Source organism: Campylobacter lari (assembly GCF_001017575.1).
In the GTDB taxonomy this organism is placed as follows: Bacteria; Campylobacterota; Campylobacteria; order Campylobacterales; family Campylobacteraceae; genus Campylobacter_D; species Campylobacter_D lari_C.
Genome location: NZ_CP011372.1, coordinates 285161 through 342831, shown reverse-complemented (window position 1 = coordinate 342831; position 57671 = coordinate 285161). Strand labels below are relative to the sequence as shown.

The following is a 57671-nucleotide window of genomic DNA, read 5'->3' as shown; positions in this document are numbered from 1 at the left end:
CATATTCACTAACTGCTTCTTTTTGAAGCTCATTTAACAACCCATTGTTAAAATGAGGCATTACCCCTATACTTCCTGCTTTACCACGATTTAAAACATCTACTACAAATTCAGCACTGCCATATTTTGTTAAATCTGGAGCTACTAACTGACCATCAATAGTTCCTTTTCCATCTTCACCATGACATACTGTACAAGTTACAAAAAGTTCTTTTCCTTTTGCTATAAGTTGAGGATTTTCAGTTTTTTTAATCGCTGAAATTTCAGAAGCAACATAAGCTGCAATTGCAGGAATATCAGCTTCATCTATACCATTATCCGCTGAGCTTAACATCTCGCCCATAGGATAATTCATACCTTTAGAACCTTTAGTAATTACTTCTATAAGTCCTTCTTCTGAGCCCCAAATATTAAGATTTTGTGCTTTTCCATTAATACCATCACCGGTAATTCCATGACAAGAAGAACATTGAACCAAGAAAATATTTTTACCCATTTCTTGTTTATCTTGTGCACTTAAATTTGCAAATTTCTGCGCAAATTTCTCATTATGTGCTTGCACTTCTTTGTTATACTCACCAATTTGAGAATAGCTATTTAAAGGATATCCCCAAAGAAAATACCATATACACCACACTATAGCCAAGAAAAATACAACAGCCCAGCCAAGTGGTATAGGATTTTTAAACTCGCCTATACCATCCCAACTATGCTCACTTAGTTCGCCTTGGCTTTTTTCTTCTTTCATACTTTTAAACAATTTTCCTACCACAACTAGTGTAATCAAGATGATAAGAATTGCTCCAATAAAAGATAACAAATTAACATTATCTTGTAAATTCAACCATTGCATTAAGCACTCCTTTTATTTTGCTCTAAAACACGATCGCTGATTTCATCATGCAGTGCTAAATCAGCGTATTTTTCATAGTTTCTTCTACCTGTCTTTTCAGATCTATACAAATGAAACCAATAAGAATACAAAACCACCACTAAAAATACTACAAGAGCAAAAAAACCATAAGCCTGTAGCTCTCTTATTAGTTCTAAATCCATAGTTTTTCCTATTTTAAGCTATTAAGATACGCGATTATAGCTACAATTTCTCTAATTTCACCTCTAGCAAACGCATCTTTAACATCTTGGTTTTTCATTTGATCTACTATAGCTTGAGCTTCTGCCTTAACTTCTGCTTGAGCTTCTTCCCAAGTGCCAAGTTTTGTACCATTTTCAGCATCATAAGGTACATTGAAAACTTTTTTTACAGTTAGTGCTTCCGCATAAGCTGTTTCTATGTTTGCATTATTACTAAACATATGCTTATAGGCTGGCATAATAGAACCAGGTACTACAGATACTGGATCCCACATATGATTTTCATGCCAATCAGTGGTTCTAAAATTTCCTACACGCAATAAATCAGGTCCTGTTCTTTTTGAACCCCATAAAAATGGTCTATCATAAGCATATTCACCGCTAACTGAATACATACCATAACGATCTGTTTCTGATTTAAAAGGACGAATAAGTTGCGAATGGCATGCATTACAACTTTCTTTAATATAAGCATGACGTCCTGCAAGTTGTAAAACAGTGTAAGGTTTTTTACCTTCAATTGGTCTTGCATTTTGTGCAAAATCAGGTAAAACCTCCACAATACCTGCATATGCAATTACAATAAATACTGCTACAGCAAAAAAGAATGGATTTTTTTCTAACCAACTAAACATATTTTTCCTCCTTATGCTGCCATAGGTGAAGCACTTTTTGGTTCTTTATCAAGCACTCTACCCACTGAAATTGATTTATAAATATTATAAACAAACATGAAAAATCCTACTAAGTATAACAAGCCACCCACAGCTCTAATCCAATAATAAGGAATAATAGCTTCAACAGTATCGATGAAAGTATAAAGTAAGTTACCATACTCATCTGTAGCTCTCCACATCATACCTTGAGTAATACCTGCTATCCACATAGAACTAAAATATAGTACTATACCTGTGGTTTGAATCCAAAATTGAGCCTCCATTAATGATTTGCTATATAGCTCTCTTTTAAACATTCTAGGTACCATGTGATAAAGCGCAGCCATAGTCATAAAGCCAACCCAACCTAAAGTACCATCATGAACGTGACCTGGAATCCAATCTGTAAAGTGTGCCAACGCATTAACTGATTTAATAGAAAGAATAGGACCTTCTAAAGTTGAGAACATGTAGAAAGTTGAAGCTAAAATCATAAATTTAATCAATGGACTTTCTCTTAATTGACTCCACTCACCTTTCATAGTAAGCAAGATATTAATTGCTGAACCCCAAGAAGGTAAAATAAGAACAATTGAGAAAACTGAGCCCATAGTTTGCATCCAATCAGGTACAGTAGAATAAATTAAATGGTGTCCACCTGCCCATAGATAAACAAACATTAAGCCCCAAAACGCAAATAAAGATAATTTATAAGAGAAAATTGGCTGACCGCTTTCTTTTGGTAAGAAATAATAAATTTGAGCAATAATACCAACAGTGAATACAAATGCAACAGCATTGTGTCCATACCACCATTGAACTAATGCATCATTTGTTCCTGCATACATAGAAACACTATGCCACCAATCACCCATTCCACTTACAAAGTATGTTGGTACAGCCATATTATTAAATAGATAAAGCATTGCTATACCTAAGAAGGTAGCTATATAATACCAAAGTGAAACATATAAAGTTTTTTCACGGCGAATTCCGATAAGCCCAAAAATACTTACACCCCATAAAACCCAAACTAAAACTACCAATATATCAAGTGGCCATTCAAGTTCTGCGTATTCTTTTGAAGTACTAACACCTGCAAATAAAGTGATAACAGCTATAATCATAGTGATCATATAAAGCCAAAAATGCAATTTACCAATAAACATTAAAAAGCTTGATTCTGCCATACTAACTTTTAGCACACGTTGACCAATATAATACCAAGTAGCCCAAATTCCTGAGAGCATAAAACCAAAAATTACACCTGAAGTGTGTAATGGTCTAAGTCTTGAAAAAGTACCATACTCACCAGCTAAATAGTTTAAATCCGGATAAGCCATTTGAAAGGCAATAAGCGTTCCAATAGCCATACCAATAACACCAAACAATAAGGTAGCAAACATAAAATATTTAGCGACCGTATAGTCATAGTTTAATGCATTTCCTGGGTGCATTTCCTCTCCTTAATTTTTTTTCTGCAATTATGCAATCTTTATATTATATGATAACTAATATCTTTTTTAGCTTAAAAATTATGTTTATTAATTATCTGTTAATAAATTACCTTGTAAGCATAAAGCCTGTATATGAAAAATACACTCCATATAAAAAGATTAATAAGTAAGAAATCAAACTAGCTGTTTTTTGGAATTTTTCACTCAGTGTTTTAGAAAAATAAGCAAAAAATACCAATGCAGGCAAGGTTGAAAGTCCAAAAACAAGCATAATCAATGCTGCTAAATAAACATTTTGTACACTCATTCCAAAAGCTATATAAAAATATACTAAGCCACAAGGCACAAAGCCATTTAAAAAGCCTAAAAAAATAGTACTTTTTAAAGACTTGTTTTGAATTAATCTTGAAATGCTTTTTTTAATGACATAATCAAAAATTAAAGAGCTTTCAAAAAAAACTAACAATTTTCCTTTAAAAATTAAAGCACAAGCCAAAATCATCATAAAAAGCCCAATAATAAAAAACATTACACCTTTTGCAAATTCATTAAAAGAAAATAAATTTCCAAAAATTCCAAAAAATACACCTAAGCAAACATAAGCAAAAATTCGAGATAAATGATAAGAGAAAATCAAAAGAGAAAAAGGAAGTTTGATTTGCTTTGAAAGCTGAGTATAAGCTAAAACAAAGCCTCCACACATTCCATAGCAATGTCCAAAGCTCGAAAGAAAAGCTATACTCGCTAAAGCAATAAAATCTAAATTCACAAAAGCTCTAAAAATTCTTTAAAAATATACTTGCTCTCATGTGGCCCTGATGAGCTTTCTGGATGGTGCTGTACTGATATAATAGGATAATTTTTATATCTTACACCCTCTACATTATCACCAAATAAATTTCTATGGGTAATTGTTGCAACCTCTGCTATTTCTTCAGGAACATTATAGTTGTGATTTTGTGCTGTAATTTCTACTGTGTTATTTGTAAGATTGATTACTGGATGATTTGCACCGTGTTGACCAAATTTCATCTTATAAGTTTCATAACCAAAAGCATTACTTAGAAGTTGGTGCCCCAAACAAATACCTAGCATAGGAATTCTTGCTTCTGCTAATTTTTTAATCTCTGCAATTTCATTTTTTAAAATTCTTGGCTCACCTGGCCCATTGGATAAAAACACCCCATGAATTACACCTTTTTGATATAAATCAATCAAATCTTTTGCCTTGGTATTATAAGGAAAAACTTCTACTTCAAGTCCTACGCTTACAAGCTCATTTAAAATATTTTCTTTTACACCATAATCAATCACAGCTACTTTTTTACCACTTGCTTTTACGTTCTCATAAGCTTTTTTACTATGATCCCAAGCACCTTTACTATGCTTATAAGAGTTTTTAGTGCTAACTTGAGCTACATAATTTACCTCATCAATTTTAGCACTAGAAAGAAGCATTTTCTTAAGTTCTTCTTTGTCTTTGATTTCAGTAGAAATAACAGCTCTTAAATTTCCTTGATCTCTAATCATTTTAACTAAAAATCTAGTATCAATTTCGCAAAGTCCTATTTTTCCATGTTTTTTTAAATAAGCACTCAAAGAATCATTGGCTCTAAAATTTGAATAATCTTCATTTAGCTCTCTTATAATCATGCCGCTAGCAAAAACTTCTTTGCTTTCGTTATCCTCATCATTAACACCAACTATACCAATTTCTGGCATTGAAAAAACTACAAATTGACCCGCATATGAAGGATCAGAAATAATCTCTTGATAACCAGTTAAAGAGGTATTAAAAACAAGTTCGCCAAAAAAAGTTCCACCTTCTCCAAAAGCTTTTGCGCTTAAAAAAACATCGTTTTCTATATAAATATATGCTTTCATAAAAGTCCCTTTTTTCTAAGCTCTTCTTGGTAAAGCTTTTCAAATACTAATTCATATTCCTCAGAACCTGGGATAAGCTTTCTTTTATAATTTGAAATTTTTTCATAAACCAAATCTTCTAAATTTTCATACTCTTTTAAATAAGACATAATACTCGAGAAAATGAGATTTTTCACACGATTTTCTGATACATTGTAATTTATCAAATCTTCTTCTACTAAATTTTCTAAAATTTTGTGAGAAAGGTTATTGTATCTATCTTCACTATCAAGCATAAATTTAAACTCATTTGCCAATTTTTTCTTAATCATCCAAAACATACTTTTTCTATCTATTTGCATAAACTCAATTTCATCTTCTTGACTTTCTAAAAGCTCTTTTGCCTTTTCATCAAGCTTACGTTCATTTAAAACATCTATTTCTATAATTTCTTTTGCTATTTTTAAAAGCTTTTGACTATCATCTTTAATTTTTACAAAAGAAGAGTGCATTAAATCAAGTATTATTTTATTTGCTATATAAGGTATGTGAGCTGGTTTGATACGCATTTATTCACCTTTTTATTTTTATTGAAATAATACTAAAAAAAAGGTAAAAACTGCTTAAAACTTACTGCGAACTTGCATTTTGATCTAAATTTTTCAAAAGCAGTGTTAAATCCGAAGCTTTTTTAGGTTCCATTTTTGCCATAATAGATGAAATTTTTCTAGGATCTAATGAAAGTAGAATTTTTGAAGCTTCATCAGGTTCCATTTCACTTAATATACCTGCAACAGCCACATCTTTCATTTTTGCATAGATTTCTGTAATACGCCCCATGGTTTTATCATTAATCGCTTGAAGATTTTGCCTAGTCGCTTCTAATATACGCTCATTTTGTTCTTTTAGGCTTTTAATTTGTTCTAAACTTGCATTAATATCAGCTTCTTTTTGTATTAAAGCTTGCATTTTTTCTTTTTGTAAAGCTTCAAAAGATGCTCTATAAGCTTCCAAGCTCTGTTTTGCTTCATCATATTCTCTAATTTGTTCTTGCATTTGCTCTTTTCTTGCTTCAAAATATTGCTCGCAATTTTGCTGTGCATTTACAAAATTTAAAAAAATTAATAAAAATATTATTTTTTTCATTATTTATCCTTATTAAAATGTCTTGTTATAGCAAGCTCGTCTATAAATTTTTCCTCTTCTTTTTGTAAAGCCTTTTGAATCTTTTTTAATTCTTCATTTTCTAAAACTTTGATTTTTTCAAATTCCAAATGAGCTTTTTTATATAAATGCTGATGGTGCGCTAATTCTTTTTTGGTTAAATCTAATTTTTGTTTAACTCTTTGCTTGCCCTCTCTTGCGATTTCTTGCATTTTTAAAGACGATCTTAACAAAGCTATCGAACCCTTTTCGGCCAAAGTTAAGCTTTCGCAAGTTTTTGAGGCTTCTTTAAGCTCTTCTTCACACTGCAAAAGCTTTTGTCTTGTTTTGGTTAAATTTGCTTCTGCTTTATCAAGCTGTTGTTTTCTAAGCTTAATCACAGAAGAATATTTGCTTTTCATAAAATGATAGTATCTTCTCTTTCAGGGCTTGTAGAGATATAGCCTACTTTAACACCACTTAATTCTTCTAAACGTTTAATGTATTTTTTGGCATTTTCAGGTAACAAATCATAATCCCTAATCCCTGCAACTTTGTCCCAACCTTCCATTACTTCATAAATAGGTTTAGCATTTTCTAAATCACAAGGTACATAATCTATTTCTTGTCCCTTATACTCATAAGCTTTACAAATTTTAACACTTTCAAAACCATCTAATACATCAAGTTTCATTAATGATAAAGTATCTAAGCCATTTAATCTTGCGGTATATCTTACCGCAACCGCATCAAACCAACCACATCTTCTTTTTCTACCTGTACTTACACCGATTTCTTTACCAATAAGCCCTATTTTTTCACCATCTTCACCTAAATCTTCACTTGGAAAAGCTCCATTTCCCACTCTTGTTGTATAAGCTTTTACTATACCTATAACTTTTCCAATTTCTTTTGGATTTAACCCCAAACCACTTAAAGCTCCAGCTGAAATAGTTGTTGAACTAGTAACATAAGGATAAGTTCCATGGTCAATATCAAGCATTGATCCTTGCGCACCTTCTAATAATACTTTTTTATCCTCATCTAAAGCTTTCCAAAGCATTCTTGTAGTATCTGTAATATATGGTGCCAATACCTCTTTAAAGCGTTTTAAATCTTTTAAGATTTCATCATAACTAGGCATTGCGATACCCAAAGCATCAAAATAAGTTTTTTTAAGTTCAAAATCTTTCATTAAATTTTCACAAAGTTTTTCAGGCTCCAGCAACTCCCCTACTCTATGTCCATTACGACTTATTTTATCTTCATAACTTGGTCCTATACCTTTGCCTGTTGTACCTATAGCTTTATCGCCTTTAAGTCTTTCTCTTGCTTGATCAATTAAAGCATGGTGGTTTAAATTTAAATGAGCCCTATCACTTATAAATAATCTTCCTTCTAAATTTTCAAATTGAGCCATTTCACTAATTAATACATCAGGATTAACCACAACCCCATTTCCTATAACATTAATACATTGCTTATTTAAAACACCTGATGGCATTAAATGTAAAGCATATCTTATACCATCAACCCATATAGTGTGACCTGCATTATGTCCACCTGCACTCCTGCAAACATAATCATAATTTTCGCATAGTTTATCAACTATCTTACCTTTACCCTCATCACCCCATTGGATACCAACGACAATATCTGCTTTACTCATAAAAACTCCATTTTGACTTAAATTTGGCGAGAAGGTGAGAGAATCGAACTCCCCAAAAAGTAGTCAACTACCCTTTCATCTGATTTGAAGTCAGTGGCCATCACCAGATAAGCTAACCTTCCAAAAAATATATTATATCTTAATATTTTTAATTAAAACAAAAATTAAATACTTAAAGTTATAAGTGGTTTTGTTTTATTTTATTATCAAAATTCTTAGTTATAATAGTAGTTTTTATTTTAGTGTCAAGTTTTGACAATCACAATTTTTGGATACAACAATGCATTCTTTCAAACAATCTTTTTTTATAAATTTTTGGGATAATTCCAAAGGCATGATTATGCTTGGAATTTTAAGTGCTATTTATTTTGGAATTTTTGGTAGTGTTTGGGCAGTCACTGGCGAAATGACACGCTGGGGTGGAGAGTTTTTAGAATTTTTTGGTATAGACTTAAGCTCTTATTCTTATTATCAAAAGCAAAATTTAAACGGTACTCCCTTAACAAGAATTGATGGTATTATGCTTATAGGTATGTTTATAGGGTGTTTAAGCGCTGCATTTTTAGCAAATAAATTCAAATGGCGCTTACCTGCTAGCAAAATTCGAATTTTTCAAGCTATTATAGGTGGAATTTTATCTGGTTTTGGCGCAAGACTTGCCTTTGGATGTAACTTGGCAAATTTTTTTACAGGCTTGCCTTATTTTTCTTTACATACTTGGGTTTTTACTTTATTTATGATTTTAGGGATTTATTTAGCTGTTAAAGTTTGCAATCTATCACCTTTTAAACCAAAAGCCAAATTACAACGTGTTTGTAAAGAAAACCAACCATTAAAAACACACAATAAAACCGCAAAGATATATTTTTATATAGGACTTGGTGTATTTATAATTTTTATAACTTATGTTGTACTTATACTACAAAAACAACCTTTAAATATTAACAACAAAGAAAGCATTCTTCCTTTAGCGTTAATATTTGGCTTTGTTTTTGGTTTTATCATATCTAGAGCTCAAATTTGCTTTACTTCTTGCTTTAGAGATTTATTTTTATTTGGTAGAGACAATGCTATAAAAGGTGCTTTAATAGGTATGATTATAGCTTGCTTAATAGCTTTTGCATTTATCTTACAAGGACACACTAGCAAAATAATAGAAATATCACCAAATATTGCTTTAGGTGCTTTTTTATTTGGCTTTGGGATAGTTTTTGCCGGAGGATGCGAGTGTGGCTGGATGTATCGAGCTTGTGAAGGACAAAGTCATTTTATTATAGTGGGTATTGCAAATATTATTGGCACTATGATATTAGCTTTAAGCTACGATTATTTTCCAAATTTCTTAACAGATGGAGTAAAGATTCATCTTTTAAATGAATTTGGTTATTTTAATGGTTTAGTAATCAATTTAACTTTATTTGCAATTTTATTTTTATTTATATTAAAGTTTAAAAAATCATTCTTTTTTAAACAAAATAAAAAAGGAAAAATATGATTATTCATTATAGTTTAAATTTAGAAGGTGAAGCTTGTCCATACCCTGCTATAGCTACTATTGATGCCTTAAAAGAACTAAAATCAGGTGAAGTTTTAGAAATTTTATGCGACTGTCCGCAAAGTATCAATTCTATACCTCAAGATGCTAAAAATCGTGGTTTTGAAATTCTAGAAATAAATCAAGATGGCCCAACGCTTAGATTTTTAATTCAAAAGCCTTAAAGGCTTTTGAATATATTAAAGATGTTTTAACATTGTTTCATAAGCTGCTTTAGTTCCTGGACGAACTTTTGTAACCAAGCTCACTAAAACAATCACAACAGAAGCAGCTAAAAATCCTGGAATAATTTCATATATAGGAAAATTAAGCCACTCAGCTAAGAAATTTTTATATGCTACAACCACAACTGCACCGGTAATCATACCTGCAATAGCAGCGTATCTTGTCATTTTTGACCAAAATAACGAAAAGAGCATTACAGAACCAAAACTTGCTCCAAATCCCGCCCAAGCATAAGCTACTATACTTAATACACTTGAGTTTTTATCAGTAGAAATGATAAAAGCTATCACAGCTACTGCTAAAACACCAAATCTACCCAAAGTCATCACTGTTTTATTAGATGCTTCTTTATTAAAAATTCTTTTATAAAAATCTTCTGCTATAGTTGAACTTGAAACAAGTAATTGCGAACTTGCTGTACTCATAATAGCTGCTAAAATAGCACTAAGTAAAATACCTGCTATCCAAGGATTAAAAAGCAATTGTGACATTACGATAAAAATCTTTTCAGGATCTTGCAAACTAAGCTCAAATTTACTCACATAAGCTATACCTAAAATACCTATCAAACAAGCACCTATTAAAGATATAACCATCCAAGAAATTCCTACAAAAGTAGCAGTTGGAATATCTTTGGTTGATCTTATAGACATAAAACGCACCAAAATATGTGGCTGACCAAAATATCCAAGTCCCCATGAAAGCGCTGAAACTATACCTAAAAAGCTTAATCCTTCTCCCATAGAAAAAGTATTTGGCTTAATTTCTTTGACTATATTAACAGCTTCACTAAAGCCACCTAAATGATAAATCATCACTATAGGCACAACAATCAAAGCACTCATCATTAATAAACCTTGAATCAAATCCGTCCAACAAACTGCCTTATATCCACCTAAAAATGTATAAGCAACTATAATAACAGTTCCTGTAGTTAAAGCATAATCATATTGAATTCCAAAAGTTGCTTCAAAAAGTTTTGCTCCACCTACAAGTCCTGAAGAAACATAAAAAGTAAAGAAAATTAAAATAACAATAGCGCAAACCACTCTTAATATATGCTTATCATCATCAAACCTTGTTTCAAAATAATCTGGAATTGTAATAGAATTTGCAATCACACTAGTATAAATTCTAAGTCTTTTTGCTACAAAAGCCCAGTTTAAAAACGCTCCTATACTAAGACCTATTGCAATATAACTTTCAGCCAAACCACTTACATATAACGCTCCTGGTAAACCCATTAAAAGCCAACCGCTCATATCAGAAGCTCCAGCACTAAGTGCTGAAACCACTGGTCCCATAGAACGACCACCTAAAAAATAGTCCTCTGAATTTTTATTTTGTTTATAAAAATAAAATCCGATAAAAAGCATTAATGCTGAATATGCGACAAACATTATCGCAATTTGAGTATTAATTTGAACAACCTCCATTTTATCTCCTTTATATTATTTTAAAGCACGAATACCTAGATTTCCATAACGATGGAAAGATATACTTAAAGCTTTCTCATTGTGATATAAAAGCAACTCAAAACGCCCATTTATTAAAGGCTTAGCATTAGCGATGATTTTTGCACAACTTGCTGCTTTTATGAAAATTTCATCATTAACATCTAATGGAGCAAAATAACGAATTCTCTCATAATCAGCTATTTTGCTAATGAAATTTTCTTTATTTTCTTTAAGGAATAAAGTTTTTGAACTAATTTTTTGATTAATCTTTTGCACAAGATCTATTTTTTCATGCTCATCATAACTTAAAACAAGATCAATATTTAATACACTAGCTGCTAAAATAACTCCTAAAATATCTTTTAAACTATCATCTTTATGCACTCTATAAGCGATATTTTTAACCTTTGTATAGGAGAAAAGATTATCCTCACCTCTTATATTGACATAATCTTTCGCACTTGCAAATTCATGTTTTGCATGGTAAGCATAGCTTCTTGCCATAGCTTTAATGACTTCAAAATCGACTTTATCTTTTTCATTTAAATCTAAGCTTAAAGCATTTAAATTTGATACCAATTCATTGTCCAAAACATTTTGATCAGCTTGACTTTGCTCTATATCTAAAAATTGGGTAATGTAATTATAAATTCCAACTTTTCTACCAAAACCAATGGCTGATTTTTTAATACCACCAAAAGGCTGTCTAAGAACTATAGCTCCTGTTGTTGGTTTATTAATATAAATATTTCCTGCCTCTATGTGAGTGTGAAAATACTCCCATTCTCTCTCATCTAAACTTTCAAATCCTGCTGTGAGTCCATAGCCTGTTGAATTTACTATATCAATAGCTTCTTTTAAATCTTTTGCTTTCATTACAGTTAAGATTGGCGCAAAAAGCTCATTCATGTGCGTAAAATCACCTTTTTTAGTACCATACTTAATCCCTGGAGTTAAAAGATAAGGATTATCATCTACAAATTTAGGTTTTAAAGCCCAACTTTCATACGGAGCTAGCTCATCTAAAGCTTTTTGTAATTTCACATCTGGTTTATCTGCTAAAGCTCCAAGTTTATTTTTAAACACAAATGGATTTCCAACCGCCATAGAACTAGCAGCATCTACCAAAGTCTTTTTAAACTCTTCATCATTATAAACTTCTTCTTCTAAAACTAGTAAAGAAGTAGCAGAGCATTTTTGACCTGAATTTGAAAAAGCTGAATGAATGATATTTTTAATCGCACTATCACGATCAGCAAATTTAGAAACAATAGTTGCGTTTTTACCGCCTGTTTCAGCGCTTAAAAGTAAGGTTGGATTAGCTTTGAGCATTGCATAAGCAGTTTCTTCCCCACCGGTTAATACTGAAAATTTCACACTTTGATCAACAAGTAAGTATTTTGATATATCACTACCTTTAGCAGGTAAGAAAATCAAAGCATCTTTAGGAATTCCCGCATCCCAAAAACATTTACAAAGCATATAACCTGTTAACATCGATAAAGATGAAGGTTTGTATATCACTTTATTTCCTGCAGCCAAAGGTGCTGCTATAGTTCCTACTGAAATACCCACTGGGAAATTCCATGGTGCAATCACCACACCTATACCTTTTGCTTTAAAAGTAGTATTTGGATTTTGCTCTTTTAGTTTTTCCAAAGAATGTGGGTAAAATTCTAAAAAGTCTATAGCCTCACTAACTTCAGGATCAATTTCTAAGAAAGTTTTTCCTACTTCTAAAGCTGCTATACCTATTAAATCTCCTCTACGATCTCTAACAAGTTGAGCAGTTTTTGCTAAAATTTTATAAATTTCATCGTGACTTAAATCACTAAAATTTGAGCTCTTAGCTACATCTAAAGCGTACTTAATCTCTGCTTGGCCTGCTAAATGTGCTTTACCTATAGTGCGATTTTTGATTTTATCTTTAACTTCTACTACTTGTAAATTTTCGTTTTTAATTTCCTCTTTTGCAACCGGATAGACATCATAATTTTCTAAATTTTCATATTTAGTTCTTATATTTTTAGCCCACTCTCTATTTGCTTTTAAGATAAAATCTGTATCAGGTTCGTTTTTAAATTCTTTACTCTCATAAGAACTAATAGCCTTTGTTTCATTATTTCTATCTTGAGTTCTATGAGTAGAATTATCCAAGCTAGCAACACCTTCTAAAGATTTTATAAATAATTCTTTTTGCGTCTGCCAATTTTTATCATTAATTTTAAGATTGAAAAAATATCTCATGAAATTATCTTCACTAGTATTTTCATCAAGTCTTCTTACTAAGTATGCAATAGCATTGTTAAAATGTGCTTCATCGCAAACTGGTGCATAAAGTATAAGATCATGCATTTTAGAAAGCTCATAAGAGCATTGTAAACTCATACCTTCAAGCATTTCAAAAGTAAAAGATGATAAAGCTCCTGCTTGTGAAATTCTAGTATAAGCATAAGCAATTTCAAACAAATTATGGCTTGCAATACCTACATTAATATATTTATAATTATCTCCCTCTAAGACAAAATCAAGCATTTTTTTATAGTTACTATCAGTGTCAATTTTTTTATAAAAAGTAGGTAGAGCCCAACCTCTTTGTGAAGCTATAGTTTCTTCACTTTCCATATTCGCTCCTTTAACAAAGCGAATTTTTATAGGCTTCATACCTTTTAAAACTCTTTCTTTTGAAAAAGCAAAAAGTTTTTTCAAATACTCATAAGAATCAGGTAAATAAGCTTGCAAAACAATACCTGCTTTAATATCATATTTTGCAACACTCTCCATAAAAGCTTCAACAGTTAATTCTAAATCTCTAAATTCTTCCATGTCAAGATTGATAAATTTAGATACACCTTGCTTTTTTTCTTCCTCTAAAGCAAGAGCATATAATTTATCCAATCTTTTTACCACCTCATCTTTAGAGTATTCAAAATCAATAATATTGATTTGGGAAAAAATGGTAGTAATTTTAATAGAAATATAAGTAATATAGCTTGTTTTTAATGCTTCTTCGTATTTTTTCATTCTATAAGCACTCTCAGCCTCACCCAAAACCTCTTCACCAATTAAATTTACATTTAAGGTGATTTTATCTTCATCTTTTCTTTTACGCATATGAGGCTCTAAAACACTAGGATTTGCATCTAAAACCATAGCTTTAGTATCTTCTCTTAAATGCTTAATGAAAAATGGCACACTAAGAGTTGGTGCAAATTTTCCAAAATTTAAAAATGAAAAAAGTAAAAATTTTTCAAAAGCACTAAAAAAATCTGCTATGCCATATTTATTTAAAGTATGTTCTATTAGCTCAAAACTCGCGCTTTTATCTTTACATCTAAAAGAGCGATCTAAAAGCTCAATTAACATTACTTTATTTTTAGGATTGTTTAAAAGTTTTTGCATTTTGGCATGAAATTCTTTTTCACTTTGAGAAATATTACTTTCTATCTTTCTTTGTAATTCTTCAGCTAATTGCAAAGCTTTTTGTATCATTTTTTCCTCCACTTTAATAGTTAATATGTATTTATGATACAAAAAATGCAACGAAAATCAACATATATTTATTTGTAATTTATTTTTTTATGTAAAAAAGTAACAAATATAAACATATATTTTTAATTGTAAATAAAATATTAGCGTAATAATAAATAATTATGAGTATTTTTTACACATCTAGCGATAATCTTTGCTTCAATATTATATTCTTTAAGTATTTTTAAAGCTTCACTTGCTTCATTTTCACTCATACTAGCTAAAAGTCCACCTGAAGTTTGAGGATCAAAATACACTATATCCTCATCTTTTTCATTTAAATTTTCAACCCAAATTTTTAGACTATCTTTATTTTTATAAGCTCCGGCTGGGATTATCCCCATATTAGCCATTGACAAAACTCCATCCATTAAAGGAATTTCATTTTTATATACTTCTATCATAATCTCTTTATTTAACATTTCTTTTAAATGTCCTAAAAGACCAAAACCTGTCACATCACTTAAAGCACTAAGACTTTTAAAGCTCTTTAAAATACGACTTGCATATAAATTTAAAAAACTCATTTGCTCCACTGCTTTTAAAATCTTTGCTTTTTCTAGCAAACCAGCCTTGATAGCAGTACTAATAATACCACTGCCTATAGGCTTAGTAAGTAAAATTACATCACCATCTTTGGCGCTATTATTAGCTATAAATTTCTTAGGATGAACTACGCCTGTTACACTAAGCCCGAAAATAAATTCATCATTTTCTATAGTATGTCCACCTACTAGCACAGCACCAGCTTCTTCAACCTTAACTCTAGCACCTTCTAACACTTCAAGTAAAATTTCATTATTAAAATGACAAGTATCAAAACCTACAATATTTAAAGCATTAATCACCTCAGCACCCATAGCAAATACATCACTTAAAGCATTTGCAGCAGCTATAGCGCCAAAATGATACGCACTATCAACCACGGGTGTAATAAAATCAAGAGTTTGCACCAAAGCTAAATCTTCATTTAGCTTATAAACACTTGCATCTTCATTATTATTAATACCACTTAAAATGTTTTCATGCGGTTTTAAAATGCCAAGAATTTTGTCAAGACCCACCGAGTCTAATTTGGCAGCTCAACCCGCAGCTTTTACATATTGGGTTAGTTTTTGATCTTTATATATCATAAAGAAATAATCTTTGCCTTTCCAAAAAGTTCATTTAAAATTTCATAAGCATTACCTATTTTGCCTATTTTAAGTTCTTTGCTTTTGCCAAAAAATTCCAAACATGCCCCGCAACTATAAATTTCAACTCCTAAATTTTCAAGTTCTTTCATAGCTTCAAAAGCAATATGAGAGCAATCAGTATTCATCAAAACACTATCATTAACACAAAGGATTTTTACAGGTTTATTAGGTAAATCTTTTAGAGTTTTTAAAAAACCTAGCATTAAATTTTTTCCAAGTTCTCCCTCGCCCACTCTATCGCTTTTTAAAAATAACACATTGTATTCTTGTAAATTTTTTTCTTGAGTTTGAGCTATATTGCCATCTTTTACAATGCTAATAATACTCTCATCATCTAAATCTTTAACGCTAAATTCCAAATTTAAAGATTTTAAAAATCTCATTACATTTTCTTTAGAAGCTTGAGAATTTAAGAGAATTTCTAAATTTTCATTTTCTTTTAACTCTTCTAAGGCTTTTTTTGTTTCTATCACAGGACGTGGACAAGCTAAATCTCTACAATCAATTTTCATTTTTTACCTTTTTTATTTAATGATATATTGTTATAACTTGTATTCAAATTAAGTTTTGTTTTTTTCTTGATTTTTCTTAAAAAATAATTCTTTAAAGCGTTTATTGGTATATTCTTCTACATCTTGTTGTAAAATTTTAAAATTTTGAATTAATTCATAAGCTCTTGGAGTAAGTTTGCTACCAGCTTCACTTCCTCTTCCTTTTTTGGCAATGAGTAATTCTTCTTTCATATTTTTTTCCAAATCTTGTATATAAAGCCATGCTTTTTTATAATTAATCCCTAGTTGTTTAGCTGCTTGAGAAATACTTCCACATTCTCCTACTAATTCTAAAATATCTGTTTTACCTTTACCAAAAAGCAATTCTCCATCAGAATTTTCTATCCAAATTTTACTTTTTATATGAAATTTTTTACCTTTTTTTTCTTCAAAACAACCAAGTTCACAGTATTTAACATCAATTTTATAAGTTTTAAGTGTGGCTCTAATATCAGCCATATTAAAGTCTTTAGTACATTCTAAAGTATCTTTACATGATATGCGACGCTTAGAATCTAATTTTGTTTCTAATTTTTCTAAAATTTCACTTTTTGCTATATTTTTGTTTAACTTGCCAAATTGACCTAGCTCACAATCTGAAATTTTTACGCCTAATTCTTTTATAGCAGTTTGAAAATCTTCTTTAGAATATTGTTTTAAAAGTTCTAGTGCTTTTTTACAAGTAAGTTTATTATTTTCATCAAGATTTTTTTGAATTTGTAAAATTAGCTCTTCCATGAATTAACCTTGGATTATAAGTAGTAAAAAAGGGTGCTTGTAAACACCCTTTGAATTATTTTACATCAAGTCCTAAATTTTGACCCTTGAGTAAAACTCTTTTTCTATACATTGCACTAACTTCAGCTGCATCGCCAACCAAAAGTGCATTTGTAGAACAAACCGCAGCACACATAGGTACTTTACCTTCTGCGATACGATTTTGTCCATAAAGCTCTCTTTCTTCATGAGAGTTAGTAGGCTCAGGACCACCTGCACACATAGTACATTTGTCCATTTCACCCTTAATACCAAAAGCACCATCTCTTGGAAATTGTGGAGCGCCAAAAGGACATGCATAAAGACAATACCCACAACCTATACAAGTTTTTTTATCATGTAAAACAATACCATCAGCTCTAATATAAAAGCATTTTACAGGACAAACTTGCTCACATGGAGCATCTGTACAGTGTTGGCAAGCAAGAGTTGTTGAAAACTCTTTGCCTTCTATACCTTCATTTAAAGTGATTACTTTTCTTCTATTAATTCCTACTGGCACTTCATGCGCACTTGAACAAGCTACTTGACAAGCAAAGCAAGAAATACAGCGATTATTATCTACATAAAATTTCATTCTAGCCATAACTTACCCCTTAAGCCTTTTCAAGTCTGCAAAGTCCTGCATTAAACTCAGAAATTTGCGTATTTATATCAAAACCATAGTTAGTAACCGTGTTAGAACTTTCCCCTATAGTATAAGGTTTAGTACCTTCAGGATAATTATAACTTAAATCCACACCTTGCATAATACCTGCAAAATTATAAGGCAAGCAAATTCTATCTGGCGTAACTGAATGATTATGCACACATTTTACTTTAATCTTAGTGCCTTGTGGTGAATGAATCCACATCATATCACCATCATTTATGCCATATTTTAAAGCAAGTTCAGGGTGCACATTAGCAAACATCTCAGGTGTGATTGCGGCAAGATATTTACTAGTTCTCTCAAGCATACCCGCACCGCTTAAATTTACTAAACGCATACTTGAAATAATAGTTGGAAACTCTTTACTCCAATCTGTTTTTTGTTGCTCGCTAATAAATTTACTCTCAACCCTAAAGTTTTTCTCTTGATCACCCCAAGTAGGATATTTTTTAACCAAATCCCAACGAGGCGAGTGAATAGGCTCTCTATGTAGTGGAATAGGATCAGCAAATTCCCAAACTTTCATTCTAGCTCTTGCATTACCTAAACAACAAGCACTTTTTTCTCTACATTTTTCTAAGATAATACCTGAAATATCTGTGCTCCAGCTAGCACCCATTAATTCTTTTTCTTTATCGCTTAGTTTGATATTAAACACTTTTTCGATATTTTCTTTAGTAATTTGTGGGTAGCCACCTTTAACTTTACATCCTTTTGGAGTAAAGGCTTCATCTGCTAATTGAGAATGCCCATCATGCTCTAAACCAAAGCGATTTCTAAAGCCCATACCACCTTCTTCATAAGGAATATCTGTGTTCCACATGATAGAAGTGCCTGGGTGTTGTTTATCCCAACAAGGCCAAGGTAAGCCATAATATTCACCTTTAACTTCACCACCAATACCTCTTTGAGTATCAGGATCAAAATGTTCCCAATTTTGCTGGTGTTTTCTTAGACGTTCAGCTGAAATACCTCTTAAACCTATACTTAAAAGACCATTACTCATTTCTCTTGTAGCATCATCAGGCCATATGAAATTATCATCATTATCATCTCTTGTTTGTACAAGTTTATGGTCTTTTAATTCCATTTTCATGCCACGAGTGTACTCTTTATAAAAACCAAATTTTTTAGCAAAAGCAAACATAATCTCTTGGTCTTCTTTACTTTCATAAATTGGTTTTACTACTTGAGAACGCCATTGCATAGCACGGTTAGTCGCTGTTACATAACCTTCTGTTTCAAATTGGGTTGAAGCAGGAATAATATAAATACCATCTGGACGATCTGCTAAAACTGCTACTTCATTTACAAAAGGCTCAGCAATTACGATCATATCAAGTTTTTTAAGTGCTTCTTGAATTTTTACCGTATGTGCCATAGAAGTAATACCCGTTCCTTGCACCCAAAGTACACGGATAGGTGAGTTTGAATAAGTTTTTTCTTCATGTAAAACACCTTGCCACCATTTTGCTAGTGAAAAGCCTTTTTCATGCATCCATTCTTTAGAATAAAATCTTGAATTTAAATACTCTCTCTCAACATTCCATACATTAGAAAAATGATTCCAAGCATTATCATCAAGTCCATAATAAGCTGGTAAAGTATCAGCCAAACAACCCATATCAGTAGCACCTTGAACATTATCATGACCTCTGATGATGTTTGTTCCTGCGCCTGGTTTGCCTATATTACCAAGAACGAGTTGCAAGATAGCTAGGATTCTTGTATTAGAGCTACCTACTGAGTGTTGAGTAATACCTAAAGCCCAAAATAGCGTAGCAGGTTTGATTGTAGCTAGCATTCTTGTGATTTTTTCAAGCTGAGCAGCCGGAACACCTGTTACATCTTCTACAACTTCAGGAGTCCATTTAGCAGCCTCTGCTTTTATTTCTTCAACCCCATAAGTTCTAGTTTTGATTAATTCTTTATCTTCCCAACCGTTTTTGAAGATTAAATGAAGCATACCATAAACTAAAGCTATATCTGTACCTGGACGAATTCTCACATATTCATCAGCATGCACTGCAGTTTTTGTAAATACAGGATCTACAACTACTAATTTAGCATTATTACGATCTTTTGCTTGCAATAAGTGTTTAAATCCGATAGGATTTGCCACAGCAGTATTTGCACCAAAAATAATCATCATTTTTGAATGTTTAGTCACATCACCAAAATGATTTGTCATAGCGCCATAACCCCATGTATTCGCCACACCGGCGACTGTTGCGCTGTGTCAAATTCTAGCAACGTGGTCTATATTATTAGTACCCCAAAATGCTGCAAATTTTCTAAAATAATAAGCTTGTTGGTTATTAAATTTAGCCGAACCTAAGAACATAACGCTATCAGGTCCATTTTCTTTACGGATTTCAAGCATTTTATCGCCAATTTCATTGATAGCTTGCTCCCAAGTTAAACGCACCCATTTGCCGTTTTCTTTTTTCATAGGATATTTAATACGCTGTTTTGATTTAGTAAGATCGATTTGATCTATCCCTTTACAGCAGTGCGATCCTTGAGAAATAGGATGTTCTATAGCGTTTTCTTGACGCACCCAAACTCCATCTTGTACTTCTGCTTTAATTCCACAGCCTGCACTACAGATACTACAGATTGTTCTAACAATCTTAGAATCTGGATAAGGATTTGCTACTTCTTGTTCGCTTGCAGCTCTAATGGCTTTATTTTCACTACCAAAAGCCGCACTTCCAAGACCAGCAATACCAGCAAGCTTAAGAAAATTTCTTCTTGCTAATGCCATCTTCTTCCTTTCTTAACTAGTAAGCTATTTTGTAATATTTTTCCCAATGCATAGTTTTTTTATAAAGCACTTCTTTTTTAGTGCTTTTTCCCAAAACTACAGTATTTTGCTCTTGGTAATCATCTTTAGCTAAAGCATTTACACTTGCCCCAGCTACCACCCCTAAAGCACCAATTTTCAAAGATTTTTTTAAAAAATCCCTTCTTTGATTGGCCTCCATGTTCTCTCCTTTGAAATAAAAGTAAAGAATAACTATAAATACTTATTTTTAAAGTATTTACGCACTTACACAAAATAAATTTTGCATATTTTCACTTAAGATTTTATTTAATTTCTATTTTCATAAAAAGATGATTTTGATAATATGTATTTTGGTAACAAAATACATATTAATTTTTATAATTTGCTAAGTTCTTCTATATTTGTTTTACTAAATTTGGTAGGAAGTCTTGGTTCATAAGGAAGTCTTTGTAAAGCTTCATCTGCTATACTTTTACCTTCTTTTTTCACAGACGCTTGTACTTCTAAATAAGCCCTTTCGTTTGCAAAAAAGACTTTCATAATATTAGCAATAGCAATGTAAAAATTTGAGTTTTTGTGGATTTGTAATTTTTCTATAAACTCATCTATCACAGGGTTTATCACGAAACGAAATAATTGCTGTGCAACTTTTAAATCATGTTCAATAATACTTGCCATAAAAGCAAATAAAAAGCCAAATTCATCTTCACTTTGCCTGCAATCTTCTTTTTTTCTAAATTTGGTTTTTCTAATGATTTCGCAAGCTTGAAGTTTCATTTTACCATCATCTCTACCCTCATCATAAAAAGAAGCACTGATAGGTACATTCACATAAGAAAAATCAAAAAACACCGCATTTTGTTCTTCTTTAAAACTTGCAAAATCACATGTACTAAGTTTTTTAAAATCAGACTTTAAACTATCATCTAAAGGACTTTGAGCTAAAACTAAAACTTGCTCATACCAAATTTTAAACTCATTTTCATCTATAAAATTAAAAGCTTTTGAAAAAAATTCATAAAAATATTTGCGCGAAAGATCAATATCTTGTATCATTAATTTTCCTTGTTATTTTTATTTGATTATAACAAGGAAAATTTAAAAAAATCAAGTGAGATTTTAAAATTTTGTTTTAGAATCGTAAGTAAATGATGGATTGATTTGTTTTTTATCGCTTAATTCTTTATACCAATAAGAATGTAAAATATAAACTTCCTCTTCTTCTTTGTAACCACTAATCATAGAGTGGATACTTCCTTTAATAGCAAATACAGCCATATAAATATGAATAGCAAAAAATACTGCACATAAAATACCCAAAATATTATGGATGATAGCTGAAGCTCTTAAAATATCTATATGAGAAATTCCAAAAATAGACTGTAAAGAAGTAGAATTAAAATCAAGGAAAAACATAAACGCACCGGTGATTATCATCAAAAAGCCACCAAAAACAGCTATATAATACCAAGATTTTTGACCAAAATTAAACTTACCCGCAGGCACAGGTTTTTTCTCTTTGCTTAAATATCCACCTACTATCATCATCCATCTTAAATCATAACTTGCAGGAAGCATTCTTTTAATCCAACACAAAAGCATAGGAATGATAGAAATGATAAATAAAATAGTAGCAATGCCATGTAAGTTTTTACACATTCTTACAAAGAATCCACCACCAAAATATGATCCAAAAATCATAATAAGTCCGGTTGGCACAAGGATAATCCAAGAAATTGCCGCTACAAAATGAAACAATCTTTCAAATACTGAAAAGGCATAAATTTTCTTACCATCATGAGAAAATTTCTTTGGACCTATGACCATATAGTGCAATGCAAAAGCTGAAATAACCACTATAAGTATAATCAAAACAGCACTTGCAATATACTCACCTTGTAGTTTAGTCCACAAAGCACCAAAATTTTGATAACTTTCTATATTCATCACTCTTTGCACATCCCAAATTTGAGTATTTTTAACTTCAAAATTTTCTTGAGCAAATAGAAAGTTAAAACAGGCTAAAAGAGCTAGTATAACCCTATGCATAAATTACTCCTAAACATTACACGCTGGAAAAGCTTAGCGTTGTAGTTTTGTTAATTTTCAGTTTCCATTTTTATTTTAAAAAAAGTTTTATTTAAAAAACATAAATTTGCAAAAAACTACAAAAAAACTCAATTTTTAGTTTCTTTTTGAATAATTTTCATAGCCAAATTCTCTTACCGTAGATAAATTTTCATTCTTATCTAAGAACATTAAATTTGGAAGTCTTACTCCATTAAAAGTGGTGTTTTTAACTATAGAATAATGAATTTGATCTAAAAATACTATTTTTTGTCCTATTTTTAACTCTTGATTAAAAGCATACTCACCCATGATATCCCCTGCTAGGCAAGTATTACCACCAAGTAAATAAGCAAATTCATTTTCTTTTAACTCGCTGTAATTTTGTCCATCACGACTTGATAAAACTCTAGCATTTAAAACCTCGCTTGTATAAGGCATGATGATAGTATCTGGCATATGAGCTTCGCTTGAAGTATCTAAAATAGCTATTTTTTTCTCATTTTCTACTATATCTATCACACTTGCAACTAAAGTTCCACACTGCCAACCCACAGCCTCACCTGGCTCAAGATACACTTGCACTCCATATTTATCGCTAAATTTTTTACAAAGATCAATTAGTTTTTGCGTGTCATAGCCTTCTTTTGTAATGTGATGACCCCCACCAAAATTAAGCCATTTCATATTTTTAATAAATTTTGAAAATTTAGCCTCAAAAGCATTTAACACAAGCTCTAAAGAATGCGCACTTTCTTCACATAAAGCATGAAAATGAAGCCCACTTAAAGCACTTAAATCTTCATTTTCAAAATCAATCGCACGAATTCCTAATCTTGAAAATCTACCACAAGGATTATAAAGTTCTTTTGGAGCCACTGAAAGCTCTGGATTACAGCGCAAACCAAGAGACTTGTGGCTTGCTTTATCTTTAAATTTTTTAAACTGATTAAAAGAATTAAATACTATATGATGTGAAAGATCTATGATTTCATCTATTTCATCGTCTTTAAAAGCAGGTGAAAAAGTATGAATTTCTTTGTTCATATATTCTTTTGCAAATTTAGCTTCCCAAAGCCCACTACAAGTACAGCCCGATAGATACTCACCCACTATATCCATAGCACCTGAAAAAGCAAAACCCTTTAGCGCAAGCAAAACTTTTGCTCCACTTTGCTCACTTACTTTAGCCAAAAGTTCACAATTTTTTCTAAGTTTATCTTCTTCTAAAATATAAGCAGGAGTTTGAAAGTCTTTATCTAAATGATTTTTAATTAGCATTATTTATCCTTAATTTTTGATTTAAAACCACTTGTATAACAAATCATATTAAAATTATATCTTGTTTTTATAATTTACAATCATTAATCAAATAATAGTTATAATCAAAATCCAAATCAAAAATTAATTTAGGAGTAAAAATTTAATGGACAGAAGGTTATTTTTAAAATTTAATGCTTTAGGTTTAGCAAGTATTAGCAGTGCTTATGCAATGGGAGATCATTCTCATCACAATATGCACTCAAAACATACACAAAAAGAAGTAAAAGAAATCGATACTTCTTTTATAAAACTAGAAAATCCAAACATTAAACTACTCGATGAAAAAAACTTTCCTAGCGGACAAACATTAGCAAATTTAAAACTTCTAAAAAACACAAGTACAAAGAAAAATTTCTTTAGATCAAGTATAGAAATCAAAGAAAGTCAAATAGAACTTGTTAAAGGTAAAAAAACAAAATGCTTTACTTACAATGGCTCTATACCTGGACCTAAAATAGAAGTTTATGAAGGTGATACAGTTGAAATTTTAGTAAAAAATAGTTTAAAAGAGCCAACTACAATCCACTGGCATGGACTTGACATACCACCTGAACAAGATGGTAACCCACACGATCCTATCATGCCTGGTAGAGAAAGAATTTATCGCTTTAAACTTGGAGAAAATTCAGCAGGAACTTACTGGTATCATCCGCACCCACACTACACCACAGCAAAGCAAGTTTATAAAGGCTTAGCAGGGGTATTTGTAGTAAAAGCTAAAAAAGATGCGTTGTCGCATTTACAAGAGCAAGATTGGGTGATTAGTGATTTGCGTTTAGATGAAAATGCACAAATTCCTGATAATAATTTATTTGATTGGCTCAATGGTAGAGAAGGAAATTTAGTTCTTATCAATGGACAATTAAAGCCAAAAATAACGCTTGACAAAGCTCAAAGAATTCGTATTTATAATTTTTGTGCGGCAAGATATTTAAATTTACGCATTAAAGGCGCTAAATTTATTTTAGTAGGAACTGATGGAGGGCTTATAGAAAAAGGTGTTGAATTAGATGAGTTATTTTTAAGTCCTGCTTCAAGAGTAGAAGTGCTAATCAAAGCAAATAAAGGTGATTTTAAACTTGAAAGTACTTATTATGACCGCGATAAAATGCTTGTTAAAGAAGAACCTTACACTCTTATGTTAGCTGATCTTAAAGTAGAAAAAACTATAGAAAACATACCGGAGAAATTACGCGAATTTCCACCTTTAAAAGAAGCTACAAGCTTTAAAGAAGTGATTATGAGTGAAGATCACATGCAAATGCATGGTATTAGTAAAAAAAGTGAAGAAGAAATCAAAAAAAGCCTTGCTTCTATGTTTTTAATCAATGGTAAAACATTTGATATGAATAGAACGGATTTAACCTCAAAATTAAATGAAGTAGAAGAATGGGTAGTAAAAAACAAATCACATATGGATCATCCTTTCCATATACACGGAACACAATTTGAACTCATTTCTTCTAAATTTAAGGGTAAAATAACAAAAGCAAAATTCAGAGCATTGCAAGATACGATTAATGTAAGACCTGGGGAAGAATTAAGACTTAGAATGAGTCAAAAATTTACCGGTATTAGAATGTTTCACTGTCATATTTTAGAGCATGAAGATCTTGGAATGATGGGAATTTTAGAAATCAAAGAATAAAGGTAAAAAAATGGTAAAAGTTGAATTTCTAGGGCCAATTAACAAAGAAAGCTTAGAACTAAATGTAAGTAATCTTAAAGAATTAAAAGCGATTTTAGGGCAAGATGAAAGCTTAAAAGAATGGCTTGAGCTTTGTGCAGTTGCTTTAAATGATGAAATGGTTTTTGATGATGAAACCACCTTAAAAGATGGGGATAAAATATGCTTATTACCACCGGTTTGTGGAGGATGAGTTATGTTTGAATTATACCAAGGAGCCTTAGAAATTCCTAGCATTTATGCTAGATGGTATGAATATGCTAAAGATAAAAACTGCGGAGCTTTGATCACATTTTGCGGTATAGTGAGGGCTGAAGATGAGATTGAGGCTTTGAGTTTTGATATATATGAGCCTTTATTAAAAACTTGGTTTGAAAAATGGTGCCAAAAACTTGCAAATGAAAATGTAAGCTTGATGTTTGCTCACTCTATCGGCGAGGTTAAGGTGCATGAGAGTTCTTATTTTGCTGGGGTTTTAAGCAAGCAAAGAAAATTAGGACTTAAGCTAATTAATGATTTTGTAGAAGATTTTAAAGCAAGTGCACCTATATGGAAATATGATATCATTAATGGCGAAAAAATTTATGCCAAAGAACGCTCTTTGAAACTTCAAGGAGCAGGAATTTTAAGCACTAAGGACTAAAATGCTAACTTCTTATAGCCAAAGTTTAGACATACTTCATTCACACATACAAACATATGAAAAAATAGAAAACATCGCCTTAACACAGTGCTTAGATAGAATTTTAGCCATAGACATTAAAGCCACTACTAATAACCCTCAATTTCCCACAGCCTCTATGGATGGCTATGCGATCAAATTTAGCAAGCAAGATGAGCCTTTGTCTATCATAGGTGAAGTGCCTGCCGGAATTTTCCCAAGCTTTAAAATACAAAATAAAGAATGTGTTAAAACCTTTACAGGCTCTTTAATGAGTGAGGGTTGTGATACCTTAGTGCCTGTGGAAAAAGTTGAGATTAAAGAAGGTATAGTTTATGTAAAAGAAAAAGTTCCACAAGGCTTTGCTGTAAGAAAGGTGGGCGAGAGCTACACTAAAGGTAAAATTTTACTCACTAAAGGCACAAAACTAGGCTATAGCGAGATAGCACTTTTAGCCGAGCTTGGACACTTTCACATTAGTGTTTTTGCTAAACCTATCATAGGCGTGCTAAGCAGTGGAAGTGAGATCAAAGACTTAGGCGAAAGCTTAGAACACCCTGCACAAATTCGCTCATCAAACCATGTAGCCATAGCTAATATGGCAAAAAAACTTGGTGCTGAAGCTAGAATTTTTCCACTTTTAAAAGATGATATGCAAAAAACTCCAAGTGTTTTAAAACAAGCACTTAATGCGTGTGATATTTTAGTTACCACTGGTGGAGTTTCCATGGGGGATTTTGACTTTTTAAAGCAAGCTGTTAAAGAGTATGAAATCATCATAGACAAAGTCGATGTAAAGCCTGGCAAACACATCAAAATAGCCAAATTTGAAGATAAATTCATCTTTGCACTACCGGGTTTTCCATGCTCGGCTATGGTAATGTTTAATTTATATGTAAGAGAACTTTTAAATGCTTGGCTTTTACAAGAAAAAGACTACGTGTTTAAGGCATTTGCAAATACTGACTATAAGAAAAAAAGTCCGCATTTAGAATTTGTAGCATGTAATGTAGAATTTAAAGATGGAAAAATTTATGCCAATTTAAAAGGCAAAAAACAAGGCTCAAGTGCCATCATCAACAACCTTAATCACAAAGCCGCATTAATGATAGCACATGATAATATAAAAGAAAATGATTTGGTAGATATTGTTTTAATGCCTTAATACTAATTGTGATAATATAAAATAAGGATTATTAATGAATTTTGAAACTCTGTTAGCTACAAAAGAAAAAAAGCTACAAGATTGTCAAGAATTAATTGAAGAACTTAAAAAAGAAGAAGAAATTTTAAACCATGAGAATATAAAGATAATAAATAGAAGATTACAAGAACTTATAAATAAAGAAATATTATTTTTTAATAATTTAGAATACACAAAATTTAAAAACAATCCTCATGAAATCAATGATTTAGAAGATGAAATTTATTTTTGTTTTAATTTGTATGTAAAGAATATTGATAAAATAAAACTAGAAAAGCTCAATAAACATAAATCCGAACTTACAAAATCTCATAGAATAAGAAAATATATGCAAGATTTTACTAATACATTAAAATCAATTTTTAAAAACCCAAAAGAGTTAATTTTTAAATCTGAATCCAAATTTATAAAATATAAAGAATCTTATAGAGCAAGAAAAGATACGCAATATTTTACCAATATTTCAAAATTAGTTTTAGAAAATTCAAAAGATTTATTTTCATTGATTAATATCGTAGGATTTTTTATAGTCATATTCATACTAACACAGCATTTTATACAAACAAAAACTATTCCTTTTATAGACAGCCAAAAGATAATCGCTTTGGCAGTAACAGGTATTTTATTTGGAGGTATTTTTTGTTTTTTCTATATAGCAATATTCGTTTTTTCAAGAGAATTGCATAAATATTTTCTTAAAACACCAAGAATAATTCCTATAGTAATTTGCTTTACCGCATCAACAACAGCTTTTGTTACACTAAGCGACCTTAGTTTATTTTTAATTATATTAGTTATTGTAAATATAATACTATTGTTTTTTGGGAGAAAATATATAATTTCATCAAACACGATAGAAATTTGCGCAATGCAGATTATATTAATATTTATATTATATGCAGTTATTGCTTTTATTTATGCCCTTGTTATTATTAAAACACAAAAAATTAATGATATTTATTTATTCTTTGCTTGTATTCTTATTTTAGGTTTATTCAGTTTTTTATTTTACATTAATGATTTTAAATTTTTTATACTTGCCAATGCCATCATCTTGATTTTTTCTCTTTATGCTTTAAATAAAAATATTATTTCATATTTAAAAATAGGTAATTTTGACGCAGAATTATTACTAAGCAAAAATAAAACTCTAAAAGATAAATTAATAGATAATAATATCAGCTTTATTGAAAACACAGAAGATATAAAAGTAGAAAATGTGCGTATTCTATCGGATGCAAAAGATGTTTATTATATACAAAGCAAAAAAGAAGATAATACATCCACAGAAAAATCATTTATAATAGATAAAAAATATGTTTTAGATAAAAATTTTTAATTTTTGAAAAATTCACAACTACCGAGAAAAACTCGGTAGTTAAATTATATGTTTTTTTACAAAACCCACAAACGCACCTTGAGTATAGTATCTTACTTTATTTTCCCTATTGCAATAAAAACCTAGCTTTATTATAATTTCAAAAACCACAAAGGAGAGAAAATGGACTCAAAAATCTTTTTAGAAAATGGTCGTGTTAAAAGTAAAGGTTATGCTATGCTTAGCAAGGATTCTAAATTCACACCTTTTGAATTTACACGCCATAAAGTAGGTAAAAACGACATCTTAATCGCTATCAAATACGCAGGAATTTGCCATAGTGACATTCACACCGCAAGAAGCGAATGGGGCGAGGCAACCTACCCTTGCGTACCTGGTCATGAGATAGCAGGAGAAGTTATCGCGGTGGGTGAAAATGTGAGTAAATTTAAAGTAGGTGATTATGCTGGGGTTGGGTGTATGGTCAACTCATGCGGAGAATGCGAAGCATGCAAAAAATCTCAAGAGCAATTTTGTGAAAATGGTAAAACCATCTACACTTATAACTGCAAAGATGTATTTCATGATAATGAAAACACCTATGGAGGCTACTCAAACAACATCGTAGTAAGTGAAAAATTTGCTATCAATGTACCCAAAAATGCTCCACTTGACAAAGTAGCACCTTTACTTTGTGCGGGTATTACTACCTACTCACCGCTTAAATTTTCAAACATCAAAGAAGGCTCAAGTGTAGCCGTAGCAGGTTTTGGTGGGCTTGGTATGATGGCAGTTAAATATGCTGTGAAAATGGGGGCAAAAGTAAGTGTTTTTGCAAGAAATGAAAACAAAAAAGCAGAAGCTTTAGCTATGGGTGTGAGTAATTTTTATACCAGTACAGACAAAAGTGTGGTAAAAGAAAGATTTGACCTCATCATCTCTACCATACCAACCCCTTATAATCCGCTAGCTTATATGGATTTATTAAAATTTGGTGGTGAAATGGCCATAGTAGGATTACCTCCACATGAAGTAAGTCCTAGCATTAACATCATTCATTTTGTATTTAAAGCAGGTAAAAAAGTATATGGCTCGCTTATTGGGGGCATTAAAGAAACTCAAGAAATGCTTGATTTTTCTTTAGAACATGGAATTTATCCTGAAATTGAACTCATCAAACCAAGCGAGATTGACAAAGCTTATGAAAATCTCACTTCAGGAAAAGCTAAATTCCGCTATGTAATCGATATGAGTACAGAGAATTAATGCTCATCAAAAATCACATCGCTAGTATCAAAACCTCTTTGCTTGGCTATTTCAAGCAAAGAGTTTATTTGCTCTTTTGCTAAAATCTCTCTTGATAAAATCCAAAGATATTTTTTATCAGGACTACCTACGATAGAAACTTGATAATTTGTATCAATGTAAATAATCTCATAATTTGGCTTGTTAAAAATATTCATAAATATACTAAATTTAACCGCTAAAGATCTTGGAGATTTTACCCTAGCTTTGCCATTTGCTTGAGAGATTTCTCCATTTTCTTTTGTGCATATATTTTTGACTTTAATTATAGGCGTAGAGCCTTCATACTCTAGCTCATATTCTGCCTTAGCACTTTTGCAAGTTTTTTGAAAAAAAGCAGGTTTTCTAGCCATTTCTAACCATGTACCCATGTATTTTTCTAAATTTATACCATCTAATAATTCTATCATTTTTCTTCCTTTTGGTTTACCTCACCCCAATCACACATTGCTTGTAAAATAGGAATTAAACTTTGACCTTTTTTAGCAAGGCGGTATTCTACTTTTGGAGGGATTTGTGGGTATTCTTTACGCGTGATTAAATCATCATTTTCAAGCTCTCTTAAAGTATGTGTCAAAGTCTTAAAAGAAATATTGCCAAGATATCTTTTAAGTTCATTATATCTTACAACTTCATAGCGAAATAAACAGTACAAAACACTCATCTTGTATTTGCCTGAAATCAAAGACAAGGTATAGTTAAACCCACATTCTGTAAAATCGCACTTTTCTTCCATATACTTTCCTTTAATATAGTATTATGCTTTTTTATATTATAATCCAAAATCATTTTTTATCAAAATGAAAACAAATTAAAAAGGATTTCGATGGATTTCATCACAAATCTTATCATTGCTGCTATTGTTGGTGGCGCATGTGGAGTTGCGCTTCATTTATGGAAAAAGAAAAAAGAAAAAGACAGTAGCGAAAAATAATATGTGAAGCAAAATGCTTCACATATATCTATACTAATTGTCTATCATTTTTATGATATTTTAAAATACCCTCTGCACAACGATAAGCCAAAGCTCCAACTGTATCAGTAGGATTATATCCACTATTGTGCTGAAAATTTCCTGCACCCACAACAAAAAGATTATCCATATCCCAATGTTGCAAGTAAGTATTAACAACACTTGTTTGAGGGTCAGCACCCATAGTAGTTCCACCCGTATTATGTGTAGATTGATAAGGCACTATACTATAATCTTTTAAATAAACTCCTTTTTTAATTGATCTCACTCCTTGCATTTTTTTAGCTACTTCAGCTGTTTTATCTGTTATAAATTTATGCAAAGCACGATCTTGATCTGTAAAATTATAAGTAAGTCTTATCAGTGGCATTCCAAAAGCATCTTTATAGGTTGGATCCAAACTCAAATAATTGCTTTTGTGCGGTAAAGATGCACCTTGTCCTCCTACTGTAATAGCTCTTGTAAAATTATAATTTAAAGCTTTTTTAAATTCAGCTCCCCAACTTGGAGTTCCTTTTGGCAACGGAGCTGATTGGATAGGGCGATTTCCAAGTTGCACGCTATAAATCATAGCTCCGTGCAAAAACTTCTCTTTTGAGTGGTCAAAATTATCCCCATTATAATCATCACAAGTTGTACCCAAAGCGCCTGAACCCATATATGTATTAAATTGCTCATCAAAAAACGCTGTTGTTCCCATATTGATTTGATAACAATAGTTTTTACCTAAAGTTCCTTTGCCTGTATTTGGATCATATTGTTCACCTATATCACTTACCATTAAAAGCTTGGCATTATTAAACATATAGCTTGTAAGCACTACAATATCTGCTGGCTGAATATACTCTTTCATAGTCCTTGTGTCTACAAACCTAACTCCTGTAGCTTTGCCATCTTTTTTTAGTATTTCTATAACATTACTATGAGTTCTTATAGTATATTTTCCTGTGCTCATAGCTTTAGGTATAACAGTATTAATAGGACTAGCCTTAGCACCATACTCACAACCAAAACGCTCACAATAAGCACAATATTGACATGGGGCTAGATCTTGACCATCTGGATTAGTATAGCCGCCTTTTGAATTAGCCGCAGGTAATCTAAATGGGTGCAATTTCATTTCTTTTGCAGCTTTTTCGAAGCGTTTAAGCATTTTGGTGTTTTCTAAAGGTTCTTGCGGATAAGGACTTGATCTAAACAAACCCATTTTTTCAGCAAGTGGGTTTTCTTCTCCACAAATTCCACAGGTTTTTTCAAACTTATCATAATAAGGTTCCATATCTTTATAGGTTAAACCCCAATCTTGCAAAGTATAATCATCGCCTAATTTATTGCCATATCTTTCAAAACTTTTTGTTTTAATCTCAAAATCATAAGGTAAAAATCTAAAGGTCCAACCATTCCAATGAACCCCTGCACCACCAACATTACTTCCAAGTAAAAAAGATCCCATTTTTCTATATGGTAAGGCTAAACCATTGACATTATGGCGAAAAGTTACTGTATCTTTTGAACAATCTTGCATTAAACCATAGTTAATACCATATCTCCACTCATCATGAATCATTGCAAAATTTTCCGTAGTTTGCATCATACCACGCTCTAAGCTCAAGACAGTCAAGCCAGCCTTGGTAAGTTCTGCTGCAACTATACCACCTGTCCAACCAGCCCCTACTGTTACCACATCTACTTTTTTTAATACTTCTGCCATAATCTATCCTTCCATATCAGCTAAGCTCATAGGCTCTATGTCAAAAAACTCATCGCTTGTAATCTTGTCAATATAACTCATTTGAGCACCAGGATATTGCATCATTTTCCAACCATTTTTATTATCATTACCACCATAAATTGGATCAGACAAAACTCCAGCTATTGTCATATCTCTTAAAAGAGTAAAAAATTCAGAAGATTTAAATCCTATGAAGTCGATTTTATTTTTTTCTAAATCAACTAAAATTTTATCTTGATCAACTCCTTTTAAAGATGAAAAAGTTTTTTTATAGCGCTTTTGAGATATTATTTCCAAAGCTTTAACACCCTCTAAGAAAATCTCATTGCGTTTCATTGGGGTTTGATAACCTTGCTCGGCAATTCCTTCTATAAATGGCCCTTGTAAGTATTCTCTATCATTATAACCATAAGCTGAAGCTAATTGATTATCAATAAAATAAGGCACACCTAAGCCTATAGCACCATCACCTTGCTCATCTTTTGGATAAATTCTCTCACATGCTGCACTTAGATTATCAAAATCGGTCTGCACTTGAAAAAACATTTTTCCTCTTATTTTATTTGAACTTCCTTGTGCTTTCTTGTGTGCATGAGTTAATTCTGCAGCATGCAATATAGCTCCACCACTCATAGTACTAGCAGCAACCACACCGCCACCCAAAAGACTTAATTTAAAAAAATTTCTACGATCGATGACATTATCTTGCATATTTTCCTCCTTTTTGTTGACAATATCAACTTATATTCATTCTATTCCTTGCTTTTTTAATATAGTCTTAAATAAAAAAAATAATATAATTTTTGTATTATTTTTAAAAAATCAATCATAAAAAGTAACATATTTGTTTTACACTTTCTTATAGTATAGTATCTTACATAAATTTCAGTATTGAAATAAAATTATAGTTAAATTATAATTTCAAAAAACGCAAAAGGATAAAATATGCAAAAAATATTACTATTAAACGGTGCAAAAGACTTTGGACACTCTAAAGGAAGACTAAACACGAGCTTGCATGAGCTTGCACTTAAAACCTTAAAAGATCTTGGTTTGCAAATCCAGCAAACACACATAGATCAAGGCTATAACACAAACGATGAAGTAGAAAAAATTCTAAATGCTGATGTTTTGATTTGGCAAATGCCTGGTTGGTGGATGGGAGAACCTTGGATAGTGAAAAAATACATTGATGATGTTTTTACAGCTGGACATGGAGTATTTTATAAAAACGATGGTAGAAGTCATAACGAACCTACTAAAAATTATGGCACAGGCGGGCTTTTAAAAAATAAAAAATACATGCTTTCACTAACTTGGAATGCTCCAATGCAAGCCTTTGATGATAAGAATGAATTTTTTAATGGAGCTGGGGTTGATGGAGTGTATTTACACTTTCACAAAGCGCATGAGTTCTTAGGTATGAGTGCTTTACCTACTTTTATAGCTAATGATGTAATCAAAAATCCTCAAGTGCAAGAATATTTCACAAACTATAAAGCACACTTAGAAAAAATTTTTAAAGCTTAGAAATTTGGGATTTGATGCTAGAAATCATTGATTTTTTAGCCTCAAATTCACTTTTTAAATTCAAAATAATCTGCCTTTTAGCTTCAATAAAATCAACAAAGCTTTGCATATAATTTTTATAAATTTTTAAAACTACAGGCTTATTTAAAAGCAAATCTTCAAATTCATAGACATTAAGCTCGGTTAATACCCTTTGATGTACTTCACTTGCTTTTGGGTGATACAAGCTAAACTCAGTGCTATCAAGCTCATAAAATTCTTTACTCGCATTCATTTTAGCGCTAAAAAATCCCAAAGTAAGTTTAGTAGCACTTTCATAATTTGCCAAAGCTTTTAGATTAAGCTTTTCTAAAAATAAATCAAGTTCAAGTTGGCTTTTAAACAATAATTGCTTAAAATCTTTTAAAAAAAGCTCCTCACTAGCACTAGCAAAGCTTCTAAAGCTAGCAAATTCTTTTTCACTTTCTAAGGCATTTTCTTTTTGTAAATTTGAAAATTGAGCTTTAAAAAGCAAAATTTGCTCTTCTAAATGAGTAAAAAATAAAGAAAAATCATCTTTGATTTGACTAAATTCTAAAGTGATTTCGTTTTTTAATCTTTTAAATTCCTTATTCATTGCTTCAGAGTTATAAAACATAGCCAAAAACGCATCATCACTTGAAAGATACGGTGCTTTATAAGCAACTTTTTCATAAAGATTTTTCTTAAACAAACCCTTAGCTTCTTTATAATAACTACTATCTTTTTCTTTGATAAATTTTAAAATTTCTTGAGAAATTTTTTCTCCAACAAGTTTTAATTTATCTAAACAATTATGATTTAAAATTTTGATTTTTTGCTCCAGCTTACTTGCTTTGGAAGTTTGCAAAATAGCATTAAATTTAAGCTCTAATTGTTCTAGCGCATTTTGAAATAAATCATATTGATTTGACAAAAGTTCGCATAAACTACTAAGTTTTTCTTTAACAAAATCTTTTTTAATGCGCTCATAATCAAGTTCTTTTAAATACTCATAAAGTAAAGGTAAATTTGACTTTTGTAAATCAAATTTTGCTTCTTTACATGAAATTGCGATGATTTTTTCAAAATACTTATCAAAAACTAAATGAGCGTAATTTAAAACATTTTCTAGCTCATCTTGACTTAGCTTATCTTTTTGATTTAGCACGCAAATTCCGCCACGCTCTAAAAGCTTAGCATTTGCTTTTATGGCATCTTCTTCACTTTTTTTGCCTGCATTATCAATCAAACTAAGCCAAATAGCACTATGCATAAAAGAAAGTTCTTTAAAAGTAGTTAGCGTGTCAGTGGTGTTTGCATTTAAACCTGGGGTATCTATAAGCGTGATATCTTTTAAAAGCTCAATAGGTGCAAAAAGGTGCAAACTTTTAGTTTCTTTTAGCTCATTTCTTTGATCGCTAAATTTAGAAAGCTCATCTATATCTACAATCTCATCACTACCATCTTCATATTCAACTCTTAAAAAATACTCCTTAGCATAGCGTAAAAAAGTAGGTTTAAAAGTCACTGGCACCACGCCTGTTGGCAGGCATTCTTTTTGTAAAATCAAATTTAAAAGCGTGGATTTGCCACTAGAAAATTGCCCTATAATGGCCACATTAATGGCTCTTTTATAGCTAGCTATAATCATCTCAAGATCTTTTAAAAACACATCATTTAAATGCAAACTCGGCTCTAAAAATGCATTTTTTATTGCTAAAATCTTTCCTTCAAAACTATCATCAAAACTTTTACAATAAGTATTTTCATAGGCTTTTAAAAAATCATTAATCAAATCATTTTGCATTTAAAAGCTCCGTTTTTAAAGTCTTTAAACTTTGTAATTTTGTATTGTTTTTTTCTAAAAGCTCTTTGGAGTTTTGTTCGTTTTGTTCTATTTGTAAAATCAAGTCTTTTAAGTCTTTGATTTGCTCTTCTTGCTCTTTTTCGTATAAATTCAGACTAAGCTCTAAATTAGTAAAAAATTCTTGATTATTTTTTAAATCTAGGGCAATTTTTTCTATATTAAATGTTTGTAATTTTTCTAAAATTTGATTTTCTAAAGAGCTTTCTAGTTTATAAATATCTTGAGTAGACTCTAAATTTTTTAAAAGTCCTGCTTTTAATGTCATAAAAAGATCATTAGCGAAAATACTTTCTATTTTTGTTTCAACCTTACTTTTAAAATCATCACAATTTTGCTCTAAAATAGCTTTTAAAAAATCATATTTCACACTTAGTGTGGTTTTAAGCTCATTGATCTTATACTCACTTTGCTGTTTTAACTCTCTTAAAAGATCAAAAATTCCATCTTTTAAAGTCGTATCAATGATAGTGTTTAATCTTTGAGTATTATTTTTGATTTTATTATTTTGATTATATTTTAGCTCATCTATGAGTTTTTCTTTTAATTTCTTAGCTAGTAAATGTAAAAGCGTTAAAATTTCTTGAGTATTTTCATCTTTTGTGTTAAAAATAGCACTTAGCTCTGCTTTTACTTGCATTAATTTTTCTTTTTTTGCTTTAAAATCATTGATAATAGTTTGATTTTGTTTATCAAGCTCAAAACTTTCGTAATTTAGCATTTTATTAAAAAATTTAATTTTTTCTTCTATTTTTTCTAAATGTAATAATAATTCTTTTTTATAAGCACTTTGAGCAATTTTGTTTTTATCATATAAGCTTTTAGCTATAAGTTCTTCTAGTGTTAAAATATTACTTTGTTCTAAATTTCCACCTTTTTTTTGATAAAAATCATTGGCTAGTTTTGAAGAGATACACACAAAATCTACATTATCTAATAATTCTTGGTCAAGCTGCTTTTGTGCTAAATTTTCTTTGAGTTTATTTTTGGTATAGCTAATTACTTCTTGCAAGTCTTTTTGACTAAGTAAATCAGCTTTAGTAAGCACAATCAAAAGCTTACTTACTCTTGAAGTTAGCAAACATTCTACAATAAAATCACAATCTTTTTGACTAAGACTTTGAGAAGCATTCATAAGGTGGATTAAAAAGTCAGCTTTGCTTATATAAGCTTTTGTTAAAAGCTCTCTTTGGATGATCACATCATCAAGTCCTGGAGTATCAACTATACAAACATTATCTTTTAAAAAATCAAGCGATGCAAAAAGCTCTATTTTTTTAATAAGTGCTGAAATTTTGTTTTTTGCACTAGTGTAATTTTTTAATTCTTCAATTTTTATTTCTATATTTTTATTTTCTTTTTCAATATACTCATTTAGATTAAAATTTTGCTCTAATTGTTTTATAAGATCTTGCATATCTTGATTATCTTTAGAGCTTTTTAAAATATCTTGCCATTCTTCTTCACTCCAAAAATATATCTTAGCTTTTTGTTCTTTGCCGTATTTTAAAACACTTAAATTTGCAGTTTCAGGCACATTAGATACACCTAAAAAATCTTTTTTTAAAAGTGCATTTAGCATACTTGATTTACCTGCATTTACCACACCCGTTACTGCGATAGAAAAATCAATATTACTAAATTTAACCAAAGCTTCTTGTAAGAGTTTTTGAACTTTTTCATCTTCACAAAGCTCTTGTAAGTTTTGATTAATAAGATCTAGTGTTTGATGTGAGTTTTTAACTTCTTGCTTGTAATCTTTTTGAATAACTTTTTGTCTAGATACAAAAGCATATATTAAAGTATTATCGGTGATTTTTTGAAGTTTTTCTAAGGCTTTTAAAAGCTCGTTTTTGTCTAAAATTCCTAAATTTAAAGCGTTAATAAAACAAACCTGTGCATACTGAATGCCATAAAGATCTAAGCGTAAATTTAAACTTTTCATCAAATTTTTAAATTCATTCAAAGCACTAAATCTTTCATAATTATCAAGATTAGTACTTAAAAGAATTGCTGCTTTTTGAGTATCAATTAAACTTTCATCAAAAAGTGTATTTGTATCAAGATAAACACTACGATTTTGCCAAATTTGTTTTAGTAAGGTTTTAAGAGCCCCCTTTTCTTGGGGGCTAGGATTATTTGTTTCTTTGAGCGACAAGCTGTCTTCTCATATAAGCGATTTTGCTTTGTAAAGGTAGTTCTTTTGGACAATTATCTTCACATGCAAGTAAAGACATACATCCAAATACACCATCATCATCGCCCACTAATTCATAAAAATCTTCTATGGTTCTGTGATCATGTGGATCTTGTAAATATCTAGCTGTTCTTAAAAGTCCAGTAGCTGCGATAAAGTCAGGTCTCATTAGCTTAGTTGCACAAGAAGCAACACAAATTCCACACTCTATACAACGATCAAGCTCAAAAGTCTCATCAGCAACTTCTGGCTCAATACGTTCTTCAAGTTTAGAAATATCTGTTTCTTTTTCATTATGCACCCAGCTTTCAACGCGTTTACACATACCATCAAACCACTCACCTGTATTAACACTTAAGTCTTTGATATGTCTAAATGCAGGTAAAGGCATAAGCTCTATAACGCCATCTGGATAGTCTTTTGTCAATGTTTTACAAGCAAGTTTTGGCTTACCATTGATCATCATAGCACAGCTTCCGCAAATCCCTGCTCTACATACAAAGTCAAAACTCAAATCCGCATCCATTTTTTCTCTGATTTGAGTTAAGCACACAAAAATCGTCATAAATGGAGTTTCTTCAAGCTCATAAGTAACAAAATGAGGCTTAGAAATTTTACTTAATGGATTATATTTAAATGCTCTTATTGTTAATTTTCTACTCATAATCAACTCCTATTCTTTGATTTGGTGCTTTAAATTTAGCTTGTAATTCATAAGGCATTAGAGCATGTTGAATTTCATATCTACCTTTGCCTTCTGCTTCCATTTTTTCACGGATCGCATCAACTTCAGCTTGACGTTTTTCGCTTAATGGATTTTCAATGATATTTCCTTTAGCACCATAACCTCTAAATGCAGGTGGGATTTCCATTTTCATAATGTCAAGATCTTCATACTCAACTCTAGGCATACTTTCACCTTCTACCCAGTAAGTATTTGTTCTTTTCATCCAATTTAAATCATCTCTTTTTGGATAATCTTCTCTATAATGAGCCCCGCGGCTTTCTGTTCTTAAAAGTGCACCATAAGCAACACATAAAGCAATTTTTAGCATTCTTGGAACCCTGTAAGCTTCTTCAAGCTCTGGATTTGCACATTTTAATTCTTTATCGTGTACTTTTAGATCAAGTGATTTATGATATAACTCTTCGAGCTCTTTAACCGCTTCTTCAAGACCTTGGCCTGTTCTAAAGATAGCTACTTTTTCCCACATAATGTCTTTCATTCTGTTTTTGATTTCAAATACATCATGTTTTCCTTCTTTGCTAACAAGAGATTTTAAGTAATCATACTCTTTAGAAAGGAAAGATTTAACGATATTTGTATCAATATCATTACCATTTTCTTTACAATATTGTGCAAAATAATCTCCCACGATCATACCTGCAACAACAGTTTCTGAACATGAATTTCCACCCAAGCGGTTAAATCCGTGCATATCCCAGCAAGCTGCTTCACCGCACGCAAAAAGACCATTTAGCCATTGACTTTCGCCGGTTGGCTTAGTTCTAATACCACCCATTGAGTAATGTTGCATAGGTAAAACTGGCGCCCAGCCTTTTGGACCCTCATCAGCAGGATCAATACCATTAAATGTTTTACAAATATCTTGAACATCGCGAAGATTTTTTTCAACATGCGCACGACCAAGGATAGAAATATCAAGCCATAAATGATCTCCATAAGGGCTTTTTACACCTTTACCTTTTCTAATGTGCTCCATCATTCTACGACTTACAACGTCCCTACTTGCAAGTTCTTTTTTCTCAGGCTCATAATCAGGCATAAAGCGGTAACCATCAACATCTCTTAAGATACCACCATCACCTCTACAACCTTCAGTTAGTAAGATACCGCTTGGTACGATTGGAGTTGGGTGAAATTGTACTGCTTCCATATTTGAAAGTCTGCAAAGTCCAGTTTCAAGTGCAATAGCAGCTCCTGTACCTTCACAAATTACCGCATTTGTAGTTTGTTTATAAATTCTACCATAACCACCTGTTGCAATCATAGTTCCTCTAGCAACATAAGCGATTAATTCTCCATTAGTTAAATCTCTAGCAATAGCTCCTAGACATTTTTTACCATCATGGATAATTCTTACTGCTTCCATTCTATCAATGATTTTAACTTGATGTTTAATCGCTTCATTTGCCACACCATATAGCATACAATGTCCTGTTGCATCAGCGATATAACATGTTCTCCATTTTTTAGTACCACCAAAGTCTCTTGCATTTATAAGACCATGTGCTTCTTCTTTTTCTTCAATAGTAGTTTTTTGAGCATTAATAACTACAGTTCTAGGTCCTTTTGTAACCCTAGTCCAAGGCACACCCCAAGCAGCAAGCTCACGCACAGCTTTTGGAGCAGTTTGTGCAAACATTCTTGCAACTTCTTGATCACAGCCCCAGTCAGACCCTTTTACTGTATCAGCAAAATGCACATCTTCATTATCTCCCTCACCTTTAACGCTATTTCCTAAACTAGCTTGCATACCACCTTGCACAGCAGCTGAGTGAGATCTTTTAACCGGACAAATACTTAATAAAGTTACACTTTGACCACTTTTTGCAACTTCAATAGCAGCTCTTAAACCTGCAAGACCACCACCGATAACTAAAGCATCACTATATTGTATGTTCATATTTAGCTCCATCATAAGTTTTTACTATTTGCGCTACAGAGTTGTTTTGGTAATTATTAAAGCCTATTTTTGCAAAAGCAGCTAAGCTTAATACACCTAAAACTAAGAAGAAAATACTAATAAACCATTTTGCTTTTTTAAGTTTTTTACGACTTTCTTTTGCATCTTTACCTTCAAACCAACCCCATTTTACACATAATCTATAAAGACCAATACTACCATGCAACTCAACACAGATTAATAAGGCAATGTAAAATAACCACATAAAATGGCTCACTACTCTATCGCCTGACATATCAGCACTGATTTTATCTGCATTAGTAATGATAAAAATTAAGTGCGCAGAACCCAAGAAAAACATTACAAAACCAGTTGCAGCTTGAACCCACCATAAAGAAGAATCACCATGATTCATATATTTTAAGTGTGTTCTACAAAGTTGGTATTGTCTGAAATTAATAGGAAATTTTCTCATTGCAAGACCCGCATGCACAAAGAAAATAACCAAAACACAGGCAGCCAAGAAAGAAGTGATGTAGCTCATCATAGGGCTATTAATGATAAATTTTAGTTCTAAAAAGTGAACCACTGAATCAAAAAAATCATCACTAACCAAAATGGTAGAAACGAACAACATATGTGCCCACATAAACAAGCCTAAAATTAAGCCTGTCGCACTTTGAATATAGTCAAGTTTTGCTGGCATTTTGCTTTTTTTGCCATCAATACTCTTGCCTAAAAAACCTTCAATGAGTTGGCTCATATTTACTCCTTTTAAAAGTTGATAAGTTTTAATATCGGAGCAATTATAGAACTTTTATTCTTAAAATAAATAAAAATTTATAAATTTTTTTTAATATTTCTTAAATAAAAAGATAAAAATAGTCCTAATAAAAACATTAATAAGCTTAATATCTGACCCATGCTCATACCAATAGCAACAAAGCCTATACCAAAATCAGGCTCTCTAAAAAACTCGCATACAAAGCGCGCTAGAGCATACAAAATCGTATAATAAGCAATCAATTCTCCATTATATTTTTTATATTTTTTTATTAGTAATAAAATAGCAAAAACTACAAAACCTTCTAAAAATGCCTCATAAAGCTGCGATGGATGACGCAATATCCTATCTACATAAATACCCCAAGGCACTTCTGTAGCTCTACCAAATAACTCTTGATTTAAAAAATTTCCAATACGACCAAAAATATATCCACATGGCACACTAATAGCAACTAAATCTAAATATTTCCATAAATTTTGCTTATTTTTTTTACAAAAAGCATAAGTTGCTATTAAAAACCCCACAACAGCTCCGTGATAACTCATACCTCTAATCCCTACAAATTCTCCATTATAAAAGGGATTAAAAATTTGCCAAGGATGTGTAAGATACCATAAAGTATGCGCATCATAAATTAAAATATAACCCAATCTTGCACCTAAAATCACCCCTATTTCTACCCATATAAAATAGCTATCAAGCATAGCTTTAGAAATTCCCATATTATCTTTAATCGCATAGTATTTTGCAACCATTAAGGCAACAAGCAAAGCTAGCACATACATAATGCCATACCAATGCACTTTTAAACCAAAAATTTCAAAAGCTACCACATCAAAATTTGCATAAATATTTTGCCAAAATTCCATAAAAAGCCCTTATTATAAAACATATAATATAGCAAAAAATTGTTATAATTATAAAAATCACAAGGAGAGAAAATGAAAAAAATATTATTATTTTTTAGTATAGTTTTATTTTTAAGTGCTTGCACTGGTAATCAAAAAACTTATTATATTTCTATGCCAAATTTTAAAAGCACTTTTGAAGAACACAACCATACAAATGCTAATAGCCCTAAAGTCAAAATCAATGATGTAGAAATTATAAAAAGTACTTTTTATAGTTCATATTTTGAGCAATCTACTCTAAATCAAAGAATTAATAAAAGCTTAGAATTACTCAAAAAACAACTTTTAGAAGATAGCAAAGCATTGCTTCAAAGCAAAGGATATACTATAGATAATGAAAATCCTGATTATATTTTTAATATAGTTATCAATGCTAATTTATATGAAGATAAGGTTAGAAGAAATTCAAGTCTTGGGGGCGATAGCGTAGAGTCTTCTTTTATGATCATTTTAGAAGCTCAAAGTCATTTAAATAATTTACATCAAGAAGATACTTTCCAAAGCACAACAAGCTCAGCAAAATTAAACGATCCTATTATTTTAAATTATCCTATAAAAGGACAAGCAAGTATAGAAAGCTTTAGAGAGGTATATAGTGCTGTTCCAACCCAAGTTAATGAAAGTCTTGCAGCAAGTGCTTTAGAAATTGATAAAGTTTTTGTTACTTTTTATAAAGAAATCACATCTAGTTTAAAAACTAGTGTAAAAGAAATCAAAGAAGAGCCAAAAACACAAGAAAACTCAGAAGTTCAAGATGTAAAACAAGATGATAAAAAAGAAGAAAAAGTTACTCCCTATCAAAATAATGAAGTAATCATTTTTGAATAGCTTGTGCATAAAACACTTTGATCTTAAATTTAAGATTGATGTGTTTTTCTTCGGATTTAAACTCTACAGGGGTGCTAACTTCTATTAAATTTTTATATCTTTGCAAATCATTTAAAAAAGAATAAAAAGCTTGAGGATTTTTCATCTTCACATTAGCTCCAAATTGGTATTTTAAATACTCTTGCTCTTTTTTAATAGGAATAAGATTGATTTTTACATCATCAAAGTAATTTTTCATAAATTCTAATAATTCTTTTTGTGAAAATTCTGCATTAATTTGAGCTAAATTTTGCGCATTCACCTTTTGAAACTCATCAATAACTTTTTCTAAAGCTTGCAACTCATTTATTACTTTAGTGTTTTGAATTTGCTGGGTTGCTAATCTTGAGTGTTCGATTTTATAATCTTTCAAAAAAGGTACGATTAAAAATAAAACCAAAATCGCACAAAGTGCAACAAAAGAAAAAGAGTAAATCAATATCTTTAATACATCAGCTTCTTCTAAGCTTTTATCGTTTTTGCTCATACATTTCCTCTGGTATAGTGATATTTACACTTACAAAGCGATACCACCCATTTTCTAATTGATAATAACTTGTTTGAGAATTGGAAAAAATACTTCTTAATGGAGCCTCTAATAGCAATGCAAACATCTCTTTAGTAGGTGTAATGCCTCTTAAAATAAGTGATCTATCTTCCATTAAAACCTCATCTAAAGATATGTTTTTAGGCACTAGAGTAAAAAGATTTTGAATGCTTTTTAATAAAACTTTATTTTTACCATTTTCTTGCTCTTGCTCTAAATCTCCCAAAATTAACTCTGCTTTATCATTTTGTCTTACTAATTCTTGATATTTAAGCTTATTAGCATTAATTTGTGCGATAATTTGAGCTAATTCTTCTTTTTTATTATCAAGTTGTACAGACGCATAATAGCTTTTAAAAACAACAACAATAAATACTACAAAAATCAAAGCAACACTAATGCTAGTAAAATAAATCCAAATTCTAGTAAAAAGATTAAAAACAGGTTTTATCTTAGGTTTGATTAGACTATATCTCATAGTTTTAAGTCCTTCACCATAAGTTCATTCATCAAATTTAAAGTATCTACAAGTTCTACTTTAGGTTTTATAAAAAGTTCATTTTCCAAATAATCAAGCGAGGTCAGACTAAAACTTTCTTCATCAAAAATCACAATTTCTTCTAAAAAGCTATTATCATACAAAGGATTTTGATAAAATTCTTTTACACTTGAAATGATGTATTCTATCATTTTCATATCTGAGCTAAAATTTTCTAAAGACTCGATAGGAAGCTCTTCTTTTTCTTCATCTAATTCCTCAAGTTTATCAAGCTCTTGACTCATTTCTTCTAAACTTTTTAAATCATAATTTTGTTCATTTTCTTCTTCTTGATTTTCATCATCAATTTGTAAGTCAAATTCTTCTTTAATATCATCAAAAAAATCATCTTCATCATAATTTTGACTAGCTATATTAAAATAACTTCCAAACAATATAGCTTCATTTTTACAAATTAACATCGCAACAAAATCATGATATCTATACACATAAAGGCCTATTTTTTCTTCAAAACCCCTATTTGCCATACAATGATAAAGCAAAGAAAAAGGCGAATAAAGCAAATCCAAACCGCCAAAAGCCTCATAATCTTGCTCATATGAGCTTAAAGAATGATTAGATGCATACAATAAACCATTATTAAAAGAAATACACTTAACACTACTTGCATCGACACCAAAATTAGAAAGATCTTTAAAATTTGAGCTTGGCACAACGCCTTGTGCAATAGGAGTAAAAAAAGTGCATATATAATAAATTTGAAAATCTTTAGTTAAATTTTTTACATATTCTATGGCTTTTTCTTTATCTTCAAAGCTTTTTTCAAAAGTATCAACAGCTTGGGATTTTTTCCAAGTATGACATCTTATAATGTATTGTTTTTCATCATAGCAAATACATACTAAAAGTTGCAAAATATATTTTCTAAAAAAAGATAACATAGTGTTTATCCTTTGTCTATTTGACTTATCATATCAAATTTTTCTTTTATCAATACTTTAGCTTCTTCTAAATTTAAATTTTGTATTTTGATTTCTTCACTTAGTCTATAGGTAATCTTAGAAAAAGGTTTAGGTAAGATCATTTTATCCCAACTTTTAAATTCCCAAAAAGAACTTGCTTCGTAATTTAGCAAAAAAAGTGGAGCATTTTTTTTCAAAGCTATCATCACGGAACCATCTGAAACACTATGATAAGGCCCTCTTGGCCCATCTGGAGTGATAATCACATCATCGCCTTGATCTAAAATTTTAAAAGATTGTTTTAATAAAGCCAAAGCACCTTTGCTTGTACTACCTCTTAAAGTATCCAAACCAAAAAAGGCAATATTTCTAGCAATGATTTCTCCATCTTTATGGTGTGAAATCATCACATAAGCCTTTTTTCCTTTAATACCCATTTTACGATAAGCAAAAGGCATTAGAGCAAGACGCCCATGCCAAAAAAGTATCACACATGATCTTTTTGGAAGCTTTTGCCCTAAATAAACCTTTCTACAAGTTAAAAAAATCAGCCATTGTAATAAAAAAATTCCAAAAGCTAAAAGATTAATCTTAAAGGATTTCGCCATTTAACACCATACGCCTAGGATTGGTGATTTTTACTTTTTTCGTTTGTCCTAATAACTCTTCACTACCTTTAACTTGAATCAAAAAGTTATTATCACTTCTACCTGCTACAAAACCTTCACTTCTTAATTCTTCAAATAAAACTTCAAATTCTTTATCTTTTTGTTTTGCAACAATTTCATCTAAAATTTCTGTATGTCTTGCTTGTAAAATACTCAAGCGTTTTGAAGCTATATCATCAGGAATTTGATTTGGCATAGTTGCAGCTTTAGTTAGTGGTCTTTTAGAGTATTTAAAAGAAAACATTTGCTCAAATCGCACTTTTTCAAGCACATCTATAGTATCTTCAAAGTCTTTATCACTCTCACCTGGAAAAGCTACAATCACATCAGTAGAAATACTCACATCCTTACACATAGAACGCAATTTCAATGCTCTATCTAAATACCACTCTTTAGTGTAACCGCGTTTCATAGCCTTTAAAATTTCACTCGAACCACTTTGTAAAGGCATATGCATAGACTTACATACTTTAGGATTTTTAGAAAAAACCTCTAAAAATCTATCATCCATATGTAATGGATGTGGGCTTGTAAAACGGATACGCTCTAAACCTTCAATTTCACTTAGCTTTTCCAAAAGATCTGAAAAATTAATCTTTTCATGTGCATTAGAAAATCTTTTGCCGTAATTATTAACATTTTGTCCTAGTAAAAAAATCTCTTTAGCACCCTTAGAAACAGCTTTCAATGCTTCATTTTTAATAATCTCAAAAGGTATGGAAATCTCATCTCCTCTTGTATGAGGCACTATACAATAAGTACAATGCTTATCACAACCTATGGAGATATTAATATAAGTTTTATAAAGGCTGTTTCTAAAATCTGCAAAAGCATAATTACTCTCATCAAAATCTATATCATTGCCTAAAAATTTTGGCGTATTTACAGCCTTTGTAATTTTAGAAACATTTCTAGCACCCAAAACAAAATCCACATTTGGAGCACGCTTAAAAATCTCATCTCCCAAATGTGAGGCAGTGCAACCACAAACTCCTATTTTAGCACCATTTTTTTTGATTTTTTCAAAACTTCCAACTTCTGAAAAAAGCTTATGCACAGGCTTTTCACGTACTGAGCAAGTATTGATTAAAATCAAATCTGCTTCTTTTGCATCTTGAGTTAATTCGTAATTTTCTTTTTCTTTAAGTTCGGCTATCATATGCTCTGAATCACGCACATTCATAGCACAACCTAAAGTTTGTATAAAAAGTTTTTTACTCAAAGAATGTGTACCTCATACATAAAATCTGTATCATCTAAACCATATTTGATCGTTCTATGATAAACACATTTTCCTTTTTTTTCAAAATGCTCTACTAAAGCGATTAATTGCTTATGTGCATTGTCTTTATCAAAATAAAAAAATTTTTGACCTTCTTTATCCACAGCCTTTTCAATACTTTCTAAACTTATACTTTTTGGCTTTTCATCAACAGAGGTTCTTGCTATTTTTAAATCCATATCATCATCCTCAAGTTTTTTTAATCTGAAATTATAGCAAATTTTACTTTTAATTAAACTTATTAAAGATATAATTTTATTCTTCAAACTTTTAAAATCCAAAATTAAGGTTGTGTTGTCATTATGGAAAAAATCACAGATATAATTGAATCCATTGCTAATGAGAAAAATTTACAAATAGAAGATGTAAGAGAAAGAGTTAAAAAAGCACTTATTAATACTGCTAAGAAAATTTATGGTGATAAGTATGAATTTTTTGTTGATTCAGGTAAAAATTTACAACTTTATCAAAAAATCATCGTAGTAGCTGATAATGATGAAAGATTAGAAAATGAAAATGAGCATTTTATCGCTTTAAGTAAAGCAAGGGCAGAAGCTAAAGATGTAGAAATTGGTGATGAGCTAACTTATGAATGTTCTTTAGAAAATTTAGGTCGTACTGCTGTAAATATCTTACATAAAGAATTAGAATACAATATACAAAAACTCTTAGAAGAAAAAATCTATGAAAAATACCAAAAAATGGTAGGACATATGGTTTTTGGTAGCGTAGTAAGGGTAGATAGTGAAGAAAATACTTATGTAGAAATTGATGAGTTTCGTGCATATTTACCTAGAAAAAATCGTATCAAAGGTGAAAAATTTAAAGTAGGTGATGTGATTAAAGCTGTTATTAGACATGTATATATTGATAAATCAGGTATGAGAATGGAGCTTAGCAGAACTAGCCCTAAATTTTTAGAAGCTTTATTAAAAGCTGAAGTTCCTGAAATCAAAGATGATCTTATAAATATTTATGCAAGTGCAAGAATTCCAGGCGAGAGAGCAAAAATCATCTTGCAAGCTAATAGCCCAAGTGTTGATGCAGTAGGAGCAACTGTAGGCATAAAAGGAGTTAGAATCAATGCTGTAAGCAAAGAATTAAAAAATGAAAATATCGACTGCATTGAGTATTCTAATGAAATGGCAATTTTAATCACTAGAAGCTTAGCTCCAGCCATTATAAACTCGGTTAGTATTGAAGATAAAAAAGCTATTGTAACGCTAAATAGTGAGCAAAAAAGCAAAGCCATAGGAAAAAGTGGCATTAATATACGCTTAGCTAGCATGCTTCTTGGATATGAGATAGAGCTTAATGAAGTAAATAATGAAGATAAAACTAATAACCAAGAAGAAGCATTTAAAAATCTTAAAGCTTTATTTGGAGAAAATTAAAGTTGCTTACCGACAGTTTGTTCGGTAAGTTTTTTCTTTAAAACCAAATCCACAACCTCTTGTTCTCTTTTATTTGCCTTTTGACAATGATTTTTATCAAAAAAATCTGTGATTTTAATAACTATTTTAGCCCATCTTTTATCACGCTCTCTCCAAGCATGAGATGATAAAGACTCCCAAGCATAACCATTAAATAAAGTAGCATTGACAAAATGATCAAGTGCTCTCACACCTTGTCTAACCCTAGCAGGATTACCAAAAGTACCTACTATAACAATAAAAAGATAACTAATCACCGCCAAAGGAACGATAGCGCAAAGTAGTATAGTTCCTGCTAATTTTTCTTTCATTTTTGCCTTTTTATAAATCTTATATTCATACCATTTGCTGATCTTATAGTAAGCCTTCCTACTATATCAGGCACGAAATTTTCTTCTAATTCTAACTTATAAGTCCTTAAAATATTAGCTAAAATCAAAACAGCCTCTTGCATAGCAAAGCCCTGCCCTATACACACACGCTCTCCCATACCAAAAGGCATATAAGTGTCTTTTTTAATCTTACTTTTATCTTCATGGCGACTTGGATCAAACTCATGCGGATTTTCCCAAAAACTATCATGTCTGTGGATAAGCCATGGAGCTACCACTACGCCTGAACCTTTTTTGATAAGCTTATCTCTCATTTTGTTATCATTTCTTGCTTCTCTAGCAAAAAAGCCAACCGGTGGATAAAGTCTCAAGCTTTCTTTAAACACATTTGTAAGATATTTCATTGCTCTAATATGCTCTATTTTAAACTCCTCATCACCTGCAACTTGCATGATTTCTTCATAGGCTTTTTGTTGCTCATCTGGAGAAATACTTAAAATATATAGCGTCCAAGTTAGCGAGCTTGCAGTGGTTTCATGGCCTGCTAAGAAAAGCATGGCAACTTGGTCTAAAATTTCATTAAAAGAAAATCTCTCATTAGTATCTGCATCTACCACCATAAGCAATGATGATAAAATATCTTCATATTTTCCTTGATCATTTATAGCATTATCATATCTTGGCTTTATAATATCTGATAAAACCTTGCGTATAGTAGTGCCTGCTTTAAGTCTTTTTCTCTCGCCTAAAAGATTTGAAAGCCAAGTTGGGAAACGAAACATTCTTCGCATAGCTGTTTTAACTGTTTCTTCTTGCACAGTTACAAAAGCATCTAAAACAAGTTTACCTTTTTGCTCATCAAGTTTTGATGACATGATAGTTCTAAAAATCACATCTGCAGTTACAAAAGTCATAGCTTCATCTACTTCTATAATCGCTTTATCTTCATACTTTGCAAATCTTGCCATCATATCAGAAGTTGCTTCACTCATTAAATTAAAAACCTTAGAAATCCTTGTCATTTCAAAAGAAGGTCTTAAAAGTTCTCTTTGCTTTTCCCACACTCTATCATTAGTTGTAAAAATGCTTATACCTAAAAGTGGCTCTAAAAGCTCATGCAAAAGTTGGCTTTTTGGGTATTCTCTAACCTCATCTACCATGATGCGTCTAACTTCTTTTGGATCATTTACTACATATAGATCAAATCCAGGCATTTTTACTCTGCCCATCATCATCTTATAGCTTCGCTCATAAAGTCCATCAAGCCATGATCTTCTTTTTAGTAAAAAAGTAGTTAATGTAGAAGCTTTATTTTTATAAGGCTTTGGATGAAAAGGACATTGACCCATGTTTTTCTCCTATTTGATTTTCTCTTCTAATTTATTTTTACCCATGATAAATTCAAAAAAGTTATACACCCCTTGAATTTGAGTGGCAAATAAATATAAAAAATGTGCTTTGTATTTGTCTTTTTTGATTTTTTTATAATCTTTGCTTTTATATAAGGTATGAAATTTAGCCGAAAGGTATTTTGGACTAAATTGTGCCTTTACCCCGCTTGTGCGTATGAAATCAACCTGTGCAAAACAAGCTCCATCAATAATAGAAGTAAAATCATACCATATTAAATTTTTACTTCCTAAATACTCTAAATCTTTTCTAAACCCAAAAGATCTTTTTTGATAGCTTACTAAAGGTATACACTCACCTAAAGTTAAAACCTTTAAATTTTCAAAAGAAATATTTTCTTTTTCGCATTTTCTAAGCACTTTTGCTAAAACATTTATACAAAGCACCGTTCCCACGCTATGTGCACTTAAAATAAGTTCGTAATTTTTATCATTTACATTTTCTTTTAGTTTTTCGAAGATAACTCTAGCAAAATCATCCATTCTTAATTCAAGTTCGCCTTGGGAATTTTTCTCCCAGTTTGCACAAAAAGAACAAATTCTAGCTATCCAAAAAACAGCTAATTTCTTGCCTAATTTATAAAGCATTTTTGGTAAAAATACTAATGATAAAATAAAGGCTAAAATTCCCAAAACAATATGAAAATTTTGCAAATAAAACAAGCTTCCAAAAGCACAAAATAAAGTAAAAATCAAACTCAAAAGTACATAAAAAAATGGATAATAACCTGTGATAAGTTGGTGTGGGGATTCTTTACCAAATTTTAAAAAAAGCCCTGTGATGGTATAAATTCTAAAAAAACTATAACAATCACTCAAAGCATCTTTTATACCTTCTGACCAGTTTTTTTTGACTATATCATTCCAGCTTAAAAAGGTATAAGTAGTGCTTGTATATGGGGTTTGAATTTGCCAAGAAGGATAAGCATTAACTTGAGCTTTTGATAAAGTATAATCATAATTTAAAAGTGTATTTTGCTCAGCTAAATTTTTTTTAAACATAGCATAATAATGCCTATATCCTCTAGGATCATAACCAGCTATATAAAAAACATCTCTTTTTTGATACAATTTATCCATTAAAATCCCAAATAAACTCAAAATGAATTTAAAAATATAGCTAAAGTTGTTATCTTTGTCAAATGCTTATTTAAAGGCAAAATAAGGGGTTTTTGCTCTGAAATTATTCATTAAAAAATATTTTATAAAATAAATAAAAATTTATAAAATCAAGAAAGAACTTATGGATGTAATCTTGCTAGGTGGTAGCAATAGCGTAGTTAAAAATGGTCTTAGGATAGGTCTTGAAAATAAAGACATTACACTACATAATTATGCTTTGGGACTTAGCACTTCTTTACAAAATCTTTATGAATTAATACGCCATAAAAAAACTATAATCAACAGTGATTTTCTCATCAGCGAATCAAATATCAATGATTATTTAAGCCCTATGAGTTTAAATATTATACTTAGAAATATTGACTATTTTTACGAAGAACTTTACAAAGCAAACAAAATTACCATAGTGCTTATACTCCCCATACCAGCTTGCAATGATAAATCAAAAGCTATCAATGAAGCTCATAGGAAAAATTGTGCTTATTATGGTTTTAATCTAATTGATGTAGATCTTTACTACCAAAAAAATAATCTTTATGATTTTGATCAAAACTATAATTTTCATCCTATACCACTAGCTATGCAAGAGCTTGGTAAAAACATCATTAAAAATTTACATAGCTTTATAAAATCCAAAGAAAAGATCATTTACTCAAAAAGAAAATTTCATATCTTTACGCCCTCAAATTCAACTAAAATAGAGCATAAAAATTCATTTTTTTGTGAAAAAATTACAAAGATTAAGGTCGGAGAAAAAATCATTTTTCCAAAAGAGTTAAAAAACTATCAAATCTTAGGCATACATACTTGGAATTACACTAACTCATCAACCCATGCTATATCATCTATAAGTATTGAAAACTCATCTTTTAAATTAATAAAAAATTTTGGACTTATCAATACTTTTCAAGATATACAAAATGAAAAAGCAATTTGTGATGAGCAAACCTTTTTGTATGTTAATACACAAATTATCAAGCAAAGTGAGGGAAGTTCGGGCTTAAGCATAGCAAATGAAAAAACACCAAGACTTGATTATGTAGACTTAATAGGAATTTTACTTTTAGAAAATGATAATGATAAAAAAATTGAATGTAAAAATTATCTTACAAATACCCATGATTCTTTGATACCACCTATAGCATTTTATAAAGAATTAGCACTAGAATACCATGAACTAAAAAAACTTGATATGCAAACATTTTTACAAAGTCAAAATCATAATCTTTTGCATTTTTTAAATCACAAAGGCTTAAAAAATGAATATGAAATATTCATCCATCAAAACAACCAACTTTATGGAGCTAGTTTAAGGATAAAAGAAAGACTAAGCTATAAGCTTGGGGAAACTATCATGAAAAATAGCAAAAGCTTTTTAGGATACTTCAAAATACCTTTTGAATTAAGAAAAGTCAAAAAAGATCATTTTAAAAATCAAAAAGATCAAAAAAACTTACCACCGCTAAAAGCTTATGCAGACTATAAACACGCTCAAATAGCCAAAACACACTTGCCTTATCTTTTAGGTAATGCACTTTTACAAGCTTCAAGAACCCCTTTTAAAATAGGGTATTTAAGCTTACCTTTTAAACTAAAAAAAATTGCAAAAAACTATAAAAAGAAAATTTAATCTAAACTAGTATTTTTGAAAAAATTCCCATTGACTTGGGTTTTATATATCACATAATTTCTAAATTTAGCATGTAAAACCACATCAGGTTTATATGCTCTGCATTCTTTCCAAAAAGTATGCAAGCTTTTTTTGTAAGTCAAACCTTCTATATCATAAAAGGCTTTTCCCATAACTTTTAAAGGACTATTGTGATATAAAGCAGAAAGCCCTACTGTGCTATTTATCACTATAGTGCCTCTTGTATTGATTAAGAGTGTAGGTAAGTGTAAGTCATGTATATATAAAATTCTACCCTCGACATTGTATTTTAAACTCAAATCTTCTATAAGCTTAGTATAATCTCTATAGCCACGGTCCATAGGATGATGTTTAAAAACTAGATAAGACTTTGCTTTAGCATGATTAACAAAAGAGATGATCACTTCTTCTATAAATTTTTCTGTAGTTTTTTTATAATGATGGGAGAGTTGAGTATCATTATGCACTTGTAAAATAGCTAAAAAATACTTTTGTTTTAGGGAAAGAATTTTTTCATTTAAACTTTTTTCTGTGATTTTGTATTTGTTTTTTCTATATACTGAACAAAGCCAAGGTAAAAAGTCAAATAATTTTAAACTTCTATGGTGTAAAGAATTATTAAAATACCAAGAAAACAAAAAAGCAAAAAGCCAGTATAAAAACGAAGCAAAGGCCATATTTCTAAAAGTACTTGAGAAAGTTTTAAATTTAAAATCTTTATTAAATTTTTTCTGACTTAGATAAAATTCTTTTTCTCTTGGCAAAGTGGAGTTTGCATTTACTCCATCTTTTTCAAAAGTAATAAAATTTGGTCTTACATAACCTTCTTCAAAAATCCATACTTCAATACCCATTTGTTTAGCAACACTAATGGCTATTTCATGCACTTTTCTACAATCATTATACATAATGATAACTTGAATTTGTTTTTCTTCAAAAAGCTTTTTATAAAAGTCTTCAAGCTCAGCTAAGCTTTTAGTATAGTTAATGCTTTTAAAAGGATAAAAGAAAAAATCTCCGCCATTAAAATTTACTTTATAAACCTTAGCTTGTGGAATTTTTGTAGCGATTTTACGAAAAAATCCACCCACAGGTCCTTGGAGCAATAAAACATTTTTACCAGAAAATTTTTTTAACTTCTTACTTAAATTCATCTAATCAAAACAAATTCTATCAATCTTCTTATTTTTCTTAATATATAAATTCTTATATCCATAAACCAACGCAAATAAAATTTAGAAAAATAATCTTTTTGCATTTTTAACATTATATCTAAAGCAAGCTCAACTTCACATAAATTTTTATTTTTTGGATGGATGTATCTTGGATAAAGGATCAAAACCCCCGCAACAAGTTCTTCTAAACTAAGCACTCTTGTACGTCTTGGAATTTCATGTAAATCCATAGTTAACCCCCAGCCTGCATAAAAAGGCTTGCCATATACTACTACTTTTTTACCACGCAAAAGAGCGTCAAAACCGCTTGTGGAAGTTATAGTATGTACTTCATCACTTGCATTTATAGCACTATCTATACTAACATTTTCTATAATCTCATCACAATATTTTAAAATAATGCTTTTATCTTTTAAACCCTTACGGTTACCACTTAAAACATCAGGATGAGGTTTAAAAACTATAAAAGCGTTTTCATTGGCCTTTCTTACACTTTGTAAAAGTTTTAAAGTATCATAACCTGCACCACCTAAGATCATAGAAGCATCATCTTCTACTTGAGCAGGGATTAAGATGATTTTTTTATTAGTATTAAAATTTAGCTTTTCATGCTTTAAGCCATTATACTTTGAAAATTTATTTTGTGTGATGGTAGAGATGAGCTTTTTAGCTCTTTGTTTTAAACTTTCATCAAAAATATGATTTTGCAAAATATCTTCTAAATCACTTGGCTTGCTTGGATCAACATACAAGCCTTTGTTATCTATTATCAAAGAAAAAGGACGTGTAAGATCTGAACCCAAAAAAACTGAGCGTAAAAAGCCATCTTCTACTAAGAAAATTGCATTTTTAAAATCTTTAGCCAATAAAGCTTTATCATATTTTTTACCCCAAATGAAAATTTTATCTTCAGGATTTAAATTCACTTTATAAAGCTCATCTAATGAGTTTAAAAAAATGATTTTATTATTCTTGGCTTTAAAAAATGGCTTCATAAACCAACGCTTCCACAAAGTAAAACCCAAAAAATACAAAGTATTAGAATTAGCTTGTTCTATCTTTTTATACTTTGCTAAAGTATGAATAGTGTCAAAAATATCACTTTTTTGATTTAAATAAGGATTAAAATACTCACTATATAAAATATAGGCAGCATAAAAAACCTCTTCTAAACTTCTTTTTTTAAGTCTTCTTTTGCACGCTTGCTTATCTTGAGTTAAACCCCAGCCTGCATAAAATGGCATACCATAGCACACGCATTCACATCCTAACATCAAAGCTTCAAAGCCCATACCAGAAGTCTTAGTATAAACTTTTTTAAAATGACTTAGTAATTCTATGGGATTATAATTTTCTTTTATAACTACACATTTACTTGGTAAATCTTGCATATCAAAATCACTTTGTTTTTTATCACTTAATACATCAGGATGAATTTTAATGTATATTTTAGCATTTGGATTTTCTTTGATAGCATCATTTATAATATATTGAGTTGAAAAATTCTCAGCCAAGCCAAATTTAAGTGAAGCATCATTTGCTACTTGAGTGATGATTAATACGCGTTCTTCATTAGCACCAAAAAGCTCTTTTGGCACGCAAAGATTATTATTATACTTACTAAGTTTTTCTTTTTTTATGAGTTCTATGGCCTTTTTTGCTTGCTCTAGCTCTTTAGAGCTAAACTCACAAGTGTTTAAAATATTTTCAAGTTTAGATGGTGCAGTTGCATCATAGTAAATTCCCACATCATCTTTGATGATAGAAAAACTTGGACTATTTTCTACACCTAAATTTAATGAGCGCAAAAAGCCATCTTCTAAAAGTAAAAATTTTACATTGTGCTTTTTAGCTAGTTCTATGGCTTTTAAGCCTGATTTTTTTCTACCCCAACCTACAAAAAAAACATCTTCCTTTGTGATGTTTTTATAAGCATGATATAGAGCTATTTTATAAAAATTTTTAACATTTTCTTTTAGTTTTTTAGATACGGTATAAAATTTCATAATCTCTCTTTAAATCAAAGAGAGATTATATCAAAATTAATCCCTTATTTCACTTTTATAAATATTATACCAATATTTATTTTCCAAATACTCATCTGGAGTTCCAAAAGAGAAATAATTATCAACGATTATATAACCTATCTTATGCGTTTTAATTAACAATTCAAATACATTATCTATATAGAATTCGCCATTAGTTTTTATATCTTCTTGAAATATTTTATTTATATACTCTAATAACAAAGAATTTTCCTTAAAATAAAAACTTCCTATCATTACCAAATTTGCATCATTAGATCTATTTTTAACAAAAATATTATCTATTTTATTATTTTTCCCTTCTACCCAAGTAAAATAATGCGGATTATTAACATTATATTTAGAAGCATGTGTAACAAATACAATAACTTCGTATTCTTTTTGCAATCTCATAAATTCCCTATTAATATGCTTGGCAATCAGATCACACGGAAGAATTAAAACATCACCTGACAAATCTCCACAAGATTCTTTGTAAGAATATGCCGCACCAATCTTATTCGGTTTTACGAACCTTATTTCTTGTTTTATATTTTCCCAATATTTTTCATGATCTTGAGCGCCAACGCAAATAATATTTGTATCAACATTTTTTAGGGTATCAATTATATTCTCTATAATACTTGTTTTACCAAGAGGTAAAAATGGTTTTGGTTGGTTAAAATTAAGATTTAAAAATCTTTCTCCTCTACCAGCAGATAATATAATAGTATTTTGTATTTTTATTTTTTCATTATTAACATCTTGTGAATTAAGTTTTTCTTTTACATATTCAAAGTCTTTTGGAGTGCCAAATTGATAAAATTTCTCTATAAAAGGATAGCACAAAACATTTTCTAGATAATTATTAGTTACCG

The 57671-nt window shown here is 30.6% G+C and carries 55 protein-coding genes and 1 tRNA gene (2 of these 56 running past the window's edge); 12 read left to right on the top strand and 44 right to left on the bottom strand.

The window, feature by feature from the left end; all coding sequences use genetic code 11:
* The 11 genes from ccoP to CD56_RS01805 all read right to left on the bottom strand — a co-directional run.
* Positions 1–853, bottom strand: the 5' portion of a protein-coding gene (ccoP, locus tag CD56_RS01855) for a cytochrome-c oxidase, cbb3-type subunit III (protein WP_047208026.1). 26 nt of this gene lie to the left of the window's left edge; the window shows 853 of its 879 coding nt (coding positions 1–853); the start codon lies at positions 851–853; its stop codon lies beyond the left edge, outside the window.
* Positions 853–1056: a cytochrome c oxidase, cbb3-type, CcoQ subunit gene (locus tag CD56_RS01850; RefSeq protein WP_039617636.1), complete on the bottom strand. Its 204-nt coding sequence runs from the start codon at positions 1054–1056 to the stop codon at positions 853–855. The genes ccoP and CD56_RS01850 overlap by 1 nt, the downstream gene beginning before the upstream one ends.
* Positions 1057–1064: 8 nt before the next feature.
* Positions 1065–1730 (bottom strand): cytochrome-c oxidase, cbb3-type subunit II, encoded by a 666-nt coding sequence (gene ccoO / locus CD56_RS01845; protein WP_039617633.1) that lies wholly within the window; start codon positions 1728–1730, stop codon positions 1065–1067.
* A gap of 11 nt (positions 1731–1741) precedes the next feature.
* Positions 1742–3208: a cytochrome-c oxidase, cbb3-type subunit I gene (gene ccoN, locus CD56_RS01840; protein ID WP_039617631.1), complete on the bottom strand. Its 1467-nt coding sequence runs from the start codon at positions 3206–3208 to the stop codon at positions 1742–1744.
* A gap of 106 nt (positions 3209–3314) precedes the next feature.
* A complete protein-coding gene (locus CD56_RS01835; RefSeq protein WP_047208025.1) occupies positions 3315–3977 on the bottom strand; it encodes a sulfite exporter TauE/SafE family protein in 663 nt (220 codons plus the stop codon).
* Positions 3974–5092 carry a glutamine-hydrolyzing carbamoyl-phosphate synthase small subunit gene (gene carA / locus CD56_RS01830; protein WP_047208024.1) on the bottom strand — a complete coding sequence of 373 codons (1119 nt, stop codon included), beginning with the start codon at positions 5090–5092 and terminating at the stop codon, positions 3974–3976. The genes CD56_RS01835 and carA overlap by 4 nt, the downstream gene beginning before the upstream one ends.
* Positions 5089–5640 (bottom strand): DUF507 family protein, encoded by a 552-nt coding sequence (locus CD56_RS01825; RefSeq protein ID WP_039617626.1) that lies wholly within the window; start codon positions 5638–5640, stop codon positions 5089–5091. Before CD56_RS01825 ends, carA begins: the two co-directional genes overlap by 4 nt.
* A 61-nt stretch (positions 5641–5701) precedes the next feature.
* Complete coding sequence (locus CD56_RS01820; protein ID WP_087689536.1) at positions 5702–6217, bottom strand: MotE family protein; 516 nt, start codon at positions 6215–6217, stop codon at positions 5702–5704.
* A complete protein-coding gene (locus CD56_RS01815) occupies positions 6217–6636 on the bottom strand; it encodes a flagellar FliJ family protein (protein WP_039617622.1) in 420 nt (139 codons plus the stop codon). Before CD56_RS01815 ends, CD56_RS01820 begins: the two co-directional genes overlap by 1 nt.
* Positions 6633–7883: an adenylosuccinate synthase gene (locus CD56_RS01810; RefSeq protein WP_039617620.1), complete on the bottom strand. Its 1251-nt coding sequence runs from the start codon at positions 7881–7883 to the stop codon at positions 6633–6635. Before CD56_RS01810 ends, CD56_RS01815 begins: the two co-directional genes overlap by 4 nt.
* 24 nt (positions 7884–7907) lie before the next feature.
* A tRNA-Sec gene (locus CD56_RS01805) sits at positions 7908–8005 on the bottom strand.
* A gap of 158 nt (positions 8006–8163) precedes the next feature.
* Between CD56_RS01805 and yedE the strand changes: the two genes are divergently transcribed.
* Together yedE and yedF (CD56_RS01795) are read left to right on the top strand one after the other, a co-directional pair.
* Complete coding sequence (yedE, locus tag CD56_RS01800) at positions 8164–9378, top strand: selenium metabolism membrane protein YedE/FdhT (protein WP_047208023.1); 1215 nt, start codon at positions 8164–8166, stop codon at positions 9376–9378.
* A complete protein-coding gene (gene yedF, locus CD56_RS01795; protein ID WP_012661107.1) occupies positions 9375–9602 on the top strand; it encodes a sulfurtransferase-like selenium metabolism protein YedF in 228 nt (75 codons plus the stop codon). The genes yedE and yedF (CD56_RS01795) overlap by 4 nt, the downstream gene beginning before the upstream one ends.
* 15 nt (positions 9603–9617) lie before the next feature.
* Here the strand turns inward: yedF (CD56_RS01795) and putP are convergent, their stop codons facing one another.
* The 11 genes from putP to nspC form a co-directional block, all read right to left on the bottom strand.
* Positions 9618–11099, bottom strand: a complete 1482-nt coding sequence (gene putP, locus CD56_RS01790) for a sodium/proline symporter PutP (protein WP_039617615.1) — start codon at positions 11097–11099, stop codon at positions 9618–9620.
* A 15-nt stretch (positions 11100–11114) separates the two neighbouring features.
* Positions 11115–14612, bottom strand: a complete 3498-nt coding sequence (locus CD56_RS01785) for a bifunctional proline dehydrogenase/L-glutamate gamma-semialdehyde dehydrogenase (protein WP_047208022.1) — start codon at positions 14610–14612, stop codon at positions 11115–11117.
* A gap of 140 nt (positions 14613–14752) precedes the next feature.
* A complete protein-coding gene (selD, locus tag CD56_RS01780) occupies positions 14753–15784 on the bottom strand; it encodes a selenide, water dikinase SelD (protein ID WP_080956323.1) in 1032 nt (343 codons plus the stop codon).
* The gene (gene yedF, locus CD56_RS01775; RefSeq protein WP_039625428.1) at positions 15781–16359 is read right to left on the bottom strand and encodes a sulfurtransferase-like selenium metabolism protein YedF; all 579 of its coding nucleotides are present in this window, start codon (positions 16357–16359) and stop codon (positions 15781–15783) included. The genes selD and yedF (CD56_RS01775) overlap by 4 nt, the downstream gene beginning before the upstream one ends.
* A 48-nt stretch (positions 16360–16407) precedes the next feature.
* Positions 16408–17136, bottom strand: coding sequence for a ModE repressor domain protein (locus CD56_RS01770; protein WP_039617610.1), 729 nt, complete (start codon positions 17134–17136; stop codon positions 16408–16410).
* 55 nt (positions 17137–17191) lie between these two features.
* Positions 17192–17761 (bottom strand): formate dehydrogenase FDH3 subunit beta, encoded by a 570-nt coding sequence (gene fdh3B, locus CD56_RS01765; RefSeq protein ID WP_039617607.1) that lies wholly within the window; start codon positions 17759–17761, stop codon positions 17192–17194.
* A gap of 10 nt (positions 17762–17771) precedes the next feature.
* Positions 17772–20594: a formate dehydrogenase subunit alpha gene (locus tag CD56_RS01760; RefSeq protein ID WP_214097741.1), complete on the bottom strand. Its 2823-nt coding sequence runs from the start codon at positions 20592–20594 to the stop codon at positions 17772–17774.
* 16 nt (positions 20595–20610) lie between these two features.
* Positions 20611–20814 carry a twin-arginine translocation signal domain-containing protein gene (locus CD56_RS01750; RefSeq protein ID WP_012661099.1) on the bottom strand — a complete coding sequence of 68 codons (204 nt, stop codon included), beginning with the start codon at positions 20812–20814 and terminating at the stop codon, positions 20611–20613.
* A 176-nt stretch (positions 20815–20990) separates the two neighbouring features.
* Positions 20991–21671 carry a TorD/DmsD family molecular chaperone gene (locus CD56_RS01745; protein ID WP_052768356.1) on the bottom strand — a complete coding sequence of 227 codons (681 nt, stop codon included), beginning with the start codon at positions 21669–21671 and terminating at the stop codon, positions 20991–20993.
* A 63-nt stretch (positions 21672–21734) separates the two neighbouring features.
* Entirely contained in the window at positions 21735–22664 is a 930-nt protein-coding gene (locus tag CD56_RS01740; protein WP_039627999.1) for a formate dehydrogenase subunit gamma, read from the bottom strand.
* 135 nt (positions 22665–22799) lie between these two features.
* Positions 22800–23963, bottom strand: a complete 1164-nt coding sequence (nspC, locus tag CD56_RS01735) for a carboxynorspermidine decarboxylase (protein WP_047208020.1) — start codon at positions 23961–23963, stop codon at positions 22800–22802.
* Between the two features lie 145 nt (positions 23964–24108).
* Between nspC and CD56_RS01730 the strand changes: the two genes are divergently transcribed.
* The 6 genes from CD56_RS01730 to CD56_RS01705 all read left to right on the top strand — a co-directional run bounded on the left by CD56_RS01730 (position 24109) and on the right by CD56_RS01705 (position 30141).
* Entirely contained in the window at positions 24109–25653 is a 1545-nt protein-coding gene (locus tag CD56_RS01730; protein ID WP_047208019.1) for a multicopper oxidase family protein, read from the top strand.
* A gap of 10 nt (positions 25654–25663) precedes the next feature.
* On the top strand, positions 25664–25885 hold the full coding sequence (locus tag CD56_RS01725; protein WP_039617593.1) for a molybdopterin synthase, small subunit: 222 nt from the start codon (positions 25664–25666) through the stop codon (positions 25883–25885).
* A gap of 3 nt (positions 25886–25888) precedes the next feature.
* Positions 25889–26335, top strand: coding sequence for a molybdopterin synthase catalytic subunit (locus CD56_RS01720; RefSeq protein WP_047208018.1), 447 nt, complete (start codon positions 25889–25891; stop codon positions 26333–26335).
* A 1-nt stretch (position 26336) separates the two neighbouring features.
* Positions 26337–27518 carry a molybdopterin molybdotransferase MoeA gene (locus CD56_RS01715; protein WP_047208017.1) on the top strand — a complete coding sequence of 394 codons (1182 nt, stop codon included), beginning with the start codon at positions 26337–26339 and terminating at the stop codon, positions 27516–27518.
* A gap of 34 nt (positions 27519–27552) precedes the next feature.
* Positions 27553–28896: a hypothetical protein gene (locus CD56_RS01710; protein WP_080956322.1), complete on the top strand. Its 1344-nt coding sequence runs from the start codon at positions 27553–27555 to the stop codon at positions 28894–28896.
* A 162-nt stretch (positions 28897–29058) separates the two neighbouring features.
* Positions 29059–30141, top strand: a complete 1083-nt coding sequence (locus tag CD56_RS01705) for an NAD(P)-dependent alcohol dehydrogenase (RefSeq protein ID WP_047208016.1) — start codon at positions 29059–29061, stop codon at positions 30139–30141.
* Here CD56_RS01705 and CD56_RS01700 read toward each other — a convergent pair.
* The 4 genes from CD56_RS01700 to CD56_RS01685 all read right to left on the bottom strand — a co-directional run bounded on the left by CD56_RS01700 (position 30138) and on the right by CD56_RS01685 (position 33596).
* A complete protein-coding gene (locus CD56_RS01700; protein ID WP_047208015.1) occupies positions 30138–30590 on the bottom strand; it encodes a lipocalin family protein in 453 nt (150 codons plus the stop codon). The two genes, CD56_RS01705 and CD56_RS01700, sit on opposite strands and share 4 nt — an antisense overlap.
* A complete protein-coding gene (gene rrpA, locus CD56_RS01695) occupies positions 30587–30916 on the bottom strand; it encodes a MarR family transcription factor RrpA (protein ID WP_039617585.1) in 330 nt (109 codons plus the stop codon). The genes CD56_RS01700 and rrpA overlap by 4 nt, the downstream gene beginning before the upstream one ends.
* A gap of 226 nt (positions 30917–31142) precedes the next feature.
* Positions 31143–32864 (bottom strand): GMC family oxidoreductase, encoded by a 1722-nt coding sequence (locus CD56_RS01690; protein WP_047208014.1) that lies wholly within the window; start codon positions 32862–32864, stop codon positions 31143–31145.
* Positions 32865–32867: 3 nt separating this feature from the next.
* Entirely contained in the window at positions 32868–33596 is a 729-nt protein-coding gene (locus tag CD56_RS01685; protein WP_047208013.1) for a gluconate 2-dehydrogenase subunit 3 family protein, read from the bottom strand.
* A 234-nt stretch (positions 33597–33830) separates the two neighbouring features.
* Here CD56_RS01685 and CD56_RS01680 point away from each other — a divergent pair, with 234 nt between their 5' ends.
* Positions 33831–34415, top strand: coding sequence for an NAD(P)H-dependent oxidoreductase (locus CD56_RS01680; RefSeq protein ID WP_039617583.1), 585 nt, complete (start codon positions 33831–33833; stop codon positions 34413–34415).
* On the opposite strand, the gene CD56_RS01675 is transcribed toward CD56_RS01680, so the two are convergent.
* The 6 genes from CD56_RS01675 to lgt form a co-directional block, all read right to left on the bottom strand.
* Positions 34405–36222, bottom strand: a complete 1818-nt coding sequence (locus CD56_RS01675) for a dynamin family protein (protein WP_047208012.1) — start codon at positions 36220–36222, stop codon at positions 34405–34407. The two genes, CD56_RS01680 and CD56_RS01675, sit on opposite strands and share 11 nt — an antisense overlap.
* Positions 36212–38437 (bottom strand): dynamin family protein, encoded by a 2226-nt coding sequence (locus tag CD56_RS01670; protein ID WP_047208011.1) that lies wholly within the window; start codon positions 38435–38437, stop codon positions 36212–36214. The genes CD56_RS01675 and CD56_RS01670 overlap by 11 nt, the downstream gene beginning before the upstream one ends.
* Positions 38415–39140, bottom strand: a complete 726-nt coding sequence (locus CD56_RS01665; protein WP_012661078.1) for a fumarate reductase iron-sulfur subunit — start codon at positions 39138–39140, stop codon at positions 38415–38417. The genes CD56_RS01670 and CD56_RS01665 overlap by 23 nt, the downstream gene beginning before the upstream one ends.
* On the bottom strand, positions 39133–41124 hold the full coding sequence (locus CD56_RS01660; protein WP_039617579.1) for a fumarate reductase flavoprotein subunit: 1992 nt from the start codon (positions 41122–41124) through the stop codon (positions 39133–39135). Before CD56_RS01660 ends, CD56_RS01665 begins: the two co-directional genes overlap by 8 nt.
* Positions 41108–41887 (bottom strand): fumarate reductase cytochrome b subunit, encoded by a 780-nt coding sequence (locus CD56_RS01655; RefSeq protein WP_012661076.1) that lies wholly within the window; start codon positions 41885–41887, stop codon positions 41108–41110. The genes CD56_RS01660 and CD56_RS01655 overlap by 17 nt, the downstream gene beginning before the upstream one ends.
* A 77-nt stretch (positions 41888–41964) precedes the next feature.
* Positions 41965–42780, bottom strand: a complete 816-nt coding sequence (gene lgt, locus CD56_RS01650; RefSeq protein ID WP_047208010.1) for a prolipoprotein diacylglyceryl transferase — start codon at positions 42778–42780, stop codon at positions 41965–41967.
* Between the two features lie 72 nt (positions 42781–42852).
* Here lgt and CD56_RS01645 point away from each other — a divergent pair, with 72 nt between their 5' ends.
* A complete protein-coding gene (locus CD56_RS01645) occupies positions 42853–43650 on the top strand; it encodes a membrane lipoprotein lipid attachment site-containing protein (protein ID WP_047208009.1) in 798 nt (265 codons plus the stop codon).
* Here CD56_RS01645 and CD56_RS01640 read toward each other — a convergent pair.
* Genes CD56_RS01640 through CD56_RS01615 form a run of 6 tightly spaced genes read right to left on the bottom strand, consistent with a single transcriptional unit; the run spans position 43637 to position 47826 of the window.
* The gene (locus tag CD56_RS01640) at positions 43637–44176 is read right to left on the bottom strand and encodes a hypothetical protein (protein ID WP_047208008.1); all 540 of its coding nucleotides are present in this window, start codon (positions 44174–44176) and stop codon (positions 43637–43639) included. The genes CD56_RS01645 and CD56_RS01640 overlap by 14 nt on opposite strands.
* Positions 44160–44714, bottom strand: a complete 555-nt coding sequence (locus CD56_RS01635) for a hypothetical protein (protein ID WP_039627963.1) — start codon at positions 44712–44714, stop codon at positions 44160–44162. Before CD56_RS01635 ends, CD56_RS01640 begins: the two co-directional genes overlap by 17 nt.
* Positions 44711–45676, bottom strand: coding sequence for a hypothetical protein (locus CD56_RS01630; protein WP_047208007.1), 966 nt, complete (start codon positions 45674–45676; stop codon positions 44711–44713). Before CD56_RS01630 ends, CD56_RS01635 begins: the two co-directional genes overlap by 4 nt.
* Positions 45677–45681: 5 nt before the next feature.
* A complete protein-coding gene (locus CD56_RS01625) occupies positions 45682–46305 on the bottom strand; it encodes a lysophospholipid acyltransferase family protein (RefSeq protein WP_039617569.1) in 624 nt (207 codons plus the stop codon).
* Positions 46289–47587 (bottom strand): tRNA (N6-isopentenyl adenosine(37)-C2)-methylthiotransferase MiaB, encoded by a 1299-nt coding sequence (miaB, locus tag CD56_RS01620; protein WP_080956321.1) that lies wholly within the window; start codon positions 47585–47587, stop codon positions 46289–46291. The genes CD56_RS01625 and miaB overlap by 17 nt, the downstream gene beginning before the upstream one ends.
* Complete coding sequence (locus CD56_RS01615) at positions 47584–47826, bottom strand: HP0268 family nuclease (protein ID WP_039617566.1); 243 nt, start codon at positions 47824–47826, stop codon at positions 47584–47586. Before CD56_RS01615 ends, miaB begins: the two co-directional genes overlap by 4 nt.
* A gap of 123 nt (positions 47827–47949) precedes the next feature.
* Between CD56_RS01615 and nusA the strand changes: the two genes are divergently transcribed.
* On the top strand, positions 47950–49041 hold the full coding sequence (gene nusA, locus CD56_RS01610) for a transcription termination factor NusA (RefSeq protein WP_047208006.1): 1092 nt from the start codon (positions 47950–47952) through the stop codon (positions 49039–49041).
* On the opposite strand, the gene CD56_RS01605 is transcribed toward nusA, so the two are convergent.
* The 3 genes from CD56_RS01605 to CD56_RS01595 are packed head-to-tail and all read right to left on the bottom strand — an operon-like array spanning position 49038 to position 51901.
* The gene (locus CD56_RS01605) at positions 49038–49391 is read right to left on the bottom strand and encodes a M14 family metallopeptidase (RefSeq protein ID WP_039625388.1); all 354 of its coding nucleotides are present in this window, start codon (positions 49389–49391) and stop codon (positions 49038–49040) included. The two genes, nusA and CD56_RS01605, sit on opposite strands and share 4 nt — an antisense overlap.
* Positions 49388–50761 (bottom strand): cytochrome P450, encoded by a 1374-nt coding sequence (locus CD56_RS01600; RefSeq protein ID WP_047208005.1) that lies wholly within the window; start codon positions 50759–50761, stop codon positions 49388–49390. The genes CD56_RS01605 and CD56_RS01600 overlap by 4 nt, the downstream gene beginning before the upstream one ends.
* Positions 50762–50770: 9 nt before the next feature.
* On the bottom strand, positions 50771–51901 hold the full coding sequence (locus tag CD56_RS01595; RefSeq protein ID WP_047208004.1) for a hypothetical protein: 1131 nt from the start codon (positions 51899–51901) through the stop codon (positions 50771–50773).
* A 163-nt stretch (positions 51902–52064) separates the two neighbouring features.
* Here CD56_RS01595 and CD56_RS08350 point away from each other — a divergent pair, with 163 nt between their 5' ends.
* Positions 52065–53573, top strand: coding sequence for an SGNH/GDSL hydrolase family protein (locus CD56_RS08350; protein ID WP_047208003.1), 1509 nt, complete (start codon positions 52065–52067; stop codon positions 53571–53573).
* On the opposite strand, the gene kpsS is transcribed toward CD56_RS08350, so the two are convergent.
* The 3 genes in view from kpsS to CD56_RS01575 are tightly spaced (at most 36 nt apart) and all read right to left on the bottom strand, a layout consistent with a single transcriptional unit that may run on beyond the window.
* Positions 53570–54748, bottom strand: coding sequence for a capsule polysaccharide modification protein KpsS (gene kpsS / locus CD56_RS01585; protein WP_047208002.1), 1179 nt, complete (start codon positions 54746–54748; stop codon positions 53570–53572). The genes CD56_RS08350 and kpsS overlap by 4 nt on opposite strands.
* Positions 54745–56775, bottom strand: a complete 2031-nt coding sequence (locus CD56_RS01580; protein WP_047208001.1) for a capsular polysaccharide biosynthesis protein — start codon at positions 56773–56775, stop codon at positions 54745–54747. The genes kpsS and CD56_RS01580 overlap by 4 nt, the downstream gene beginning before the upstream one ends.
* A 36-nt stretch (positions 56776–56811) precedes the next feature.
* A protein-coding gene (locus CD56_RS01575) for a sugar phosphate nucleotidyltransferase (RefSeq protein ID WP_047208751.1) crosses the window boundary here: on the bottom strand, positions 56812–57671 show its 3' portion. 637 nt of this gene lie beyond the right edge of the window; 860 of the gene's 1497 nt are visible here — the last part of the coding sequence; its start codon lies beyond the right edge, outside the window; it ends in the stop codon at positions 56812–56814.

Excerpts from the sequence above, each read along its gene's own strand:
- putP (WP_039617615.1), bottom strand. The coding sequence starts at position 11,099 with ATGGAGGTTGTTCAAATTAATACTCAAATTGCGATAATGTTTGTCGCA.
- lgt (WP_047208010.1), bottom strand. The coding sequence starts at position 42,780 with ATGGAATTTTGGCAAAATATTTATGCAAATTTTGATGTGGTAGCTTTT.
- CD56_RS01820 (WP_087689536.1), bottom strand. The coding sequence starts at position 6,217 with ATGAAAAAAATAATATTTTTATTAATTTTTTTAAATTTTGTAAATGCA.
- ccoO (WP_039617633.1), bottom strand. The coding sequence starts at position 1,730 with ATGTTTAGTTGGTTAGAAAAAAATCCATTCTTTTTTGCTGTAGCAGTA.
- CD56_RS01655 (WP_012661076.1), bottom strand. The coding sequence starts at position 41,887 with ATGAGCCAACTCATTGAAGGTTTTTTAGGCAAGAGTATTGATGGCAAA.
- rrpA (WP_039617585.1), bottom strand. The coding sequence starts at position 30,916 with ATGGAAGAAAAGTGCGATTTTACAGAATGTGGGTTTAACTATACCTTG.
- CD56_RS01685 (WP_047208013.1), bottom strand. The coding sequence starts at position 33,596 with ATGCAAGATAATGTCATCGATCGTAGAAATTTTTTTAAATTAAGTCTT.
- CD56_RS01600 (WP_047208005.1), bottom strand. The coding sequence starts at position 50,761 with ATGGGTCAATGTCCTTTTCATCCAAAGCCTTATAAAAATAAAGCTTCT.
- CD56_RS01770 (WP_039617610.1), bottom strand. The coding sequence starts at position 17,136 with ATGGAAGAGCTAATTTTACAAATTCAAAAAAATCTTGATGAAAATAAT.
- CD56_RS01740 (WP_039627999.1), bottom strand. The coding sequence starts at position 22,664 with ATGCATAGGGTTATACTAGCTCTTTTAGCCTGTTTTAACTTTCTATTT.
- CD56_RS01580 (WP_047208001.1), bottom strand. The coding sequence starts at position 56,775 with ATGAAATTTTATACCGTATCTAAAAAACTAAAAGAAAATGTTAAAAAT.
- CD56_RS01605 (WP_039625388.1), bottom strand. The coding sequence starts at position 49,391 with ATGAAAGAAAAATTAGCAGGAACTATACTACTTTGCGCTATCGTTCCT.
- CD56_RS01710 (WP_080956322.1), top strand. The coding sequence starts at position 27,553 with ATGAATTTTGAAACTCTGTTAGCTACAAAAGAAAAAAAGCTACAAGAT.
- CD56_RS01625 (WP_039617569.1), bottom strand. The coding sequence starts at position 46,305 with ATGGCGAAATCCTTTAAGATTAATCTTTTAGCTTTTGGAATTTTTTTA.
- CD56_RS01630 (WP_047208007.1), bottom strand. The coding sequence starts at position 45,676 with ATGTTATCTTTTTTTAGAAAATATATTTTGCAACTTTTAGTATGTATT.
- CD56_RS01665 (WP_012661078.1), bottom strand. The coding sequence starts at position 39,140 with ATGAGTAGAAAATTAACAATAAGAGCATTTAAATATAATCCATTAAGT.
- CD56_RS01705 (WP_047208016.1), top strand. The coding sequence starts at position 29,059 with ATGGACTCAAAAATCTTTTTAGAAAATGGTCGTGTTAAAAGTAAAGGT.
- nusA (WP_047208006.1), top strand. The coding sequence starts at position 47,950 with ATGGAAAAAATCACAGATATAATTGAATCCATTGCTAATGAGAAAAAT.
- CD56_RS01680 (WP_039617583.1), top strand. The coding sequence starts at position 33,831 with ATGCAAAAAATATTACTATTAAACGGTGCAAAAGACTTTGGACACTCT.
- CD56_RS01825 (WP_039617626.1), bottom strand. The coding sequence starts at position 5,640 with ATGCGTATCAAACCAGCTCACATACCTTATATAGCAAATAAAATAATA.
- CD56_RS01750 (WP_012661099.1), bottom strand. The coding sequence starts at position 20,814 with ATGGAGGCCAATCAAAGAAGGGATTTTTTAAAAAAATCTTTGAAAATT.
- CD56_RS01850 (WP_039617636.1), bottom strand. The coding sequence starts at position 1,056 with ATGGATTTAGAACTAATAAGAGAGCTACAGGCTTATGGTTTTTTTGCT.
- CD56_RS01815 (WP_039617622.1), bottom strand. The coding sequence starts at position 6,636 with ATGAAAAGCAAATATTCTTCTGTGATTAAGCTTAGAAAACAACAGCTT.
- CD56_RS01645 (WP_047208009.1), top strand. The coding sequence starts at position 42,853 with ATGAAAAAAATATTATTATTTTTTAGTATAGTTTTATTTTTAAGTGCT.
- CD56_RS01690 (WP_047208014.1), bottom strand. The coding sequence starts at position 32,864 with ATGGCAGAAGTATTAAAAAAAGTAGATGTGGTAACAGTAGGGGCTGGT.
- CD56_RS01640 (WP_047208008.1), bottom strand. The coding sequence starts at position 44,176 with ATGAGCAAAAACGATAAAAGCTTAGAAGAAGCTGATGTATTAAAGATA.
- carA (WP_047208024.1), bottom strand. The coding sequence starts at position 5,092 with ATGAAAGCATATATTTATATAGAAAACGATGTTTTTTTAAGCGCAAAA.
- CD56_RS01615 (WP_039617566.1), bottom strand. The coding sequence starts at position 47,826 with ATGGATTTAAAAATAGCAAGAACCTCTGTTGATGAAAAGCCAAAAAGT.
- fdh3B (WP_039617607.1), bottom strand. The coding sequence starts at position 17,761 with ATGGCTAGAATGAAATTTTATGTAGATAATAATCGCTGTATTTCTTGC.
- CD56_RS08350 (WP_047208003.1), top strand. The coding sequence starts at position 52,065 with ATGGATGTAATCTTGCTAGGTGGTAGCAATAGCGTAGTTAAAAATGGT.
- yedE (WP_047208023.1), top strand. The coding sequence starts at position 8,164 with ATGCATTCTTTCAAACAATCTTTTTTTATAAATTTTTGGGATAATTCC.
- CD56_RS01720 (WP_047208018.1), top strand. The coding sequence starts at position 25,889 with ATGTTTGAATTATACCAAGGAGCCTTAGAAATTCCTAGCATTTATGCT.
- kpsS (WP_047208002.1), bottom strand. The coding sequence starts at position 54,748 with ATGAATTTAAGTAAGAAGTTAAAAAAATTTTCTGGTAAAAATGTTTTA.
- CD56_RS01595 (WP_047208004.1), bottom strand. The coding sequence starts at position 51,901 with ATGGATAAATTGTATCAAAAAAGAGATGTTTTTTATATAGCTGGTTAT.
- yedF (WP_012661107.1), top strand. The coding sequence starts at position 9,375 with ATGATTATTCATTATAGTTTAAATTTAGAAGGTGAAGCTTGTCCATAC.
- CD56_RS01715 (WP_047208017.1), top strand. The coding sequence starts at position 26,337 with ATGCTAACTTCTTATAGCCAAAGTTTAGACATACTTCATTCACACATA.
- CD56_RS01785 (WP_047208022.1), bottom strand. The coding sequence starts at position 14,612 with ATGATACAAAAAGCTTTGCAATTAGCTGAAGAATTACAAAGAAAGATA.
- CD56_RS01635 (WP_039627963.1), bottom strand. The coding sequence starts at position 44,714 with ATGAGATATAGTCTAATCAAACCTAAGATAAAACCTGTTTTTAATCTT.
- ccoN (WP_039617631.1), bottom strand. The coding sequence starts at position 3,208 with ATGCACCCAGGAAATGCATTAAACTATGACTATACGGTCGCTAAATAT.
- CD56_RS01730 (WP_047208019.1), top strand. The coding sequence starts at position 24,109 with ATGGACAGAAGGTTATTTTTAAAATTTAATGCTTTAGGTTTAGCAAGT.
- nspC (WP_047208020.1), bottom strand. The coding sequence starts at position 23,963 with ATGCTAATTAAAAATCATTTAGATAAAGACTTTCAAACTCCTGCTTAT.
- CD56_RS01660 (WP_039617579.1), bottom strand. The coding sequence starts at position 41,124 with ATGAACATACAATATAGTGATGCTTTAGTTATCGGTGGTGGTCTTGCA.
- CD56_RS01745 (WP_052768356.1), bottom strand. The coding sequence starts at position 21,671 with ATGATACAAGATATTGATCTTTCGCGCAAATATTTTTATGAATTTTTT.
- CD56_RS01725 (WP_039617593.1), top strand. The coding sequence starts at position 25,664 with ATGGTAAAAGTTGAATTTCTAGGGCCAATTAACAAAGAAAGCTTAGAA.
- CD56_RS01700 (WP_047208015.1), bottom strand. The coding sequence starts at position 30,590 with ATGATAGAATTATTAGATGGTATAAATTTAGAAAAATACATGGGTACA.
- yedF (WP_039625428.1), bottom strand. The coding sequence starts at position 16,359 with ATGAAAATTGATTGTAGAGATTTAGCTTGTCCACGTCCTGTGATAGAA.
- CD56_RS01810 (WP_039617620.1), bottom strand. The coding sequence starts at position 7,883 with ATGAGTAAAGCAGATATTGTCGTTGGTATCCAATGGGGTGATGAGGGT.
- CD56_RS01675 (WP_047208012.1), bottom strand. The coding sequence starts at position 36,222 with ATGCAAAATGATTTGATTAATGATTTTTTAAAAGCCTATGAAAATACT.